This is a genomic window from Streptomyces sp. NPDC100445 (assembly GCF_044759735.1).
GTDB lineage: Bacteria > Actinomycetota > Actinomycetes > Streptomycetales > Streptomycetaceae > Streptomyces.
In genome coordinates this window covers 341176-396624 of sequence record NZ_JBIVZV010000006.1, presented here as the reverse complement: position 1 = coordinate 396624, position 55449 = coordinate 341176, and the positions used below count along the sequence as shown (strand labels likewise).

49 protein-coding genes and 1 pseudogene (1 of these 50 only partly in view) are annotated in these 55449 nt (G+C 74.3%); 27 read left to right on the top strand and 23 right to left on the bottom strand.

Going from position 1 to position 55449, the window contains the following annotated elements; translation table 11 throughout:
- Positions 1-21: 21 nt before the first annotated feature.
- The 3 genes from cmk to der all read left to right on the top strand — a co-directional run bounded on the left by cmk (position 22) and on the right by der (position 2927).
- Positions 22-717 (top strand): (d)CMP kinase, encoded by a 696-nt coding sequence (cmk, locus tag ACIQVT_RS18100; protein WP_403753993.1) that lies wholly within the window; start codon positions 22-24, stop codon positions 715-717.
- Between the two features lie 62 nt (positions 718-779).
- Entirely contained in the window at positions 780-1367 is a 588-nt protein-coding gene (locus tag ACIQVT_RS18095; RefSeq protein ID WP_403754105.1) for a lysophospholipid acyltransferase family protein, read from the top strand.
- 78 nt (positions 1368-1445) lie between these two features.
- Positions 1446-2927: a ribosome biogenesis GTPase Der gene (der, locus tag ACIQVT_RS18090; RefSeq protein ID WP_403753990.1), complete on the top strand. Its 1482-nt coding sequence runs from the start codon at positions 1446-1448 to the stop codon at positions 2925-2927.
- A gap of 66 nt (positions 2928-2993) precedes the next feature.
- Here der and ACIQVT_RS18085 read toward each other — a convergent pair whose 3' ends face one another.
- Both ACIQVT_RS18085 and ACIQVT_RS18080 read right to left on the bottom strand, forming a co-directional pair.
- Positions 2994-3392, bottom strand: a complete 399-nt coding sequence (locus tag ACIQVT_RS18085; RefSeq protein ID WP_403753987.1) for a hypothetical protein — start codon at positions 3390-3392, stop codon at positions 2994-2996.
- 64 nt (positions 3393-3456) lie between these two features.
- Positions 3457-4263 carry a hypothetical protein gene (locus ACIQVT_RS18080; RefSeq protein WP_403753984.1) on the bottom strand — a complete coding sequence of 269 codons (807 nt, stop codon included), beginning with the start codon at positions 4261-4263 and terminating at the stop codon, positions 3457-3459.
- A 539-nt stretch (positions 4264-4802) separates the two neighbouring features.
- Here ACIQVT_RS18080 and ACIQVT_RS18075 point away from each other — a divergent pair.
- From ACIQVT_RS18075 to ACIQVT_RS18065, 3 genes are all read left to right on the top strand, one after another.
- On the top strand, positions 4803-5474 hold the full coding sequence (locus ACIQVT_RS18075) for a transglycosylase family protein (protein WP_403753982.1): 672 nt from the start codon (positions 4803-4805) through the stop codon (positions 5472-5474).
- A gap of 87 nt (positions 5475-5561) precedes the next feature.
- The gene (locus ACIQVT_RS18070; protein ID WP_403753979.1) at positions 5562-6578 is read left to right on the top strand and encodes a helix-turn-helix transcriptional regulator; all 1017 of its coding nucleotides are present in this window, start codon (positions 5562-5564) and stop codon (positions 6576-6578) included.
- 389 nt (positions 6579-6967) lie between these two features.
- Positions 6968-7183 (top strand): I78 family peptidase inhibitor, encoded by a 216-nt coding sequence (locus ACIQVT_RS18065; RefSeq protein WP_403753976.1) that lies wholly within the window; start codon positions 6968-6970, stop codon positions 7181-7183.
- Between the two features lie 119 nt (positions 7184-7302).
- On the opposite strand, the gene ACIQVT_RS18060 is transcribed toward ACIQVT_RS18065, so the two are convergent.
- Both ACIQVT_RS18060 and ACIQVT_RS18055 read right to left on the bottom strand, forming a co-directional pair.
- Positions 7303-8325, bottom strand: coding sequence for a phosphatase PAP2 family protein (locus ACIQVT_RS18060; protein ID WP_403753974.1), 1023 nt, complete (start codon positions 8323-8325; stop codon positions 7303-7305).
- Positions 8326-8561: 236 nt separating this feature from the next.
- On the bottom strand, positions 8562-9881 hold the full coding sequence (locus ACIQVT_RS18055) for a hypothetical protein (RefSeq protein ID WP_403753971.1): 1320 nt from the start codon (positions 9879-9881) through the stop codon (positions 8562-8564).
- 259 nt (positions 9882-10140) lie between these two features.
- Here ACIQVT_RS18055 and ACIQVT_RS18050 point away from each other — a divergent pair, with 259 nt between their 5' ends.
- Positions 10141-11766, top strand: coding sequence for an MFS transporter (locus ACIQVT_RS18050; protein ID WP_403753968.1), 1626 nt, complete (start codon positions 10141-10143; stop codon positions 11764-11766).
- Between the two features lie 109 nt (positions 11767-11875).
- Entirely contained in the window at positions 11876-13066 is a 1191-nt protein-coding gene (locus tag ACIQVT_RS18045) for an acyl-CoA dehydrogenase family protein (protein ID WP_403753965.1), read from the top strand.
- A 35-nt stretch (positions 13067-13101) separates the two neighbouring features.
- Here ACIQVT_RS18045 and ACIQVT_RS18040 read toward each other — a convergent pair whose 3' ends face one another.
- Both ACIQVT_RS18040 and ACIQVT_RS18035 read right to left on the bottom strand, forming a co-directional pair.
- The gene (locus ACIQVT_RS18040) at positions 13102-13539 is read right to left on the bottom strand and encodes a cell division protein SepF (RefSeq protein WP_403753962.1); all 438 of its coding nucleotides are present in this window, start codon (positions 13537-13539) and stop codon (positions 13102-13104) included.
- Between the two features lie 441 nt (positions 13540-13980).
- Entirely contained in the window at positions 13981-14928 is a 948-nt protein-coding gene (locus ACIQVT_RS18035) for an ABC transporter substrate-binding protein (protein ID WP_403753959.1), read from the bottom strand.
- 442 nt (positions 14929-15370) lie between these two features.
- On the opposite strand from ACIQVT_RS18035, the gene ACIQVT_RS18030 reads away from it, so the two are divergent.
- From ACIQVT_RS18030 to ACIQVT_RS17990, 9 genes and pseudogenes are all read left to right on the top strand, one after another.
- Positions 15371-16228, top strand: a complete 858-nt coding sequence (locus ACIQVT_RS18030; RefSeq protein ID WP_403753956.1) for an amino acid ABC transporter permease — start codon at positions 15371-15373, stop codon at positions 16226-16228.
- A complete protein-coding gene (locus ACIQVT_RS18025; RefSeq protein ID WP_403753953.1) occupies positions 16225-17982 on the top strand; it encodes an FAD/NAD(P)-binding protein in 1758 nt (585 codons plus the stop codon). Before ACIQVT_RS18030 ends, ACIQVT_RS18025 begins: the two co-directional genes overlap by 4 nt.
- A 31-nt stretch (positions 17983-18013) precedes the next feature.
- A complete protein-coding gene (locus ACIQVT_RS18020; protein WP_403753950.1) occupies positions 18014-18775 on the top strand; it encodes an amino acid ABC transporter ATP-binding protein in 762 nt (253 codons plus the stop codon).
- Positions 18776-19062: 287 nt separating this feature from the next.
- Positions 19063-19656, top strand: a pseudogene (locus ACIQVT_RS18015) (LLM class flavin-dependent oxidoreductase); the annotation flags it as partial.
- Positions 19653-20435, top strand: coding sequence for a DUF1684 domain-containing protein (locus ACIQVT_RS18010; protein WP_403753947.1), 783 nt, complete (start codon positions 19653-19655; stop codon positions 20433-20435). The pseudogene ACIQVT_RS18015 and the gene ACIQVT_RS18010, both read left to right, overlap by 4 nt.
- 222 nt (positions 20436-20657) lie before the next feature.
- On the top strand, positions 20658-21557 hold the full coding sequence (locus ACIQVT_RS18005) for a S1 family peptidase (protein WP_403753944.1): 900 nt from the start codon (positions 20658-20660) through the stop codon (positions 21555-21557).
- Between the two features lie 241 nt (positions 21558-21798).
- The gene (locus ACIQVT_RS18000) at positions 21799-25308 is read left to right on the top strand and encodes a DNA polymerase III subunit alpha (protein WP_403753941.1); all 3510 of its coding nucleotides are present in this window, start codon (positions 21799-21801) and stop codon (positions 25306-25308) included.
- Positions 25305-26279 carry a DNA polymerase thumb domain-containing protein gene (locus ACIQVT_RS17995; RefSeq protein WP_403753938.1) on the top strand — a complete coding sequence of 325 codons (975 nt, stop codon included), beginning with the start codon at positions 25305-25307 and terminating at the stop codon, positions 26277-26279. Before ACIQVT_RS18000 ends, ACIQVT_RS17995 begins: the two co-directional genes overlap by 4 nt.
- Positions 26280-26434: 155 nt before the next feature.
- A complete protein-coding gene (locus tag ACIQVT_RS17990) occupies positions 26435-27316 on the top strand; it encodes an esterase/lipase family protein (RefSeq protein WP_403753934.1) in 882 nt (293 codons plus the stop codon).
- A gap of 226 nt (positions 27317-27542) precedes the next feature.
- Here the strand turns inward: ACIQVT_RS17990 and ACIQVT_RS17985 are convergent, their stop codons facing one another.
- Positions 27543-27677, bottom strand: a complete 135-nt coding sequence (locus ACIQVT_RS17985; RefSeq protein ID WP_403753931.1) for a hypothetical protein — start codon at positions 27675-27677, stop codon at positions 27543-27545.
- Between the two features lie 138 nt (positions 27678-27815).
- On the opposite strand from ACIQVT_RS17985, the gene ACIQVT_RS17980 reads away from it, so the two are divergent.
- Complete coding sequence (locus ACIQVT_RS17980) at positions 27816-28436, top strand: class I SAM-dependent methyltransferase (RefSeq protein WP_403753928.1); 621 nt, start codon at positions 27816-27818, stop codon at positions 28434-28436.
- 11 nt (positions 28437-28447) lie between these two features.
- Here ACIQVT_RS17980 and ACIQVT_RS17975 read toward each other — a convergent pair whose 3' ends face one another.
- Together ACIQVT_RS17975 and ACIQVT_RS17970 are read right to left on the bottom strand one after the other, a co-directional pair.
- On the bottom strand, positions 28448-28951 hold the full coding sequence (locus ACIQVT_RS17975) for a DUF402 domain-containing protein (RefSeq protein ID WP_403753925.1): 504 nt from the start codon (positions 28949-28951) through the stop codon (positions 28448-28450).
- On the bottom strand, positions 28932-29861 hold the full coding sequence (locus tag ACIQVT_RS17970; RefSeq protein WP_403753922.1) for a GNAT family N-acetyltransferase: 930 nt from the start codon (positions 29859-29861) through the stop codon (positions 28932-28934). Before ACIQVT_RS17970 ends, ACIQVT_RS17975 begins: the two co-directional genes overlap by 20 nt.
- A 72-nt stretch (positions 29862-29933) precedes the next feature.
- Between ACIQVT_RS17970 and ACIQVT_RS17965 the strand changes: the two genes are divergently transcribed.
- Entirely contained in the window at positions 29934-30302 is a 369-nt protein-coding gene (locus ACIQVT_RS17965; protein ID WP_403753919.1) for a GntR family transcriptional regulator, read from the top strand.
- A 31-nt stretch (positions 30303-30333) separates the two neighbouring features.
- On the opposite strand, the gene ACIQVT_RS17960 is transcribed toward ACIQVT_RS17965, so the two are convergent.
- Positions 30334-31104, bottom strand: coding sequence for a DUF72 domain-containing protein (locus tag ACIQVT_RS17960; protein ID WP_403753917.1), 771 nt, complete (start codon positions 31102-31104; stop codon positions 30334-30336).
- Between the two features lie 15 nt (positions 31105-31119).
- The gene (locus tag ACIQVT_RS17955) at positions 31120-32214 is read right to left on the bottom strand and encodes a DUF5925 domain-containing protein (protein ID WP_403753914.1); all 1095 of its coding nucleotides are present in this window, start codon (positions 32212-32214) and stop codon (positions 31120-31122) included.
- 131 nt (positions 32215-32345) lie between these two features.
- Here ACIQVT_RS17955 and ACIQVT_RS17950 point away from each other — a divergent pair, with 131 nt between their 5' ends.
- Positions 32346-33746 (top strand): xylan 1,4-beta-xylosidase, encoded by a 1401-nt coding sequence (locus ACIQVT_RS17950; protein ID WP_403753911.1) that lies wholly within the window; start codon positions 32346-32348, stop codon positions 33744-33746.
- A 25-nt stretch (positions 33747-33771) separates the two neighbouring features.
- Here ACIQVT_RS17950 and ACIQVT_RS17945 read toward each other — a convergent pair whose 3' ends face one another.
- From ACIQVT_RS17945 to ACIQVT_RS17925, 5 genes are all read right to left on the bottom strand, one after another.
- A complete protein-coding gene (locus ACIQVT_RS17945; RefSeq protein ID WP_403753907.1) occupies positions 33772-37230 on the bottom strand; it encodes a lipopolysaccharide biosynthesis protein in 3459 nt (1152 codons plus the stop codon).
- Positions 37223-38023, bottom strand: coding sequence for a polysaccharide deacetylase family protein (locus ACIQVT_RS17940; protein WP_403753904.1), 801 nt, complete (start codon positions 38021-38023; stop codon positions 37223-37225). The genes ACIQVT_RS17945 and ACIQVT_RS17940 overlap by 8 nt, the downstream gene beginning before the upstream one ends.
- The gene (locus ACIQVT_RS17935; RefSeq protein WP_403753901.1) at positions 38016-39005 is read right to left on the bottom strand and encodes a glycosyltransferase; all 990 of its coding nucleotides are present in this window, start codon (positions 39003-39005) and stop codon (positions 38016-38018) included. The genes ACIQVT_RS17940 and ACIQVT_RS17935 overlap by 8 nt, the downstream gene beginning before the upstream one ends.
- Entirely contained in the window at positions 39002-39823 is an 822-nt protein-coding gene (locus tag ACIQVT_RS17930; RefSeq protein ID WP_403753898.1) for a glycosyltransferase family 2 protein, read from the bottom strand. Before ACIQVT_RS17930 ends, ACIQVT_RS17935 begins: the two co-directional genes overlap by 4 nt.
- A gap of 415 nt (positions 39824-40238) precedes the next feature.
- Positions 40239-40649 carry a hypothetical protein gene (locus tag ACIQVT_RS17925; protein ID WP_403753895.1) on the bottom strand — a complete coding sequence of 137 codons (411 nt, stop codon included), beginning with the start codon at positions 40647-40649 and terminating at the stop codon, positions 40239-40241.
- Between the two features lie 254 nt (positions 40650-40903).
- Here ACIQVT_RS17925 and ACIQVT_RS17920 point away from each other — a divergent pair, with 254 nt between their 5' ends.
- The gene (locus ACIQVT_RS17920; RefSeq protein ID WP_403753892.1) at positions 40904-41707 is read left to right on the top strand and encodes an SGNH/GDSL hydrolase family protein; all 804 of its coding nucleotides are present in this window, start codon (positions 40904-40906) and stop codon (positions 41705-41707) included.
- Between the two features lie 117 nt (positions 41708-41824).
- Here ACIQVT_RS17920 and ACIQVT_RS17915 read toward each other — a convergent pair whose 3' ends face one another.
- The 3 genes from ACIQVT_RS17915 to ACIQVT_RS17905 form a co-directional block, all read right to left on the bottom strand.
- Complete coding sequence (locus ACIQVT_RS17915; RefSeq protein ID WP_403753889.1) at positions 41825-43414, bottom strand: sulfite exporter TauE/SafE family protein; 1590 nt, start codon at positions 43412-43414, stop codon at positions 41825-41827.
- Positions 43411-44928, bottom strand: coding sequence for a tetratricopeptide repeat protein (locus ACIQVT_RS17910; RefSeq protein WP_403753886.1), 1518 nt, complete (start codon positions 44926-44928; stop codon positions 43411-43413). Before ACIQVT_RS17910 ends, ACIQVT_RS17915 begins: the two co-directional genes overlap by 4 nt.
- 92 nt (positions 44929-45020) lie before the next feature.
- On the bottom strand, positions 45021-46562 hold the full coding sequence (locus ACIQVT_RS17905) for a DUF4331 domain-containing protein (RefSeq protein WP_403753884.1): 1542 nt from the start codon (positions 46560-46562) through the stop codon (positions 45021-45023).
- A 209-nt stretch (positions 46563-46771) separates the two neighbouring features.
- Here ACIQVT_RS17905 and ACIQVT_RS17900 point away from each other — a divergent pair, with 209 nt between their 5' ends.
- The 3 genes from ACIQVT_RS17900 to ACIQVT_RS17890 all read left to right on the top strand — a co-directional run bounded on the left by ACIQVT_RS17900 (position 46772) and on the right by ACIQVT_RS17890 (position 48519).
- On the top strand, positions 46772-47314 hold the full coding sequence (locus ACIQVT_RS17900; protein ID WP_403753881.1) for a sigma-70 family RNA polymerase sigma factor: 543 nt from the start codon (positions 46772-46774) through the stop codon (positions 47312-47314).
- A complete protein-coding gene (locus tag ACIQVT_RS17895) occupies positions 47311-48123 on the top strand; it encodes an anti-sigma factor domain-containing protein (RefSeq protein WP_403753879.1) in 813 nt (270 codons plus the stop codon). Before ACIQVT_RS17900 ends, ACIQVT_RS17895 begins: the two co-directional genes overlap by 4 nt.
- 126 nt (positions 48124-48249) lie before the next feature.
- Positions 48250-48519 carry a hypothetical protein gene (locus ACIQVT_RS17890; protein WP_403753876.1) on the top strand — a complete coding sequence of 90 codons (270 nt, stop codon included), beginning with the start codon at positions 48250-48252 and terminating at the stop codon, positions 48517-48519.
- Between the two features lie 57 nt (positions 48520-48576).
- On the opposite strand, the gene ACIQVT_RS17885 is transcribed toward ACIQVT_RS17890, so the two are convergent.
- The 4 genes from ACIQVT_RS17885 to hmgA all read right to left on the bottom strand — a co-directional run bounded on the left by ACIQVT_RS17885 (position 48577) and on the right by hmgA (position 53267).
- Positions 48577-49794: a CaiB/BaiF CoA transferase family protein gene (locus ACIQVT_RS17885; protein ID WP_403753874.1), complete on the bottom strand. Its 1218-nt coding sequence runs from the start codon at positions 49792-49794 to the stop codon at positions 48577-48579.
- A gap of 82 nt (positions 49795-49876) precedes the next feature.
- Positions 49877-51031 (bottom strand): type ISP restriction/modification enzyme, encoded by a 1155-nt coding sequence (locus ACIQVT_RS17880; RefSeq protein WP_403753871.1) that lies wholly within the window; start codon positions 51029-51031, stop codon positions 49877-49879.
- 133 nt (positions 51032-51164) lie between these two features.
- A complete protein-coding gene (locus ACIQVT_RS17875; RefSeq protein ID WP_403753868.1) occupies positions 51165-51911 on the bottom strand; it encodes a GntR family transcriptional regulator in 747 nt (248 codons plus the stop codon).
- Positions 51912-51956: 45 nt separating this feature from the next.
- Positions 51957-53267: a homogentisate 1,2-dioxygenase gene (gene hmgA / locus ACIQVT_RS17870; RefSeq protein ID WP_403754101.1), complete on the bottom strand. Its 1311-nt coding sequence runs from the start codon at positions 53265-53267 to the stop codon at positions 51957-51959.
- A gap of 153 nt (positions 53268-53420) precedes the next feature.
- Here hmgA and ACIQVT_RS17865 point away from each other — a divergent pair, with 153 nt between their 5' ends.
- From ACIQVT_RS17865 to ACIQVT_RS17855, 3 genes are all read left to right on the top strand, one after another.
- Positions 53421-54032: a hypothetical protein gene (locus tag ACIQVT_RS17865; protein ID WP_403753865.1), complete on the top strand. Its 612-nt coding sequence runs from the start codon at positions 53421-53423 to the stop codon at positions 54030-54032.
- 64 nt (positions 54033-54096) lie between these two features.
- The gene (locus ACIQVT_RS17860) at positions 54097-54765 is read left to right on the top strand and encodes a TetR family transcriptional regulator (protein ID WP_403753862.1); all 669 of its coding nucleotides are present in this window, start codon (positions 54097-54099) and stop codon (positions 54763-54765) included.
- Between the two features lie 139 nt (positions 54766-54904).
- A protein-coding gene (locus tag ACIQVT_RS17855; RefSeq protein WP_403753859.1) for a molybdopterin oxidoreductase family protein crosses the window boundary here: on the top strand, positions 54905-55449 show its 5' portion. The gene runs 1687 nt beyond the window's last position; 545 of the gene's 2232 nt are visible here — the first part of the coding sequence; it begins with the start codon at positions 54905-54907; its stop codon lies off the right edge, out of view.

Here is a 55449-nt window from a genome sequence, read left to right as displayed (position 1 = left end):
TCACCAGGAAGGTGCCCTCCCGTGGAAAACGGCGCCGCCCCGACTCCCAAGCCCGTGATCGTCGCGATCGACGGTCCGTCCGGCACGGGCAAGTCGAGCACGTCGAAGGCCGTGGCCGCGCAGCTCGGCCTGAGCTACCTGGACACCGGCGCCCAGTACCGGGCGATCACCTGGTGGATGGTGAACAACGGCATCGACCTGGCGGACCCCACCGCCGTCGCCGCCGTAGCCGGCAAGCCGGAGATCGTCTCCGGCACCGACCCCGAGCACCCCACCATCACCGTCGACGGCGTCGACGTGGCCGGCCCGATCCGCACCCAGGAGGTCACCTCCGAGGTCAGCGCGGTCAGCGCGGTGCCCGAGGTGCGCGCCCGGATCACCGAGCTCCAGCGCTCGCTGGCCGCCGCCGCGGAGCACGGCATAGTGGTCGAGGGCCGCGACATCGGGACGACCGTCCTGCCGGACGCCGACCTGAAGATCTTCCTCACCGCCTCCCCGGAGGCCCGTGCGGCCCGCCGCAGCGGTGAGCTGCGCAACGCCGACGTCCAGGCCACCCGCGAGGCCCTGATCAAGCGGGACGCGGCCGACTCCAGTCGCAAGACCTCGCCGCTCGCCAAGGCGGACGACGCGGTCGAGGTGGACACCACCGAGCTGAGCCTCGCCCAGGTCGTCGAGTGCGTCGTCACCCTGGTCGAGGAGAAGCGGGCCGGGAAGTGAGCCGTCCGCCGGTACCCTCGGAGCGCGGCGCCGAGATCGGGCGGCGCATCGGCGTCGGCCTGATGTACGGGCTGTTCCGGCCGCGGGTGCTCGGCGCCTGGAAGGTGCCCGCGACCGGTCCGGTGATCTTCGCGGTGAACCACTCCCACAACGTCGACGGCCCCATGGTCATGGGCGTGGCGCCCCGGCCGACGCACTTCCTGATCAAGAAGGAGGCGTTCATCGGCCCGCTGGACCCCTTCCTGACCGGCATCGGCCAGCTGAAGGTGGACCGTGACACCGCCGACCGCACGGCGATCACCCGGGCGCTCGGTGTGCTGGCGGCCGGGGGAGTGCTGGGCATCTTCCCGGAGGGCACGCGGGGCGAGGGCGACTTCGCCGCGCTGCGCGCCGGGCTCGCCTACTTCGCGGTCCGCGGCCGGGCACCGATCGTGCCCGTCGCCGTACTGGGCAGCTCCGACCGGCGCGGACGCCTGGTCAAGGCGCTGCCGCCGCTGCGCTCGCGGGTCGACGTCGTCTTCGGCGACCCGTTCGACGCGGGCGACGGCTCCGGACGGTCGACGCGCGCCGCGCTCGACGAGGCGACCGGGCGCATCCGCGAGCGGCTCACCGCTCACCTGGAAAACGCCAGGCGCCTGACCGGGCGCTAGGCGACACTTGAGTAGTGGATCAGCCCACGGAGGGCCGGCCCACCGATCACCACGAATGAACGACGAGGTACGGACTTCATGAACGACGACATCCAGCCCGACGGCTCGGCCGCGCACGAGTACGAGCACGGGGCTCTCGGCGACGCCGAGTACGCGGAGTTCATGCAGCTCGCCGCGGAAGAGGGCTTCGACGTCGAGGACGTCGAGGGCGCCATCGAGGCGGCGGGCCACGGCCCGCTGCCCGTGCTCGCCGTCGTCGGCCGCCCCAATGTCGGCAAGTCGACCCTGGTGAACCGGATCATCGGCCGCCGCGAGGCGGTCGTCGAGGACAAGCCGGGCGTCACCCGCGACCGGGTCACCTACGAGGCCGAGTGGGCCGGCCGCCGCTTCAAGGTCGTCGACACCGGCGGCTGGGAGCAGGACGTCCTCGGCATCGACGCCTCCGTGGCCGCCCAGGCCGAGTACGCGATCGAGGCGGCCGACGCGGTCGTCTTCGTCGTCGACGCCAAGGTCGGCGCGACCGACACCGACCAGGCGGTCGTCCGGCTGCTGCGCAAGGCGGGCAAGCCGGTCGTGCTGTGCGCCAACAAGGTCGACGGCCCGAGCGGCGAGGCGGACGCCACCTACCTGTGGTCGCTCGGCCTCGGCGAGCCGCACCCCGTCTCCGCCCTGCACGGCCGCGGCACCGGCGACATGCTGGACGCGGTCCTGGAGGCGCTGCCGGAGGCGCCCGAGCAGACCTTCGGCACGGCCGTCGGCGGCCCCCGCCGCATCGCGCTCATCGGCCGCCCGAACGTCGGCAAGTCCTCGCTGCTGAACAAGGTGGCCGGCGAGGAGCGCGTCGTCGTCAACGAGCTGGCGGGCACCACCCGCGACCCGGTCGACGAGCTGATCCAGCTGGGCGGCGTCACGTGGAAGTTCGTCGACACGGCGGGCATCCGCAAGCGGGTCCACCTCCAGCAGGGCGCCGACTACTACGCCTCGCTGCGCACGGCGGCCGCCGTGGAGAAGGCCGAGGTCGCGGTCATCCTGATCGACGCCTCCGAGAACATCTCGGTCCAGGACCAGCGCATCGTCACCATGGCCGTCGAGGCGGGACGCGCGGTCGTCCTGGCCTTCAACAAGTGGGACACCCTGGACGAGGAGCGCCGCTACTACCTGGAGCGGGAGATCGAGACGGAGCTGGCCCAGGTCGCCTGGGCGCCCCGGGTCAACGTCTCGGCCCGCACCGGCCGGCACATGGAGAGGCTGGTCCCGGCGATCGAGACGGCGCTCGCGGGCTGGGAGACGCGCGTCCCCACGGGCCGCCTGAACGCCTTCCTCGGTGAGCTGGTCTCGGCCCACCCGCACCCCGTCCGGGGCGGCAAGCAGCCGCGCATCCTCTTCGGCACCCAGGCCGGCACCAAGCCGCCGCGGTTCGTGCTCTTCGCCTCGGGCTTCATCGAGGCGGGCTACCGGCGCTTCATCGAGCGCCGCCTGCGCGAGGAGTTCGGCTTCGAGGGCACCCCGATCCACCTGTCGGTGCGGGTGCGCGAGAAGCGCGGCGCGAAGAAGAAGTGACGGCGGTACGACGAGAAGGGCGCCCCCTGGCTCTCCGGGGGGCGCCCTTCGCCGTTCGCGCGTCCGTCACGCGCCCCGGCGGGGCCCCGGCGGCAGGGCGGCCTGCGCGTAGTGCGTGCCGGTGTCCTGCTGCCGGCCGAGCGTACCGACCCGCTGCCACTGCGACTGCGACTGCTGCCGAGCGCTGTAGGCCCCCGCGCTGTAGGCGCTGTAGGAACTGCTGAACGACCCGGCCCGGTGGCCGCCGTACCCGTCCGTGCCGTCCGGGAAGTCGCCGAACGCGCTGAACCTCAGCCCCTCCTCGCCACTGCGGTCCCCCGGCAGGGTGCGGAAGGCCTTGACCCACTCCGCGTACAGCGAGTCGTAGATCGGCGTGGCCGACTGGCCGCCGGACGGTTCGTGGCCCGTCCGGGCGGACGGCACGGAGGAGAAGGGCCGGCGGGAGGGAGTGTCGTATGCGTGCACGTATGTCCAAACGACCGGACGCGCAAAGGGATGCGGCCGGTGCGGTCCTGCGGCGGCCCGTGGCTCAGGTGCCCGCGAGCGGGAGCGCGGCGCCGACCAGCCTGCCGTGGGCGGCGGCCCTGTCCAGCGCGCCGCGCAGCAGGTCCTCCCGGGGCTGGCGCCCGATCGATCCCACGGGCGCCGCGAACAGCAGCACCTGCTGGTGCTTGTTGGCGGCGGCCCGCCAGCTGTCGGTCACCTGGAGCGGCTGGTGCGCCTGCCACCAGGCCACCGGCTGGCCCCCGTTGGCCGACGGCTGGAGCACCGCGTGCAGCTGGCCCACCGCCAGCAGGACGGACCAGCCGTGCAGCACCGGCGGGACGGACGTCAGCGCGGTCACGGGCAGGAAGCCCTGTTCGACGAGGAGCGGCAGGAAGTCGTCACCGGTCCCGTCGGAGCCCGGGCGGGCGATCGCGGAGGTCGGCTCGACGACGAGCGCGGGGTGCAACTCCCCGTCGACCAGCACCAGTCCGCTGGTCACGCCGAGCACTGCCTGCTCCGGGACGGCCGCGTGCGGCGTGCCGGCCGCGACGGCATCGGCGCCGGCCATCTCGCCGGCGGCGCCGATGGAGCGGACGGCCCCCAGCAGCTGTTCCTCGGTGACCTGGACGACCTGCGAGGGCAGACAGCCGGCGTGGGCGAAGGCGAGGACGGCGGTCTCGTCGCCGACGAACAGGACGGTGCTGGTGCGCTCCTGCTCGGAGTCGCCGGGGGTGCGGCAGGACGTGCAGTCGTAACTGCCCGGGGCGTTCTCTCCGGCGAGCAGCCGGTCGGCTTCTTCGTCGCCGATCTCGGCGCGTACGGCGTCACTGACGTCGAGCATGCGCGGCACGGGTGGCTCCCTCGGAATGCGGTGCTGGGTCGGCCGGGTGGCTCCCGGCCGATGAGCCCCGGGGTTCCGGGCTCATGAAGAAGACAACGGGCGTCCTGTGGTGGGGGTCACGCCCCGGAGGGCACCGGTTCCGACCGGCTGCCGCACCTGGTGACTCTCGGTATATGGGTGATAGCGGTGTGTAAATATTCTGCGGAGTTGGTAGGTGTGTGCGGGTGAGGTGAGTCACAAGCCTCCCGGGCGAGTGGTCGACTCGTCCGGACATAACGGGATGAGGTGGGTGTCCGGAATTCGCCGCTACCGCTGGTAAGGGCCAACTGGCCTGGTGCGACGGTGACTTGGTTGATTCCGGTGGCCCCTCCTCCCTACATTCCTCCGCCGTGTGCAACGAGCACCGCTCGGGTACGTCCGCCGGCCGGCAGGAGGCAAGCACGACCGCCGCACCGGCGGGGCGGACGGGGCGGGCGCGATGAACCGCGGCCATACGCGGCGAGACGCGCTCCGTCCGGGGGAGCCCGGGTTCGTGGAGAGGGAACCACATGTCCGATTGTGCCGATACGACCCGCTACACCGCTCGACCCGAAGGCGCCCGCAAGGGCCGTACGACGGCCCTGCTGGCCGGAGCCGCCCTGCTGGCCCCGCTCGGACTGCTGGCCACGGCCGGCGGCGCCGCCGCGGCGGACGACGCGGTGTGGGACCGCATCGCCCAGTGCGAGAGCGGCGGCAACTGGCACACCAACACCGGCAACGGCTATTACGGCGGGCTCCAGTTCTCCGCCGGCACCTGGCGCGCGTACGGCGGCACCGCCTACGCCCCGACGGCCGACCAGGCCTCCAGAAGCGCGCAGATCGCCGTCGCCACCCGGGTCCAGGCCGACCAGGGCTGGGGCGCCTGGCCGGTCTGCTCGGCCCGCGCCGGAGCCGCCGGCGCCGCCCCGGCGACCCCCTCCCGCACCTCCTCCGGGCACACCCCGGCCCGGAACACCGCGACGCCGAAACACACGACGACGCAGTCCGCCCCCGCCCCGGCGCCGCGGCGCCCGACGGCCTCCAGTGGCCGCGGCAACCACATCACCGTCCGCGAGGGCGACACCCTCAGCGTCATCGCCGCCCGGTACGGAACCAGCTGGCAGCGGCTCTACGCCGCCAACAGGGCCGTCATCGGCGCCGATCCCGACCTGATCGTGCCCGGCCAGCGCCTCGCGCTCTGAGTCCTGCCCGGCTCCCCGGGCCGACCGGAGGCAGCCGCTGTCCCGATGAGGACAGCGGCTGTCCGCGTCCCCCGGCAGACTTGCCCCATGTCGGAGACCTCGGCACGTCTGCTGCGCCTGCTCTCGCTGCTCCAGGCCCACCGCGATTGGTCCGGCGCCGACCTCGCCGGCCGGCTGGGCGTCACCCCGCGCACGGTCCGCCGCGACGTGGACCGGCTGCGGGAACTGGACTATCCGGTCGACGCCAGCCCCGGCACCGGCGGCGGCTACCGGCTGGGCACCGGCGCGCAGCTCCCGCCGCTGCTGCTGGACGACGACGAGGCCGTCGCCGTGGCCGTGGGCCTGCGCACCGCCGCCGGCCAGGGCATCGAGGGCATCGGCGAGACCTCGGTGCGGGCGCTCGCCAAGCTGGAACAGGTGCTGCCGCACCGGCTGCGCCGCCGGGTGGGCGCCCTGAACGCCTTCACGGTGCCGATGCTGCGCGGCGGCCCGCCGTCGGCCCCGGTCGACCCCGCCGTGCTCACCGAACTCGCCCACCTGTGCCGGGACGCCGAGCTGCTGCGGTTCGCGTACCGCGACCACCACGGTGCCGCAGGCCGCCGTACCGTCGAGCCGCACCGGCTGGTCTGCACCGAGCGGCGCTGGTACCTGGTCGCCTGGGACGTGGACCGGGCCGGCTGGCGGACCTTCCGCGTCGACCGCCTCACGCCCCTCCCGCCGCACGGACCGCGCTTCACGCCCCGCGAGCCGCCCGCCGAGGACCTCGCCGCCTACGTCTCGCGGGGCGTCTCCACCGGCGCCTACGCCACGCACGCCGCCGTCCGGCTGCTGGTGCCGCTGGACGAGGCCGCCGAGCGGATCTCGCCCTCCGCCGGGACCCTCGAGGCCGACGGCGCCGACGCGTGCGTCCTGCGGGCCGGGGCCGCGAGCCTGGACGTGATGGTCGTTCACGTCATGATGCTGGGCTTCCCGTTCGAGGTGCTGGAGCCCGCCGAGCTGACCGAGGCGGTCAGGAGGATCCGGGACCGGCTCGACGCCGCCCTGGCCCGGCCCGCGCGGTCCGGCCGGGCGCCGGCGGCTCCGGGCGGGGCCGGGGCGGGGTGACGACACCGCGCCGCGCGACGCCCGCTGCCGTGGGCGCACGTACGGCGGTTGTGTGCTGAATCCGTGAAATCTCCTATGCGGCGTCAGCTTCCGTGCCGCCGTACGGGATTGCCGGCCATTCGCGCCGCGCTGTCCCGCACCCGTCCCCACCACGGCCTTTCCGCCGGGTAATTCGGGGCGGTCCGCCGGTGCGGGTGAATTTCACTCGATTACCCCGGTGAGCCGAACGGAAACCCTCGTTCGGGTGATGGCCGGCAGTGATGCCGGCCGATGTCGGGATGACCGAAACCCGACCGGGAGCTGTGACAGAGGTGTGACCGGAACCGGATACGGCTCTTACCCTGCCGTGCCCGCTTCCGTCGCCGCCGGATGCGGCCTAGCGTGGCGGCATGGCACCGATTCCCACTCCGTCAGCGGAGCCCCAGGACAGTCCGGACGGGTACGTCGGCCTCGACGCCGCCCACGCCGAGCGGCTCGCCCGGGAGCGCGGCTGGCCGTCGGTACGGTCGCTGCCGCCGGGCGCCGTCATCACCATGGAGTACCGCGTGGGCCGGCTCAACTTCGAGGTGCGGGACGGCCGGGTGGCCCGCGCCTGGAAGGGCTGACCCCGGGCCGCGGGCCCCGGCGGGACACGGCGAGGGCCCCGCTCCCCCTGTCGGGGAGCGGGGCCCTCGCCGTGGCGCGGGGTGGTCGTGCGTACCGGACCCCGCCGCCGTTCCCGCCGTCAGCCGCCCGTCAGGGGGCGGGCCGGCTGGGACGTACCGCGGGGGAGACGGTCGGCGTGCGGCGGGCGCCGGCTGCCCACCGGGGTGACCGGGGTGCGTTCCGAACGGGCCGTGTGCGGACCGGGGGCCAGGTGGGCCGGGCCCCGGGAGGCCCGGGTGGCGGCCACCGGCTCGCGGACCGGCGCCGCCTCCGCCGCCGTGCCGCGCGGCCGGAGCGCCGCCGGCCGGACCGGGACGGCCGGCTCGGGCGCGGGCAGGCCGCGACGGTCGCGCAGCCGGTCGCGCAGGGCGAAGAGCCCCAGCTCGGCCCGGGCGATCAGCGGCTCGCACCAGGGCAGGGCGAGCAGGATCAGCAGGCCCGCCGCCCAGCCGAGGAGCACGTCGCTCAGCCAGTGCGTACCGAGGTAGACGGTGGTGAGGCCGACGCCGAGCGAGGTGAGGGCGGAGAGGGCCGACAGCCAGCGGCGCGCTCTCGGGGTGGAGGCCAGATACGCGAGGATTCCCCAGGTCACGACCGCGTTGGCGGTGTGGCCGCTGGGGAATATATCGCCGCCCAGGCCCATCTCGTTGGACCCGATCACGGTCGCGTAGTGCGGACCGAGCCGCCCCATGCCGAGCTTGGCGGCGCCGACCGTGAGGTTCAGCAGCAGCAGCGAGGCGGCCAGGGTGAGCAGCGGGCGCAGGGTGTGCTGCCGCCAGGAGCGCCAGCCGAGCCAGGCCGCGACCATCACGGCGGTGGGGCCGCGCTGGCCCAGCACCACGTAGTAGTCGAGGAAGGCGTGGATCTGCGGCCACTGCTGGTACGGCCGGAAGAACATGACCTGCCAGTCCAGCCGGACCAGCCAGGAGGTGGTCACCACGGCCCACACGATCGCCAGGTAGAAGGCCAGGGTCGCCGAGAAGAGGACGACCCGGTGCCGGCTCATCCTCGGCACATCGATGTGAGCCGGTCGTTCCGACTCACGGTCCAGTCTGGTGAACACCCGGTCCAGACGCCGGATGAGGTTTCGTTCGGTACGCACCCAATCGACGTTACAGCGAGTGAGCTGGGTCCCCGGTCGAAACAGCGGCTTTGTGATGACGATGTGATGTGGCAAACCTCTCAAGGGCGGCCCGAATTCCAGGGATTCCGCAATCGTGGGAGGTCACCCGCGTCAATTCCTTTGATCATGCCGGGTGTTGTTTATATGGCGCTTATGAATGCGTTAACCGGATCCTGGTGCGGATTTCTCCCGGCCGTCATCGGCCACGCGGCCGGTCACGGCGGGCCGGAGCCGTTCAGCCAGAACGCGCCGTAGACCGCCGCCGCGACGGCCAGAGCCGACGTCACCAGCACCGCCCGGGAGGTGCGCAGCCGGGCCAGGGCGAGGGCGAGCGGCAGCAGCACCGGGAAGGCCGGCATCAGCAGCCGAGGCTTGGAGCCGAAGTAGCTCGACGCGCAGAGGGCGAGGGCGAGGACGACCCCCGTGTACACCAGCAGGGCGACGGGCTGGCGCGCGCGGACACCGGTGACGTACAGCCAGATCAGCAGGACCACACCGGTGATCAGGCCGAGGCCGGCGAGGGCCGAGGGGAAGGACGTGAACTTCTCGCCCACGAAGCGGGCGAAGGCGTAGCCGCCGTCGAAGCCGTTGCGCCACCCGGCCTGGACGTCCAGGTACCCGAGCGGCCCCCGGCCGGTGTGCCGCCCGACCCAGAGGACGTACCCGGCGGCACCGAGCGGGGCGATCAGCATGCCGAGCGCGCGGCGCCAGGCGGGGGCGCGTGGCGCCGGCGGCGCGCCGGGGGTGCCGGGTACGGCGGTGGGGGCGGCAGGGGCGTGGGTGCCCGTCGGCGCGTGCGGGGAGAGCGCCGGGGCGGGCGGCTCGGCCGGTCCGCCGGTTGTGCGCGCCGGGGCCCGCGGAACCACGGACGCGCCCGGCGCGCGCATCGCGCCGCGCGCTCGCACGAACGAGACCACGCCCGCCGCCCACACCGCGGCGACCACCGCCACCCCCACCGGCCGGGTCAGCCCCGCCAGCGCGGCCAGCGTGCCCGCGGTCGGCCACCGCCCGGTCAGGACGGCGTACAGCGACCAGGCCGCCAGCGCCGTGAACAGCGACTCGCTGTACGCCATCGACTGCACGACCCCCACCGGCAGCACCGCCCACAGCAACACGGCGCAGACCCCGGCCCGGGCCCCGTACACCCGGTCGGCGACCGCGAAGACACCGGCCGCCGCGGCCAGGGACGCCAGCAGGCCCACCAGGAAACCGGCGTCCGCGTACGACAGCGGGGCGACCGCGTGCAGCAGCCGCTCCAGCCACGGCAGCAGCGGGAAGAAGGCCAGGTCGGAGTGGACGTCCCCGTTCGGCAGCCGCACCTCGTAGCCGTACCCCCCGCCGGCGACCCGGGCGTACCAGAGCGAGTCCCAGCGCGCGGTCAGCAAGGTGTACGCGCTCCTGCCGCGCGCGGCGCTCCACACCGCCAGCACGGCCAGCACCAGGGCGCGCACCGCCGCGTAACCCAGGAGGGCGGGGACCGCCCGGCGCGGGAGGGAGGCGGGGGGCGCGGCCGCGGGCGCGGGAAGTTCGGTCACGGGCTCGATTATCGACCGCGGGCGGAACCGCCCGGACCGCCGGGCCGTGGCCGGCCGGGAGGGCGTGGCGCACGCCACACGGGCCCCGCCGCGCGGGTGAGATGTCCGCCACGTGTCCGCGCGGCGGACTCGCGTACGCTGGCGAGCCACTCGCACGGGTTCGCGCGGGCCGGGGACACCGCTCCTCCCCGGCCGTACGGCAGGGAGTCCCCGCCCCGCCTGTCCGCCCCGCCCGAGGGATCATCTGGGAGGTACGCACATGTCCGGGACGACCACGGCCGCCGCAGGGCCGCGCCGTCGGGCGCCCGGCGCGGATGCCCACCGCTGGGTCGTCCTCGTCGTCCTCTGTGCCAGCCTGCTGCTCGTCGCCCTCGACGCGACCGTGCTGCACGTGGCGGTACCCGCCGTCACCGAGGACCTCCGGCCCGGCGCCGTGGAACTGCTCTGGATCGTCGACGTCTACCCGCTGGTCTGCGCCGCGCTGCTGATCCTGTTCGGCACCCTCGGAGACCGGATCGGCCGCAGACGCGTCCTGCTGCTCGGCTACGCCCTGTTCGGCGTGGCCTCGGCCCTGGCCGCGTTCTCGGCGACCGCCGGGATGCTCATCGCGGCCCGCGCGCTGCTCGGCGCCGGCGGCGCCATGATCATGCCCGCCACCCTGTCGATCCTCCGCCAGGTCTTCCCCGACCGGCGGGAGCGGGCCCTCGCCATCGGCGTCTGGAGCGCGGTGGCGGCGGTCGGCGCGGCGGTCGGCCCGCTGCTCGGCGGCTTCCTGCTGGAGCACTTCTGGTGGGGCGCGGTCTTCCTGGTCAACATCCCGCTGATGCTGGTCAGCCTGCCGGTGGGCCGGCTCCTGCTGCCCGAGTCGCGGGGCGGGCACGACGGCCCGTGGGACGTGACCGGCGCCCTGACCGCGGCGGCCGGCCTCCTCGGTGTGGTCCTCGGCGTGCAGCGGCTGGGCGGCGGGGAGGCGGTGGCCAGCCCCTTCACCGCGCTGCCGCTGGTCATCGGCGCGGGTCTCCTCGTCCTCTTCGTACGGCGCCAGCGTCGGCTCACCCACCCTTTGGTGGACCTGCGCATGTTCCGCCGGCCCGCGTTCAGCACCTCGGTGGGCTGCATCGTGCTGGCCATGCTGGCGCTGGTCGGCCTGGAGCTGATCGCCGCCCAGTACCTCCAGCTGGTGCTCGGCCTGTCACCGCTGGAGACCGGGCTCAGGCTGCTGCCGCTGACCGTCGCCGCGATGGCGGCGGGGCTGGTGGGCGCGCGCATGCTGCGGCGTTTCGGGCCGCGCCGCATGGTCTCCTGCGGCTTCTGCCTGACGGCGGCGGCCGTGCTGACCCTGACGGTGATGGGCGGCACCGACGACCCGCCGCTGCTGCTGACCGGTTTCGTGCTCCTCGGCTTCGGCCTGGAGACCACGCTCTTCGGCGCCTACGAGTCGATGCTCAGCGAGGCCCCGGCCGACCGGGCCGGCGGCGCCGCGGCGATCGGCGAGACGTCGTACCAGCTCGGGGCGGGCATCGGAATCGCGCTGCTGGGCAGCGTGATGAACGCGGCCTACGCACCGGCCCTGCGGTCGGTGCCGGGCGTGCCGCGGGGCGCGTCGGACGCGGCCGGCCACTCGCTCGGCGAGGCCTACGAGGTCGCCCGGCGGCTCGGCGGACCCGCCGGGGCCGCCCTGCGCCGCGCCGCGCGGGACTCCTTCGTGCACGGGCTGCACGTGACCCTGCTGGTCAGCGCCGGCCTGCTGCTGCTGGGCGCGCTGATGGCCCTGCGGCTGCCGCGCACCATGCAGTGCGGCGAGGAGCCGGACGGCACCGCGGCCGGGGTGCCGGGGCCGCGGGAGGCCCGGGCGGCGTCCGACCGGCCGCGGATCTCCGCCTGAGCGGCCCTGAGCCGCCCTGGACGTGCGGGACACCGCACCGTAACGTCGGCCCGAGACCCGTGACTAGCGCTGCTAGTTTAATCAGTTCCCGTGTTCCGGAGGGTGTTCCATGTCCGCGTCCGCGAAGCTGCCCCCGTTCGACCCCGCCGACCCGCTCGGGATCGACGACCTGCTGGAACCGGAGGACCTGGCCGTCCGGGACACCGTCCGCGGCTGGGCCGCCGACCGCGTGCTGCCGTACGTCGCCGACTGGTACGAGAAGGGCGAGCTGCCCGTGATCCGGGAGCTCGCGCGCGAGCTGGGCGCCATCGGCGCGCTCGGCATGTCCCTCACCGGCTACGGATGCGCGGGCGCGAGCGCCGTGCAGTACGGGCTGGCCTGCCTGGAGCTGGAGGCGGCCGACTCGGGCATCCGCTCCCTGGTCTCCGTGCAGGGCTCCCTCGCCATGTACGCCGTCCACCGGTTCGGCAGCGATGAGCAGAAGCAGCAGTGGCTGCCCCGGATGGCCGCCGGCGAGGTGATCGGCTGCTTCGGGCTGACCGAGCCCGACCACGGCTCCGACCCCGCCGCCATGCGCACCCACGCCGTGCGGGACGGTGGGGACTGGGTGCTCAACGGCCGCAAGATGTGGATCACCAACGGATCCGTGGCCGGGGTCGCCGTCGTGTGGGCGCGGACGGACGAGGGCATCCGCGGGTTCGTCGTACCCACCGACAGCCCCGGTTTCTCGGCGCCGGAGATCAGGCACAAGTGGTCCCTGCGCGCCTCCGTCACCAGCGAACTCGTCCTCGACGACGTACGGCTGCCCGGCTCGGCCGTGCTGCCCGGGGTGACCGGACTGCGCGGACCGCTCAGCTGTCTCTCGCACGCCCGCTACGGCATCGTCTGGGGCGCCATGGGGGCGGCCCGCAGCAGCTTCGAGGCGGCCGTGGAGTACGCCCGGACGCGGGAGCAGTTCGGCCGGCCCATCGGCGGCTTCCAGCTCACCCAGGCCAAACTCGCCGACATGGCGGTCGAACTGCACAAGGGCATCCTGCTCGCCCACCATCTGGGGCGGCGGATGGACGCCGGCCGCCTGCGTCCCGAGCAGGTCAGCTTCGGCAAGCTCAACAACGTCCGCGAGGCCATCGACATCTGCCGTACGGCTCGGACGATCCTCGGTGCCAACGGGATCTCCCTGGAATATCCCGTGATGCGGCACGCGACCAACCTGGAGTCGGTGCTCACCTACGAGGGCACCGTCGAGATGCACCAGCTCGTGCTGGGCAAGGCGCTCACCGGGCTCGACGCCTTCCGGTGAGCCCCGTCGGGGGCGGGGCCGGCAGCGGCCCCGCCTCAGCTCTGGTTGAAGAAGCCGTCGGAGCGGTGCGAGGACGCCTCACCGCTGATGATCTCGGTGTCGGCGGGCGTCAGCAGGAACACCCGGTTGGAGACGCGGTCGATCGAACCGCGCAGACCGAAGATGAGCCCCGCCGCGAAGTCCACCACGCGCTTGGCGTCGCCGGGCTCCATGTTGGTGAGGTTCATGATGACCGGGACGCCGTCCCGGAACAGCTCGCCGATGGCGCGGGCGTCCCGGAAGCTGTCCGGGGTGACCGTGCCGATCCTGCGGTCCTTCTCGTCGGCCGGGTCCGTGGCCACCTTCACTCGCGGGTCGGTGACCCAGGCGTCCCCGGACTCGGAGCCCTCGGAGTAGTCGTCGTCGTAGTAGCGCTCGTCATCGTTGTCGTCGACGAGGCCGAGCCACGCACTCGCCTTGCGTACCGATCCCATGGACGCCTCCTCTCACAGCGTTCTTTCTTGCTTTCCGTATCCCTATGGTCATCCATGATGCGGACGGTGCGCCAAGTGGATAGACGCCGCGCGGGGGGTTTGTGACGGTACTGGTGCACAGCAGATCCGTCGAGAGTCCTTGTGCCCCAAGGGGCGCGACTCATACGGGTGCTGACTGAGAGTGAAATATGATCGTTCGCGGCGGACGGGTGATGCACAGTGCGTATGGGTGAACCCCAACGTCCTACCACAGGCCGGGCGAAACCGGCACCTCCCGTGCGCGGAACGCCGACGGCGCACCGGCGCACGGGATCGGCACACGTTATGACGGGCTGCTCATATCCGCGCTGACGGAGCCTCAGGCGCCCACCCGGACCGGGGCACGCCGAAGCCCCCGGCGGGGCCGGGGGCTGGGCGTGCGGGGGAGGGGCGGGACCGCTCCTAGTTCTTCGGTTCCGGCGGGGAGATCCGCGACCGGGAGATCGCGGAGCCCGTCGTGTCCCACTTCTTGAGGATCTTGTCGTAGGTGCCGTCCGCGAGCAGCTTGTTCACCGCCGCCCGGAAGGCCGGGGCCAGCGGGGTGCCCTTCTTGAACGCGAAGCCGACGTCCAGGCGGTGGAACTCGTTGAGGAACTTCAGGCCCTGCTGGTGGGCGACGGCATAGCGCAGGCCGTTGATCGTGGACATCACGACGTCGCTGCGGCCCTGCTGGAGGGAGGACCAGATCGCGCTCGTCTCCCCGTAGGTCTGCACCTGGTAGGCCTTCTTGCCCGCGTCGGCGCACACGTGCTCGTTCTCCTCCAGCGTGGCCTCGAAGGTCGTGCCGGCGGCGGTCGCGACGTTCAGGCCGCACAGCTGCCTCAGGTCCGTGATCTTCGACAGCTTGCTGTCCTTGCGGGTGGCGAACCCCTGGCCGTCGTTGATGTAGGTGACGAAGTCGATGGTCCTGCGCCGCTCGTCGGTGACGCCGAAGTTGCTCGCGCCGACGTCGTACTTGCCGCTGTCCAGAGCCGGCAGGATCGCCTCGAAACTCGCCTGCTCCAGCTTCAGCCTGATGCCCAGTACCCGTGCCACCGCCTTGGCGAAGTCGACGTCCTGGCCGGTGAGGGTCGTGCCGTCGGCGAGGTAGGTGGTGCCCGGCGGGGTGCCGCCGATACTGACCGCCACGGTGAGGCCGGTGGTGCCCGCCGGCAGCAGCTTCGCCGCGGCCGCGTCCTTCTTCTCTGCGGAGACGACGTCCGTGGTGGGCACCTTGACGGACCGGGCCGCGACTCCGGCGGCGTCCGTGCCGCCCGGGTCACCGGACCCGGAACCGCACGCGGTGAGGAGCAGGGCGGCCGAGGTGATGCCGACAAAGGGTATGAAATGCCGATAGGTGGGCGTACGCATCGGGGAGCGGTCTCCTGAAGCCGAAGGGTGTACGACAACGCGAGGGGAGGGGTGCGCGTGTGAAGGCGGAGAAGCAAGAGAACGCGGGTGCGCCCGCCCTGGGGGCGGGGGCGCGCAGGGGGTCAGCTCAACAGGAGGAGGACCACACGCGACCGAAGTCGATGTGGGAGCGGGTGACCAGCCACTGCTGTGGATGCATGGGGCAAGTGGAACAGGCATTCGGTTCGGCGTCAACCGAGTTGAGACGTGGTGCTCACAGTATGGACAGCCTTGACAGCGTGGGGAAACGCCCCCGTACCCTCGGGGTGCGGCCCTGCTGAGGGGCTCGGCCGTAGCGCGCCGCGCGGCGCGTTTCGTGTGAAGGCACCACCCCGTACCGACGAACCTCCCCCGCTCCCGGCCTCGTCCGAGCGGGGGACTCTGCCCGTCACGGAGCCTTCGCATGTCATCCGACACCCTCGCCAAAGTGCCCACGGCCCCGGATCTGCCCGGACCCGCGGACGTCCCGCGGATCGTCCCGCAGCGCCGGTACGGGCAGTGGGCCGCCGCCGTCGCCGTCCTCCTCCTGCTCGCACTGGCCGGCAACTCGGTCGCGCGCAACAAGGCGTTCCAGTGGGACGTCGTCGCCGACTACTTCACCTCGGACTCCGTCCTGCGCGGGCTGTGGCTCACCCTGTGGCTGACCGCGGTGGTGATGGTCCTCGGCTTCGCCCTCGGCGCCCTGCTCGCCGCGTTCCGATTGGCCGCCAACCCGGTGCTGCGCGCGGTCAGCTGGGGCTACGTGTGGCTGTTCCGGTCGATCCCGATCCTGGTGCAGCTGCTGCTGTGGTTCAACATCGGGGCGCTGTACCCGCAGGTGTTCGGCGTGAGGACCGTCGACCTGCTCAGCCCGGTCGCCGTCGCCGTCGTCGGTCTCACCCTGCACGAGGCCGCCTACGCCGCCGAGGTGGTCCGCGGCGGGATCCTCTCCGTGGACCGCGGCCAGATCCAGGCGGCCCAGGCGCTCGGGCTGAGCCGGTGGCGGCGCTGGTGGCGGATCGTGCTGCCGCAGGCGATGCGTTCCATCGTCCCGCCGGCCGGGAACATGCTGATCGGCACCCTCAAGGGCACCTCGATCGTCAGTGTCATCGCCGTCAACGACCTCCTGTTCTCAGCCCAGTTGATCTATCACCGCACCTATCAGGTGATCCCGCTGCTGATGGTCGCCACCCTCTGGTACGCCGTGGTCACCTCGGTGCTGGGCGTCGGCCAGTACTACGTCGAGAAGCGCTACGCGCGCGGCACGGAGAGCGCCCGATGAGACAGCAGCTGGTGATCGTCGGAGCCGGGCCGCGGGGGACCGGCATCCTCGAACGCATCGCCGCCAACGCACCCGCGCTGCACGGGGGTTCGGGCCTCGACATCCATCTGGTCGATCCCCACCCGCCGGGCGGCGGACGTATCTGGCGCGAGGAGCAGTCGCCGCTGCTGTGGATGAACTCCCACGCCGAGGACGTCACCATGTTCACCGACGAGACGGTGGCGATGGACGGCCCGGTGCGCGAGGGCCCCACCCTGCACGAGTGGGCCCGGCTCGACGGCCGCGTCTTCGCCGACCGCCGGGTCCAGGGCCGCTACCTGCGCTGGGTCTACGAGCAGGCCCTCGCCGACCTGCCCGCCGACGTCTCCGTGTACCACCACCCCCGGCGCGCCCTCCGGGTCGGCGGGCCGCGCGAGGGCCGCCAGCAGGTGTGGCTGGAGGACCGCCCGCGCCCCCTCCTGGCCGACCTGGTGATCCTCACCCTCGGCCACCTGGACGGTGAACTGGACGCCGACCAGGCCGAACTGGCGCGGTACGCCCGCGAGCACGGCCTGGTGCACCTGCCGCCCGACTTCACCGCCGACAGCGACCTGTCCTCGCTCGCGCCCGGCGAACCCGTCCTCGTCCGCGGGTTCGGTCTGGCCTTCGTCGACCTGATGGTGCTGCTCACCGAGGGCCGCGGCGGACGGTACGAGGGGGACACCTACCTCCCCTCCGGGCGGGAGCCGGTGCTGTACGTCGGCTCGCGGCGCGGCGTGCCCTACCACTCCAAGATCGGCTACGACTGGACCGGCGACCGGCCCCCGCTGCCCCGCTTCCTCGGCCCCGCCGAGGTGGCGGAACTGCTGGCCCGGCCCGACGGCTTCGACTTCCGGCGCGATGTGTGGCCGCTGGTCGAGAAGGAGCTGGGCTTCGCCCACTACCACCGGCTGTTCACCGCCCACCCCGGGCGCACGGCGATGGCCTGGACCGACTTCGAGGAGAAGTACGCACTGGCCGGCGACCCCGCCGAGATCCGCGCGCTGGTCGCCGCGGCCGTACCGGACCCGGCCGACCGGCTCGACCTCGCCGCGCTCGACCATCCGCTGGACGGCGTCCGATACGCCTCGCACGAGGAGTTCCAGGCGGGGCTCAGGGAGTACGTCGAAGCCGACCTGGACCGGCGTCACGACCCCGCGCACAGCCCTGACCTGGGTGTCTTCCTCGGGCTGCTCTCCGTCTACGGGCAGCTCGTACGGCTCGGGGACGTCGGACCCTGGTGGCACGGGTTCTTCAGCTACCTGGCGTCCGGGCCGCCCGGCCCCCGGCTGCGGCAGCTGCTCGCGCTGTCCCGGGCCGGACTGCTGAGATTCGTCGGTGCCGGCATGACCGTCACCGCCGAGGACGGGGTGTTCCGGGCGGCGAGCCCCACGGTGCCGGGGTTCTCCGTGACGGCCCGGGCGCTGGTCGAGGCCCGGCTGCCCGAGCCCACCGTCGGACGGGCCCGGGACGGACTGCTGCGCGAACTGCACGCCGACGGCGCCGCCTCCACCCCCGGCGGGCTGCTCCGGGTCGACCCCCGCGACGGCCGGGTCCTCGACGGCGCCGGGCGCCCGCACCCGCGGCGCTTCGCGCTCGGCCCGTACACCGACACCCGTACCCCCGGCGCCTTCACCCGCCCGCGCACCGGCGGACCCGCGTTCCGGCAGAACGACGCCACCGCCCGGGCGGCCCTGGCCTTCCTGCGCGATCTGGCCGGCCGCCTGGCCGCCTGAACCCCTCGACCCGAAAAGGAACCCACCCGTCATGACCGTCATGGTCGACATCAGGTCGGTGCACAAGAGCTTCGGCCCGCTGGAGGTGCTCCGGGGCATCGACCTCCAGGTGCGCGCCGGCGAGGTCACCGTCGTGCTCGGCCCGTCCGGCTCCGGCAAGTCCACGCTGCTGCGCACCATCAACCACCTGGAGAAGGTGGACCGGGGCGAGATCAGCGTGGACGGCGCGCTGGTGGGCTACCGGCGCGCCGGGGACCGGCTGTACGAGCTGCCCGAGCGGGAGGTGCTCCGCCGGCGCACCCGGATCGGGTTCGTCTTCCAGAACTTCCACCTGTTCCCGCACCTCACCGTGGTGGACAACGTCGTCGAGGCGCCGGTGTCCGCGCTGAAGCAGCCCCGGAGGCAGGCGCTGGAGGACGCGCACCGGCTGCTGGAGCGGGTCGGGCTGGCGGACAAGGCCGGCGCCTACCCGCGGCAGCTGTCCGGCGGCCAGCAACAGCGGGTCGCCATCGCCCGGGCGCTGGCCCTGGAGCCGAAGCTGCTGCTGTTCGACGAGCCCACCTCGGCGCTCGATCCCGAACTGGTGGGCGAGGTCCTCGACGTCATCCGGGACCTGGCGGCGGGCGGCACCACGATGATCGTCGTCACCCACGAGATCGCCTTCGCCCGGGAGGTCGCCGACACGGTGGTGTTCATGGCCGACGGCAGGATCGTCGAGCAGGGGCCGCCGGGGGAGGTCCTCGGCGCTCCGCGGGAGGAGCGGACCCGGACGTTCCTGGCGAAGGTGCTGTGAGCGCGGTGGCCGGGGGCGGCGCGGGCGGACGAGGACGGCGGGGGTGCCCGGCATGAGCGGTCTGCTGCACCTCGCCGCCGCCGTGGACCGGCCCGGCACCCCCGACGCCGACTCCTCGGCCGAACTGGCCCTGCTCGCCGAGCGCGGCGGGCTGGACTTCGTGACCCTCGACGACTCCTTCGCCCGGCCCGGGGCCGACGCGCTCGGCGGCCCGGGGGACGACCGCGGCCTCGGCCGACGTGCTCCTGACCCGGCACCGGCCGCTGTAGGCGGCCCGTGCCGGGTACGCCGGCGTCAAGCGGCGGCTCACGGCGCACGGCCGTGGGCCGGGGGACCTGAAGGTCATGTCCCGGATCACGGTCGTCCTCGGGGACAGCGCCGCCGAGGCGCAGGAGCGGGCGGCCGGCCTCAGGCGGCAGCGGATCACCCCGCTGTACGCGCTGTACGCGCTGGAACGGGTCTGGGGCACCGACCTGTCCGGCCACGACCCGGACGGCCCGCTGCCCGCGACCGCGCCCGCCACCGGGGACGGCCACCGGCTGCGGCTGGCCGAGCGGTGGCGGGCGCTGTCCCGGGACACGGGGCTGTCCGTCCGGGAGACCGTGGCCGAGGTGAGCGGCCGTCAGTCCTTCGTCGGCACCCCCGCCGAGGTCGCCGCCGAACTGCACCGCTACGTGCGCGAGGGGACCACCGACGGCTTCGCGCTGGTCCCCGAGGTCCCGGCCGACGGGCCGGCTCAGTTCGTGGACCTGGTCGTGCCGCTGCTCCAGGAGCGCGGCGCGTTCCGCACCCGATACCGGGGGCGCACCCTGCGCTCCCATCTCGGCCTGCCGCACCCGCTCGGGGGCGCCGGCCGCACAGGAGAGGAGTCGACGGCATGACGACGGACGCATCCGACGCGTGGAAGCAGTGGCACGAGAACCGCGTGGCGGCGGTGACGGCGCCCTTCGGGCCGCTCGCGCTGACCGCGACGTACTGGATCGAGGACTATCCGGAAGGGCAACTTCCGGACATTCCCGGGACCTGGGTGGCCGAAGAGGACGGGGTGGTGCTCACCGCCGCCGACGCCGACGGCCTCACCCTGGACGGCCGGCCGCTCGGCGGGACCGTCAGGCTGGCCGCCGACACCGGCCCGGAGTCCGGGGCGCGGCTCGCGCTGGGTGGGAAGCGACTGGTCGTCCTGGTCCGCGAGGGCGTCTGGGGGGTGCGCGTCTACGACCCCGGCGCCGAGGCCCGCCGTGCCTTCCCGGGCATCGAGGCGGACCCCTACGACCCGGACTGGGCGCTGCCGGCCCGGTTCACGCCGTACGAGGCCACGCGCACCGTACGGCTCGGCAACGCGGACGGCCGGGAGCGCGGGTTCGACCTCGCCGGGGAGCTGCGCTTCACCCTGGCCGGGCGGGAGCGGACGCTGAAGGTCGCGCGGCAGGCGGACGGGGGGCTGTGGGCGGTGTTCGCCGACGCCACCAGCGGCGACACGAGCTTCCGGTTCCGTTTCCTGTTCACCGGGGCGCCGGACGCCGAGGGGCGCACGACGGCCGACTTCAACCGCGCCCAGCTCCCGCCGTGCGCCTTCGCCGACCACTTCCTCTGCCCCCTCCCGGCCCCCGGGAACACGCTGGACGTGGCGGTGCCGGCGGGGGAGCGCCGGCCTGGCTGAGCGAGGTGCGGACCGGGGCGGCGCAGGGGCGTCTTGATTCTTTCGGGTGGTTTGGGGGCGACGGCCGAAAGGCACCCTTGTGCCGACCGGCCGTTCGGCCGAATACTCCCCCTCAGCGCTTGTCAGGGGCATGCGTATTTGACGTCCGGTCGGTTCCCTGGCTGCGCCTCACGGGCCCCGACCCCACGCGGGCCCCCCGAATTCCCTTGGAGGGAACGACAAGTGAGGATCAAGCGCATCACCCCCCGCAACGGTGCCACGAGACGGACCCGGCTGACCGCCGTGGCCACCGGCTTCCTGGCCGCAGCGGCGTTCGCGGCCCCCACCGCCAACGCCAGTGACTCCCCCACGTTCAGCGCCGCCCAGCTGACCAGTGCGAGCGACTCCGTCCGCCAGGCCGACGTCCCCGGTACGGCCTGGGCGGTCGACAGCAGCACCCACCGCGTCGTCGTCACCGTCGACAGCACGGTGTCCCCGGCCGAGATCGCCCGGATCAAGCAGCGGGCCGGCGGCGAGGCGGGCGCGCTCACCATCAAGCACACCCCCGGCACCTTCAGGAAGCTGATCACCGGCGGCGACGCCATCTACGGCGGTTCCTACCGCTGTTCCCTCGGCTTCAACGTGCACAGCGGCAGCACGTACTACTTCCTGACCGCCGGACACTGCGGTGAGGTCGCCTCCACCTGGTACAGCAATTCCAGCAAGACCACGGTGCTGGGCACCAACGTCGGCTACAGCTTCCCGGGCAACGACTTCGCACTCGTGCGCTACACCAACTCCTCGGTGGCGCACCCGAGCGCGGTGGGCAGCCAGACCATCAGCAGCGCGGCCACCCCGTCCGTGGGGACGACCGTCTACCGGCGCGGCTCCACCACCGGCACCCACAGCGGCCGGGTGACGGCGCTGAACGCCACGGTCAACTACGGCAGCGGCGACGTCGTCTCCGGGCTGATCCAGACCACCGTCTGCGCCGAGGGCGGCGACAGCGGCGGCCCCCTCTACGGGGGCAGCGTGGCCTACGGTCTGACCTCCGGCGGCAGCGGCGACTGCTCCTCCGGCGGGACGACCTTCTTCCAGCCGGTCACCGAGGCGCTGAGCTACTACGGGGTCACCCTGCCCTGATCCTCCCCGGCCCTTCCTTCCGGTGACACGAGCCCCCGCCGACGCGCGCGAGCGGGGGCTCCGCCGTGCCCCGGACCGGCCGTGTCATGTCCGCGCGGCGCGGCCGGATCGGGCGTTTGCGCAGGTGGGAGGGGCCCGACCGGCTGTCGTACGCATGTTCGAGAATGGAGGTATGGTGGGGTGAAGGAGTAGGAACAGATGTTCGAGAGCCGTTCGGGGCTCACGAGTGCGGGAGGTGTGCGTGCCGGGTTTCGCGCATCTGCGCACCGCCTCCGGGTTCTCCCTGCGGTACGGGGCGTCCCACCCGGAGCGGCTGGCCGAGCGTGCCGCCGAGCGGGGCATGGACACCCTCGCCCTGACCGACCGCGACACCCTCGCCGGCACGGTGCGCTTCGCCAAGGCCTGCGCCGGCGCGGGCGTCCGCCCGCTGTTCGGGGTGGACCTCGCGGTGGAGACGGGCCGGGACGAGCGGCCCGACCGGCGGCGGGCCCCGGTGCGCGGCGGCGCCTTCGTGGACGAGTCGGCACCCCGGGTGACCTTCCTCGCCCGGGACGGCGCCCGTGGCTGGGCCGGTCTGTGCCGGCTCGTCACCCGGGCGCACGCCGGCGGGGGCACCCCGCTGCTGCCCCGGTCCGCGCACCAGGGGGACGACGGCCTGGTGGTGCTGCTCGGACCGGACTCGGACGTGGGACGCGCGCTGGCCGCCGGGCGGCCCGACCGGGCGGCGGCGCTGCTGGCCCCCTGGCGGGAGGTCTACGGCGACGCGCTGCGGCTGGAGGCCGTCTGGCACGGCCGTACCGGCACGGGAACCGGTTCCCTGCGGCTCGCCGCACGGACCGTCGGCTTCGCCGCCGAGCAGGGGATCCGGCCGGTGCTCAGCAACGCCGTCCGCTACGCCGACCCCGGCCAGGGACCGGTCGCCGACGTGCTGGACGCCGCGCGCCGGCTGGTGCCGGTCGACCCCCGGGGCGAGCTGGACTCCGGCGAGGCCTGGCTGAAGGACGAGCAGGCCATGCTGCGGGTCGCCGAGCGGGTCGTGGAGGCCGCCGGATACCGCCCGGACACCGCCCGCCGGCTGCTGGAGCAGACCCGGGCCACGGCCGCCGAGTGCCGGGTCGACCCCGAGGACGGCCTCGGCATCGGCACCGTCCACTTCCCCGAGCCGCACCTCGTCGGCGCCGGCCTGCGCACCGCGCAGCGGACGCTCGCCTCGCGGGCGGCGGCGGGGATGCTGCGCCTCGGCTACGGCGGCCGGCGCGCGTACTGGGAGCGGATGCACCACGAGCTGGACATCATCGCCCACCACGGCTTCGCCTCCTACTTCCTGACGGTCGCCCAGGTGGTCGACGACGTGCGGGAGATGGGCATCCGGGTGGCCGCGCGGGGTTCCGGCGCCGGGTCGCTCGTCAACCACCTGCTCGGGATCGCGCACGCCGACCCGGTCGGGCACGGGCTGCTGATGGAGCGCTTCCTGTCCCGGGAGCGCGTCGTGCTGCCCGACATCGACATCGACGTGGAGTCCGCGCGCCGGCTGGAGGTCTACCGGGCGATCATCGGCCGGTTCGGCGCGGAACGGGTCGCGACCGTCTCCATGCCGGAGACCTACCGGGTCCGGCACGCGATCCGGGACGTGGGGGCCGCGCTGTCCATGGACCCGGCCGAGATCGACCGGATCGCCAAGTCGTTCCCGCACATCCGGGCCCGGGACGCGCGGGCCGCCCTGGCGGAGCTGCCCGAACTGCGGCGGCTGGCGGGGGAGCGGGAGAGGTTCGGCAGGCTGTGGGAGCTGGTGGAGGCCCTCGACGCCCTGCCGCGCGGGATCGCCATGCACCCGTGCGGGGTGCTCCTGTCCGACGCCTCCCTGCTCGCCCGCACGCCGGTGGTGCCGACCAGCGGCGAGGGGCTGCCCATGTCGCAGTTCGACAAGGAGGACGTGGAGGACCTCGGGCTGCTCAAGCTGGACGTGCTGGGGGTCAGGATGCAGTCGGCGATGGCGCACGCGGTCGCCGAGGTGGAGCGGGTGGGCGGGGAGCGGATCGACCTGGAGGCGGTGCCGCCGGACGATCCGGAGACGTACCGGCTGATCCGGTCCACCGAGACCCTGGGGTGCTTCCAGATCGAGTCGCCGGGGCAGCGGGACCTGGTGGGGCGGCTACAGCCCGCCACCTTCCACGACCTGGTGGTCGACATCTCCCTGTTCCGGCCCGGCCCGGTCGCCGCCGACATGGTGCGGCCGTTCATCGAGGCGCGGCACGGGCGGGCGCCGGTGCGCTGTCCGCACCCGGACCTGGCGGAGGCGCTGGAGGGGACGTACGGGGTCGTCGTCTTCCACGAGCAGGTGATCGACATCATCGCCGTCATGACCGGCTGCGGCCGGGGCGAGGCCGACCGGATGCGGCGCGGACTGTCCGAACCGGAGACGCAGGGGCGGATCAAGGTGTGGTTCGCCGAGCGGGCGGCGGCCAGAGGGTACAGCGCAGAAACGATTCAGCAGACCTGGGGAACCGTCGAGGCCTTCGGGTCGTACGGCTTCTGCAAGGCGCACGCGGTCGCCTTCGCCGTACCCACCTACCAGTCGGCCTGGCTGAAGGCGCACCACCCGGCCGCCTTCTACGCGGGGCTGCTCACGCACGACCCCGGGATGTATCCGAAGCGGCTGCTGCTGGCGGACGCGCGGCGGCGCGGGGTGTCGGTCCTGCCGCTCGACGTGAACGTCTCCGGGGCCGCCCATCGGATCGAACTGGTGTCCGAATGCCCGACGGTGTGGGGGCTGCGCCTCGCCCTGTGCGACGTGCACGGCATCAGCGAGGCCGAGGCGAAGCGGATCGAGGACGGCCAGCCCTACGCCTCCCTGCTGGACTTCTGGGAACGGGCCCGGCCCAGCAGACCGCTGGCGGCACGGCTCGCCCAGGTGGGCGCGCTGGACGCCTTCGGCGCCAACCGGCGCGACCTCCAGCTGCACCTCACCGAACTGCACCGGGGCGCCCGGGGCGGGGGCGGCGGCCAGCTCCCGCTCGCGGGCGGCAGGAGGACCGCGCCGGCCGGCCTGCCCGACCTGACACCGGCCGAGCGGCTCAGCGCCGAGCTGGGTGTGCTGTCCCTGGACGCCTCCCGCAACCTGATGGACGACCACCGGGAGTTCCTCGACGAGCTGGGCGTGGTCTCCGCGCGCCGGCTGCGCGAGGCGCGGCACGGCGAGACCGTGCTGGTCGCGGGCGCCAAGGCGGCCACCCAGACCCCGCCGATCCGCTCCGGCAAGCGGGTCATCTTCTCCACGCTGGACGACGGCACGGGACTGGTCGACCTCGCGTTCTTCGACGACTCCCACGACACGTGCGCCCACACCGTCTTCCACTCCTGGCTGCTGCTGGTGCGCGGGGTGGTGCAGCGGCGCGGCCCGCGCAGCCTGAGCGTGGTGGGGTCCGCCGTCTGGAACCTGGCCGAACTGGTGGACGTGCGCCACGAGGAGGGACTCGAGGGGGTCGCCGCCCGGCTGGCCGCCACCGGCGCCGGCGCCGGTGGCGATCCCGGTCCCGGCACGGACGCGGACGGTCCGGCGCGCCGGCGGCTCGCCGGCTCGGACGGGCTGCCGGCCCCGGCGGGTTCCGCGGCCCAGGACGCGATGGACCGGCGGCGGATCCGCCTGCCCACGGGGTACGAGATGCACCCCTGGGCCGATCTGCGTCCCGCGGGCGAAGGGCCCGCGGTGGGAAGGAAACTGTGGCACCGGAGTCCGGGGAGTGCGGGATGACCATCCTCTGCGTACGTTTCCAGCTGCCGCCGATGTACGAGGCGGCCCTGCCGGAACTGCTCGGTCTGCTGGAGGAGTTCACGCCGGTCGTGGAGGCGCTGCCCCCGGACGGGGCGCTGGCCGACCTGCGCGGCGCCGAGCGGTATTTCGGGCGCGGCGCGGTGGAACTGGCCTCGGTGATCCGGGTGCGCGCCCTCGCCCGGTACGGCGTCGACTGCGTGATCGGCGCCGGGCCGGGCCCGATGCTGGCCCGCGTGGCGCTGGGCGACGCCCGGCCGGGGGTGACCTGCGCGGCGCCCGAGGACCCCGACGGCGTCGCCGGGTTCCTCGCCGGCCGCCCGGTGTCCGCGCTGCCCGGCGTCGGCACCGCGACCGCCCGCACCCTGGACGAGTACGGCCTGGACACCCTGGGCCGGGTCGCCGCCGCGCCACTGTCCACGCTCCAGCGCCTGATCGGTGCCAGGGCGGGCCGGGAACTGCGGGAGCGGGCGGCCGGCGTCGACCGCGGCCGGGTCGTCCCGAACGCCGTCTCCCGCTCCCTGGCCACCGAACGCCCCTTCCCACGGGACGAGCTGGACCCCGGTCACCACCGCCGCGCCCTGCTCTCGGCGGCCGAGGAACTGGGCGCCCGGCTGCGCGCCGTGAAGAAGGTCTGCCGCACCCTGACCCTCACCGTGCGCTACGCCGACCGCAGCGCCACCACCCGCAGCCGTACCCTCGCGGAGCCGACCGCGCACTCGGCCGCGCTGACGAGGACGGCCTGTGCCCTGTACGACTCCCTGGGCCTCCAGCGGGCCAGGGTCCGCGCGATCGCCCTGCGCGCGGAGGACCTGGGGGCCGCCGAGAACGCCTCCCACCAGCTCACCTTCGACCCCATGGACGAGAAGGTCCGCCGTATCGAGGAGGTCGCGGACCGCGCGCGGGCGAAGTTCGGGCCGCGGGCGGTGATGCCGGGACGGCTGGCCGCCTGACCCCGTCCCGCGGCGGGTCACCGCCGGAAGTTTTTACCGACGCGTAACTTCACACGTCCGCTACCCGCCCGTAACTTGACGAATGAACAGCATCCAGTGATCCGGATCACAGGTTGAGGCCGTGCACCTCCCTTGAGCCGCAAGGAGATCCCCCGATGCTGCCCTGGAAGCGAGCGCTCAGACCCCTCGCCGCCCTCCTCCTGACCGCCGCCGTCGCCGCCGTACCCGCCACCACCGCCCACGCCACCACCGCCCGCGCCTCGGAGACCGCCGCCCCGAGCGCGGGCTGGAACGACTACGCGTGCCGGCCCTCCGCCGCCCACCCCCGCCCCGTGGTCCTCGTCCACGGCACCCTCGGCAACTCGGTCGACAACTGGCTCTCCCTCGCCCCCTACCTGAAGAGCCGCGGATACTGCGTCTACTCCCTGGACTACGGACAGCTCCCCGGCGTCCCCCTGTTCCACGGCCTCGGCCCGATCGACGAGTCCGCCGGGCAGCTGGCCGCCTTCGTCGACCGGGTGCTCGCCGCGACCGGCGCCGCCAAGGCCGACCTGGTCGGTCACTCGCAGGGCGGCATGATGCCCCGCTACTACCTGCGGTTCCTGGGCGGCGCGGACAAGGTGAACGCGCTCGTCGGCATCGCTCCCGACAACCACGGTACCGACCTCAGCGGCCTCACCCGGCTGCTGCCGTACTTCCCCGGAGCCGAGGACCTGCTCCGGGCCACCACGCCCGGCCTCGCCGACCAGATGGTCGGCTCCGCGTTCCTGAACAGGCTCAACGCGGGCGGCGACACCGTACCCGGGGTGCACTACACGGTCATCGCCACCCGGCAGGACGAGGTCGTCACCCCCTGGCGCAGCCAGTACCTGACCGGCCCGGACGTCCACAACATCCTGCTCCAGGACCTGTGCCCGCTCGACCTCTCCGAGCACGTCACGATCGGCCTGCTCGACCGGATCGCCTTCCACGAGGTGGCCAACGCGCTCGACCCGGCCCACGCCACCGGCACCACCTGCGCCTCGGTGTTCAGCTGACGGCCGCCGGGGCCGGTCCGGCCTGAGCCGCCGGACGGGCCCCGGACGGTGCCGCGGGACGTGGCCGACCGGCCCCCCACCGAAGCGGGCGGGGGCCGGGAGCCGTCTCCAGGAAACCCCGGGAACGGCCGCGGCGGGCGGCCGGCGAAGATCCTTATGGTGCGCTTAAGGCGCGGCTCAGGCAGGGCTGAGGCGGTCGGCCGGCGCTGCCGGGGGCGCCGCGTCGTCAGCTCTCGGGCCACCAGGTGCGCGCGACGTCCTTACGCACCTCGGGACGTCCCGCGGGCCGCTCCTCCGCCTCCTCGACGACCCGGCGGCTGTCCGTCCTCTTCACGGGCTTGTGCACGGTCACGCGGCGCATGGCTGCCTCCTCCAGTGCCTACCGGGTTCCGCGTTGTCACGGAGATAGACGCTTTCCGGGAGAGTTCCTCATCGGTACCGGGATGTCAGTGGCCGCTGTCACGCCCGCGCTGTCAGTGGCATGTGTCACCCTCCGGGCATGACGAGCAGCGAGCGACACCCGGCCACCGCCGCCCCGGACGTCGACCGGGACGCGCGCGCCGCGGCCTTCGACGACGAACCCGACCACGGCCTGCGCGACCCCGCCGTGCGCGCCGCCTGGGCGGCCCGCCTGCGGTCCTGGCTGCCCGAGCCGCCCGCCGACGTCCTCGACCTCGGCTGCGGCACCGGCAGCCTGTCACTCCTCGCCGCCGAGCGGGGCCACCGCGTGACCGGCGTCGACCGGTCGCCCGCGATGGCCGTGCGGGCCCGCGCCAAGCTCGCCGGGCACGATGCGCGGATCCTGTGCGGGGACGCCGCGCGCCCGCCGGTCGCCGCCCGCCGCTTCGACGCCGTCCTCGTACGGCACGTGCTGTGGGCGCTGCCGGACCCCGCCGGCGTCCTGCGGCACTGGCGGGACCTGCTGCGGCCCGGCGGCCGGTTCGTGCTGACCGAGGGCGTGTGGGGGACCGTCGCCCCGGTCGGCATACCGGCCGAGCGGCTCACCGCGCTGCTCCGCCCGCTCGCCCGCGAGGTGCGCCTGGAGCGGCTGTCCGGCGACCCGCTGCTGTGGGGGAAGACCGTCACCGACGAGCGGTACACCGTGGTGGCGACGGTGTGACACCGCGCGGATCAGGCCAGCAGCCGGGCGAACCCGCCGTCCCGGGCCGCCAGCGCCGCCAGGGTGTCCAGTGCCGCCACCGCGGCGGACGCGGCCCGCGGGTCCGTCTCCGCCAGCCCGCTGTCCGCGAACTCGTCCTCGTCCAGCCGCCGTACGTCGCGTCCGTCCGCGGAGCGCCACAGGTCCAGGTCGAGGTCCTCGACGACCAGTTCGGCGCCGGACAGGACGGCGGGGCGGGTGATGTCGCAGTACCAGCCCTTGAGGGCGCCGTCCGCGCCGCGGACCTCCTTCACGGCGTACCAGCGGTCCCGCCAGTAGTACTCGGTGAACACGTCGCCCGGCTCGAAGCGCACGAACCCGAAGTCCCGCACCGCCGCACCCGCCCAGCGGGCGCGCACGACGATCCGGGTGCCGTCGTCCCCGAGCAGCTCCGCCGGGTAACGGATCTTCGTCCGGCCCCCCTTGACCAGGACGACGTCCAACCACTTCCCGGGATCAGCCCAGTTCGCGGACATGACGCACCTCCGACGCGCACCTCTCGTAGCCCAGCCAGGTGTTGACGGCGAGCATGGCCGCGTTCCCGGTGTCGTTGCCCGTGAAGGCCTCGGTGAGACCGGCGGCGCGGGCCAGCCGCAGGGAACGGCTCTTGGTCAGCTTGGCCAGGCCCCGGCCGCGGTGGGCGCGGGCGGTACCGGTCATGGCCGTGTCGTAGCGGGTGGCGCCGTCGGTGCGGGCCGCGGTGAAGGCGGCCGGCCGGCCGTCCACGCAGGCGACCGTGGTCAGCTCCCGGTCCAGCAGCGGATGGTTCCAGGTCTCCTCGACCCAGGCGTCGTAGTCCGTGAACTCGGCGGTCACGTCACCCGGTTCGTCCCGCACGGTCTCCGCGTCCAGCTCGAACAGCGGCCGGGGGTCGTCCGCGAAGTCGGCGGCCGTGCGCAGTTCGACGCCGGGCGTGACCGGCGGCTCCGGGGGGAGGCGGTCGTGCGTGAGGTCCAGCCGGAGGAAGTGGGAGGAGCGGCCCGGCCGGTAGCCGCGCCGCTCGGCGAAGACCCGGCAGGCCGGCTCGTCCAGCACCCAGGTGAGCAACCGGGTCGCGCCCAGGTCCGTCAGGTACTCCTCGGCGGCCCGTGCCAGCAGCCGGCCGGCGCCGCGCCCGGTACGGTCCGGGCGGACGTGGATGTTCAGGCAACCCCGGCCCGGTTCGGGGCTGTCGTGGGCCAGGTACACCTGCGCCGTGCCGATCACCTCGCCGTCCTCCTCCGCGACGAGCGGACGGTAGCGGGCGCCGGGATGGGTCCGGGCGGCCGCGTGGCGCACCGACTCCGGGGTGCACAGCAGGTAGGGGAGGGCGAGGCGACGGACACGGGCGAAGCCCTCGGCGTCGGCCGGGACGCCGGGGCGAAGAGGGCGCACGAGCAGGGTCATGGGGAGGAACGTACGGGGCGCGGGTGTCGGGGCGCCTCTCCATTTTCTCGTCGGGTGCGGGACAATCGGGGCGTGAGCCTGAAGATCCGCATCGATGACAGCGCGCCCCCGTACGAGCAGGTGCGGGCGCGGATTTCCGAGCAGGCGCGCTCCGGCGCGCTCCCCGTGGGGTACCGGCTGCCGACCGTGCGCGGGCTGGCCGAGTCCCTGGGGCTCGCGGTGAACACGGTGGCCAAGGCCTACCGGGCGCTGGAGGGCGACGGGGTGATCGAGACCCGCGGACGCAACGGCACGTTCGTCGCCGCCGCCGGTTCGGCCGCGGAACGCGAGGCGTCCACGGCCGCGCAGGCGTACGCGGAACGGGTGCGCAGGCTCGGGCTGGGCGAGGCCGAGGCGCTGGCCGCCGTACGGGACGCGCTGCGGGCGGCCTACGCGGGATAGCGGACCGCCGAGCCGCCGGGGGCGGTGGCGGTCAGCGCGGTCGCACGGGTTCCGGTGTCCGTGTCACCGCCAGACCCGCCCGGCGCGCCGCCGCCGCGAACACCACCGCGTCCCGCACCGCCGCGCCCCCGGGGTCGTTGTTGAAGTACGCGTACACGTCCTCCCCGCCGGGCCACGCCGTCGCGATCCGGTCCACCCAGGTCTCCAGCGAGCGGCGGCCGTAGCGCGGCCAGGGCGCGGCGCGTCCCTGGTGGAAGCGGACGTACCCCCAGTCGGCGGTGCGCCACAAGGGGCCGGCCGGGCGGGCCAGGACGTCCGCCCAGCACAGGGCCGCGCCCCGCAGCTCCAGCACGCGCCGCAGCTCCGGTGTCCACCAGGAGTCGTGCCGGGGCTCCACCGCGACCCGCGTGCCGGCCGGGAAGCGGGCCAGGCACGCGTCCAGCAGCGGCGGGTCGGCGCGCAGGGTCGGCGGGAGCTGGAGCAGGACCGGGCCCAGGCGGTCGCCGAGGCCCGCCGCGTGCGTCATCAGACGGTGCACCGGCTCCTCCGGCTCCTTCAGCCGCTTGATGTGGGTGAGGAAGCGGCTGGCCTTGACCGCGACGACGAAGTCCGGCGGGACGCGGCCGCGCCAGGCGGCGAAGGTGTCGTACGTCGGCAGCCGGTAGAAGGCGTTGTTGATCTCCACCGTCGCGAACAGCCGGGTGTACTCCTCCAGCCACAGCCGCGCCGGGACCCCCGCCGGGTAGACGAGGTTCCGCCAGTCCTTGTACTGCCACCCCGACGTGCCGACGAACACGGTCATACCCTCATGAAAGCATCACAGGTACAGGCCCGCGTCCGCTCCCTCCCGCGCCCCCGGCACCGATGTCGGAGACGTGCCCCGGCGCAGCGCGTACAGCTCGGCCAGGGTCGCGCCCTCGCGGCCGATCCCCTCCTCGGTGCCCAGCCAGCCGACCGCCTCCCGGTGGGTCAGCGGACCGACCTCGATGCGGGCCAGGCAGCGGCCGGGGCGGACCACGGCCGGGTGCAGGCGTTCCAGGTCCTCGTTGGTGGTGACACCCACCAGCACGTTGCGGCCCTGGCCGAGCAGGCCGTCGGTGAGGTTCAGCAGCCGCGACAGGGCCTGGCCGGCCGTGTGCCGGGCCTCGCCGCGGATCAGCTCGTCGCAGTCCTCCAGCAGCAGGAGCCGCCAGCGGCCCTTGCCCGCGCCGTCGTCCTCGCCGATGGCGATGTCCATCAGGTAACCGACGTCGGAGAATAGGCGTTCGGGGTCCAGGACGCAGTCCACCTGGCACCAGTCCCGCCAGGAGCGGGCCAGGGTGCGCAGTGCGGACGTCTTCCCGGTGCCGGGCGGGCCGTGCAGCAGGAGCAGCCGGCCCGCGATGTCCTCGGGGGTCGTCTTCATCAGACGGTCCATCGCGTCCGCCACCGGTGCCGTGTAGTTGGGCCGGACCTCCTCCCAGGTGCCCGCCGAGATCTGCCGGGTGGTGCGGTGCGGGCCGCGCCGCGGGGAGACGTACCAGAACCCCATCGCCACGTTCTCCGGCTGGGGTTCCGGCTCGTCGGTCGCGCCGTCCGTGGCCTGGTCGAGGATCCGCTTCGCCAGCTCGGCGCTGGTCGCGGTGACGGTGACGTCGGCGCCGCGGTTCCAGCGGGACACCAGCAGGGTCCAGCCCTCACCCTCGGCGAGGGTCGCGCTGCGGTCGTCGTCGCGGGCGACCCGCAGCACCCGGGCCCCCTCGGGCAGCAGGGACGCGCCCGAGCGCACCCGGTCGATGTTCAGCGCGTGCGAGTACGGCTGCTCGCCCGTCGCGAAACGGCCGAGGAACAGCGCGTCGACGACATCGGACGGCGAGTCGGAGTCGTCGACGTGGAGCCGGATCGGCAGAGCGTCGTGCGGGTTGGCAGCCATGCCGCCATGATCCGGCACGCAGGGGCCGCGCGCACGGTATTTCCACCGCTTGTCCCGGGTGTCCCGGAACGGTCCCCGGCGTTCCGGCCGACACCCCCCGCCGCCCGCCTCCCCCCGTTACCGTGGTCCGGATGGGACGCCCGGACGGGGACGCGCGCAGGCGGTGGCGGCGGCTGACCGCCCTGTTCGGCGCGGCCCTGGCCGCGCCGGCCCTGGTGCTCGCCCTGCTCACCGCGGGGCCCGGCGGCGGCGCGCGCGACGGCGGCGGGCCGTCCGGCACCCCCGCCGCCCCGGCCGGCACCCCCGGGCCGGACGTCGGCTGGGGTTTCACGCACACCCGGTACAGCGCCGACCAGGGCGCGCCGGCCGCCACCGCGCGCGTCACCCGGCTCCTCGGCCGCGACGGCGGGCTGGCGCAGAACCAGCACATCATGGGCTGGGGCGCCGACAACCCCGAGCCGGCCAGGGGCCGTTACGACTTCGCCGCGCTGGACCGGCGTGTCGGCCTGGTCCGCGCCTCCGGCGGCACCCCGGTGATCACCCTGTGCTGCGCCCCGGACTGGATGAAGGACGGCACGGCCGGGGCCGGGCGCACCGACTGGAGCCGGGCCGCGCTGGAGAGCGCTCCGCTGCCCGGCCACTACCAGGATTTCGCCGACCTCGCCGCGACCGTCGCCCGGCGCTACCCGGACGTGCGGCACTTCATCGTCTGGAACGAGTTCAAGGGCTTCTGGGACGACGCCCGGTCCCGCTGGGACTACGAGGGCTACACCCGGATGTACGACCTGGTGTACAAGGCGCTGAAGAACGTCGACGACGACATCATGGTCGGCGGCCCCTACCTGGTCATGGACAGCGTCGGCCCGCACGACCCGAACGCCTCCCGCACCCTCAGGGGCCCCTGGGGCGCCATGGACCGGCGCGTGCTGGACGCCTTCGCCTACTGGAACACCCACCGGGCGGGCGCCGACTTCACCGTGGTCGACGGCTCCAGCTACACCCGCGACGACGCCCTGTCGCCGGACGAGTTCGCGGCCACCGGCAAACTCACCGCCGTAGGTGCCTGGGTGCGGCGGCAGACCCGCGGCCTGCCCCTGTGGTGGGCCGAGTACTACGTCGAGCCCGGCGACGGCGACGGCGCGCGCACCGGCTGGAGCGGGCCGCACCGCGTCGCCGTCCAGGCCACCGGCATGATCGCCATGGTCAGGGGCGGCGCCGCCTCCGGTTTCTACTGGAACCCGGAGCGGCGGACCGGCCCGTGCCCCGGCTGTCTGTGGTCCCCGACCGACACCGCCGGCGGCGGACGCGAACTGCCCCTGTACGACCTGGTGTCCCGGTTCGCGCGGGCGTTCCCGCCGGGCACCCGGTACGCCACCGTGTCCGTCGCCCCCGAGGACGCGCCCCACGTCCGCGTCCTCGCCACCCGCCGGAGCGTCCTCGTCGTCAACACCCTGGGCCGGCGGACCGGCGTGCGCGTCGACGGCAGGCGGTTCACGATGGGCGCGTACGAGGTGAGGTGGCTCGACCGCTGAACCGACGACTCCCGTCCGCGCACGCTCACTTCATCGTCACGAACCGCTGCACCAGCGAGGCCAGCACCAGCCCCAGCAGCGGCAGCGCGAACCAGAAGCCGCCCTGCACCAGCCGCAGCCGGCGCACCCCCGGCCGCCCCGCCACCCGGACCAGCTCGACGGCGGCCAGCAGCAGGACCAGCACGACGGCGGCGAGCGCGCCGGCCACCGACCACGGCGTCCAGGTCACCAGCGGACCGGCCGGCCCCGGGTCCGGCTCGGGCACCGGGCCCGCCGGCCGCTGCCGCAGCGCGTACACCGCGACCCCGTCCCCGGTCAGGACCCGGGTCAGCTCCCGCCGGCCGTCCAGGCCCCGGACCAGTCGGGGCCGCCAGGTCGCCGGGTAACCCGCGTCCAGCTCCAGGTAGGCCGCCTGGGCGCGGTCGACCATCAGGTACGCGTGCGGCCCGGCCGCCCGGAGCGCCATCACCAGGTCCGCCACCCGCCGGGGGTCGGCCGGTGCGAGCGTCGGCACGTAGGTCACGCGCTCCATGTCCCGCGCGCCCCACGGCAGCGCCGGCGTCACGTCGTCGACCGGGTCCTGGGTCAGCCACAGCAGCCGTACCGTCGGCCGGTCGTGCGCGTACACCCAGTCCATGGCCGTGACCTCGCCGGGCCGGACCCGCTCGAACGGCTCGTTGCCCCAGCGGGCCACCAGGAAACCGCCCGTCAGCAGCAGCCCGGTGAGGAGCACGGCCGGCACGGCGAACCGCCCCCGGCCCCCGCGCGCGGCGGCACCGGTGCGTGGGAAGAGGGCGAGCCCGCCGAGCAGGGCCGCGCCCGGCACCGCGAACATGAAGACGCGCAGCGCCATCTCACCGCCGTACGACTGCATGCCGAAGCCGAGGAACGGGACGCACACGAGGACGGGCAGGCACCGCTCCCGGTACCCGTGCAGGCGCCGCCGCCACCAGCCCCAGCAGGCCAGCCCCAGCACCGAACCGGCCAGCAGCACCCTGGTGTACAGCACCAGCTCGTGGGCCGCGCTGCCGCCCCGCATACGGCCCGAGACGGAGGTGGAGACGTTGTCGCCGACCCCGCCGACCCCGCCGAAGAGTTCGTCGAAGTGCCCGGACCAGTACGGCTCGGCCATGAAGCCGATCCAGACCGCGACCAGCACCCCGAACAGCAGCGGCAGCCCGCGCACCTCGGACCGGCCGACCAGCACGAGGGCCGTGACCACGCCCAGCATCATGAACGGGGTGAGCTGGTGCGCGGGCACGGTCGCCGCGTAGAGCGCCATGAGCACCAGCAGCAGCACGGCCCGCTGCCGCCGGTCGGCCGGTTCCACCTCGGCCTCGCCCGGGCGCCGCCCGGTCCAGATCACCCGGGGCGGGCGGAACCAGACCAGCAGGACGGCCACGAACACCAGGTACAGGAGGTAGGTGAAACCCTGCGGGGAGAAGTAGTCCTGGCCGACCCAGCCGCTCAGCGCGAAGATCCAGACGCCGGCCCACTTCGCCCGCCAGCTCGCGCGCAGCGCCCGGGTGAGCAGGAACATCGGCGCCAGAGAGGCGAGTTGCACGGCCGTCGGCCACCAGCGGATGACTTCGGTGAAGTCGGTGATCCCGCACGCCCGGCCGGCGAACGCGGTCACCGCGAAGAACCCGGGCCAGCTCCAGCGGGCGTCCAGGTCGGGTACGGCCGTGCCGGTCCGGTCGATGTGGTCGAGGAAGCCGAGGTGCTGCCAGGCCGTCGGGAACCGCGGCTCGCTCTCGATCACCGCGGGCAGCGCGTGCAGGCACACCACGGTCGCCACCAGGGTGACCAGCAGCAGCGCGCGGTGTTCGCGGTGCCGGCGGAGCAGCGCGGCGAACACGGTCACCAGCAGTGCCGCCCCGGCCAGTGTCGGCAGCGGCAGCACCGAGACCAGGCCGAGCCCGCTCATCCGGTCCAGGTCCGCCTCGCCGAGCCGCAGCGCCGGCGCCCAGTACAGCACCAGGGCCGCCACCAGCAGCCCCCCGAGGAGCACGCCGGCCCGGGTGTCGCGGGCGTCCGCCCGTGCCGGGCGGTCCCCGCGCGCCGGGGCGGCGGGGGAGCCGGTGCCGGACCGCCGCCGGGGGCGGGGGAGCGGGGCGAGGTCGGCGAGGTCGCCGTCGGGTGCCGCGGTGTCCGGCACGGCGCCGGGCACGGACCGCACCGTCCGCCACAGCCGCGGCGCGGCGATCGCCACCACCACCGCGAGGCTGGAGATCTCGGCGACGCCCGCGCCGGCCAGCCCCAGCCGGGGCAGGAGCAGCACGGTCAGGCTCAGCACCAACACGCACAACAGGCCCTGGAGCCAGGCCAGTCCGGTGGTGCGGCTCCGCGCGCGCTCCACCGCGAAGTGCGTCTCCATCACGGTGCGCAGCACCGCGCCGACCGCGAGCCAGCGCAGCAGCGGGGTCGCCGCGTCCGCGTAACCCCGGCCGAACACCCCGAGGATCCAGGGCGCGCCGACGAACAGCAGGCCCGCCACGGGCAGCATGATCCGGGCCATCCGCTTCAGCGCGGCCCGGGTGTCGGCGGCCAGCCGCGCCGGGTCGTGCGAGCCTTCGACGGTGAGCGAGGCGCCCATGTTGATCGCGAGCAGGTTGGTCGTGCCGCCGATGGTGGCGGTGACGTAGAAATACGCGTTCTCCTCCGGGCCGACCCGCGCGGCGATGATCACCGGCACGAGGTAGACCACGGCGAGGGAGAACAGCGAACCGGTGCAGTCCCCGGCCAGGAACCTGCCGATCTCCCTCGCCGTCGGCGGGGCGGCCCGCCCACCGGTGGCCCGCGCGTGCCGGGGGATCAGCCGCCGGAACACCAGCCAGCCCAGCGGCACCACGGAGGTGGCGATCGCGGCCACCCAGGAGACGAAGACACCGGTGGCCGGCAGGGTGACGGCGAACGCGGCGAGCAGCGCCAGCTTGACCACCGAGAACACCGTATTGCCGACCGGCACCCAGGGCGCGCTGCGCAGCCCGGTCAGCACGCCGTCCTGGAGGGTGAGCACGTTCCAGGCGGCCACGGCGAGGAGGAACCCGAGCCCGTTCGCCGTGCCGTGCAGGAAGCGGTACGACGGCCCCCACGCGTCCAGGGTCAGCAGGAAGATCCCGGCCGCGCCCGCGGCGACCAGCGAACCGCCCGCGTAGGCGCGCAGCACGAGCCGTCCGGTGCGCTCACCGGCGACGGGGAGGAAGCGGGCGAGGGCGCCGGTCAGGGTCACCGCGGTCAGCCCGGCGAGGAACTTCATCGCGGCGATGCCGGCGGAGCCCTGCCCGACCGCCGCCTCGGAGTAGTGGCGGGCCGCGGCCAGCCAGAAGCCGAGCCCGAGGACGGCGGAGATCCCGGTGTTGAGCATCAGCGCGTAGGCGTTGCGGAACAGCGGACGGGTGCCGGCGGACCGGCCGGGCCCGGGCGCCGTGGCGCCGGCTGCCGCCGTCCCGGCCGCCGTGGTCGCGGTGGTCGTGTCAGACACGGCCGGGGATCACCTGCCGGCGGACCTGGCGGGCTCGCCGGACCAGCGCGTACCCCTTGGTGAGCACCCGGTCCCCCGCGAAGTCCCGCGCGAGGGCGCGCCCTTCGAGCAGCCGCCGGAACTCCTCGGGCCCGGTGGCGCGACGCACCGTCACACGGCGCAGGGCGTACGGGCCCTGGCGGCGCCGGGCGAGGGTGTTGCCGACGGCCAGTGCCTGGGCGTACCCGGCGTCGCGCACCGCCCGGCGGACCCGGCGGCTGGAGTAGCCGTAGGGATAGGCGAACGACAACGGTGCGGCGCCCAGTTCGCCGGTGAGGACGCGGGTGCAGCGGTCCAGCTCGGCGCACAGGGCGCCGTCGGGCAGCTGGTCGAGCTGGGGGTGGGTGTGGCTGTGCCCGCCGATCTCCACGCCGGCGGCGGCCAGTTCGCGCACCTGCGGCCAGTCGAGCATGGTGTCCGGGCCGGCGCCCGTGCCGTGGGCGCCGCGGAGCCAGCCGGTACAGACGAACAGGGTGGCGGGGAAGCCGTGTCGGGCGAGGACGGGCAGCGCGTGCCGGTGCACGCCCTCGTAGCCGTCGTCGAAGGTGATCAGCACCGGCCGGGCGGGCAGCGGCCGGCCGGAGCGCCAGCGGTCCGCGAGGCCGGCGGTGGTGAGCGGGGTCAGCCCCAGGCCGGCGACGAGCGCCATCTGCGCCGCGAACGTCCGCGGTGTGACCGAGAGGGCGCGGGTGGCGGCGTCGGGGGCGGTGGCGACGGAGTGGTACATGAGGACGGGCACGGGGACGTCACTCACCGGAACCCCCGCGGGTCGGCGCGGGCGAGAACGACGTACCGGCGCGCCGGGCCCGCAGGCCGCCCAGCGCGTAGCCGGCGGCGGCGCTCAGCGCCCCGGCGACGATCGCGCCGGCGCGCCCCGCCCCGCCCGGCCTGCCGAGCAGCGCGTCCCCGATCCCCCGGGCGACCCCGGCCGGCAGGACCCGGGCCGCGTAACGGCGTTCGGACTCCAGGCCCTTTCCCGCGCCGACGCTGCGGGTCACCAGGGCCTTGGACAGGCCCTCGGCGTAGGCGCGGCCGCGGAAGTAGGCGAAGCGCTCGCGGGACGCGGGCACCCGGTGGTGGATGACCGCCCGGTCGTCGATGAGCAGGACGGCGTCGGGGCGGGCGCGGGCCAGGCGGATGCACAGTTCCGTCTCCTCGCAGCCCAGCGGGCGGCGGTCGCCGTCGCGGCCGATGCCGGTGGCGAAGCCGCCCGCCGCCTCGAACGCCGTGCGCCGGAAGGAGGCGTTACCGCCGAGCACGTTGCGGACCCGGACGCGGCCGGGCGGCAGCCCCTTGTAGGTGCAGCCCACCACCCAGTCGAACTCCGGCGGGAACCAGGCCGGCCGCCGGCCCGACGCCCAGACGGGCACCGTACGGCCGCCCACCGCGAGGACGCGCGGGTCGGCGTAGCCCTCGGCGAGGTGGCGCAGCCAGTCCCGTTCGGCGACGGCGTCGTCGTCCAGGAAGGCGATGACCTCGCCGCGGGAGGCGGCGATGCCGGTGTTGCGGCCGGCGGAGAGGCCGCGCGGGCCGGTGTTGACCAGGACCCGGACGCCGCCGTCCTCCCCGTAGGCGTGCTCCAGCCGGGTCCGCAGGCCCGGGTTGTGGTCCACGACCAGGAGCGTCTCCAGCGCCGGACACGACTGCGCGCGCACCGAGGAGACCGCCGCGCGGATGTCCTCCCAGCGGTCCTCGGTGTACGCGCAGATCACCACGGAGACCCCGGGACCGGTCAAGACGCCTCCCCCCGGACGGTGTCGAGCAGTGGTGAGCGGCGGTCCCGGCGGCGCAGTTCCCGCCGGTTGGAGCGTTCCCGCAGGATGACCCGCAGCACCCGGAGCCCGTCGCGCACGGCGCGCAGGTTGCTGGTGCCGTGGATGCGCAGGTACTCGTGGCTCGGTATCTCCTGCACCCGCAGCCCCGCCTTGACCACCCTGATGTTCATCAGCGTCTCGACCTCGAAGCCGGTGCAGTCGAGGTCGATGCTGTCGAGGCAGTGCCGCCAGAACGCGTTGTAGCCGTAGCAGAGGTCGGTGTAGCGGGCGCCGAACTTGCGGTTGACGGTGGCGCACAGGGCGCGGTTGCCCAGTCTGCGGACGAGGGTCATGTCGTCGGTGCCGCCACCGTTGGCGAAGCGGGAGCCCTTGGCGAAGTCGGCACCGGAGACCAGGGCGGAGACGTACGACACGATCTCCGCGCCGTCGGCGGAGCCGTCCGCGTCGACCATCACGATGATGTCGCCGGTGCAGGCCTCGAACCCGGTGATCAGGGCGTCCCCCTTGCCTCTGCCGCGCTGTTCGACGACCTTGACCTCGGGCCACAGGGAACGCGCCACACCGACCGTGCCGTCCGTGGAGTTGCCGTCCACCAGGACCACTTCGTGTATCCAGCCGGGCAGGCTCTTGAAGACGTAGGGCAGGTTCTCCGCCTCGTTCATGGCGGGGATGACCACGCTCACCGGCACGGTGATCGCCAGGTGCGAGGAGATGGGCCGGTAGTCGGCGGCGATCAGCGGGTCGTTGCCCGGACCCGGCGGGCGCAGCACGGAACTCATGGGTGTTTCCCTCTCGTCCGGTGGACCGCCCGCCCACGGGCGGTCCGGTTCTGTGTCCGGTTCGAAAGGGGGGTTCTCATCTCCGGCACGGTGGGCCGGTCTCCGGGGCCGTGCCCGGGGCGGTCTCCGTGTCCGTGGACGAGCCGGCGGAGCCGGCCGGCCTGCCGGGGAACGACGTCGGCCGGCCGCGCGGTACGACTCGGTCACGGTTGTGGTCACCGAGCACGGCACCCCCCTACCGCGCCCCGCGCCGGGCACCTCGTGGCCCTCTGCGCCCTCCCCTGGAGCCGAGTGCCGGCGGACCGGTGCGGGTGAGTTGTATGACGGTATCGACGGTCCCACCCGGAGGCGAGGCCCGGAAGGGCGCCTCACCTTCGTGCTGGTTCGGCCGTTGGACCACCTTGCACCATCCCGGTCACTTTTGTGTGTGTTTTCCGGAAATTCGTTCCCGTAGTGCCGTCAGGAGGAGCAGCAGCACGCTCAGGAGCGCCACCGCGGCCACCCCGCCGCGGACGGACCACCGATGCAGGGTCAGCATGGCCTGGGCGACCAGCATGTCGACCGCGACCGCGCCCGCGAGGGCGGTGACCGCCCGGCCGTAGGGGTCCAGTCCGCGCAGCGCCGCGCCGATCGCCAGGGCCGGGGCGGCGAGCAGGAAGAAGAGGGTGCACGGGGCGCGCAGGGGTGAGGTCGAGTCGAGCAGGGCGAGCACCGCGCCGGCCAGTGCGGCGGCGGCCGCGGCCCCGGTGAGCAGGGGCGGCAGCAGCCGTCCCGGCCCGGGCCGGACGTGTGCCTCGATGCGTGTCCTGATGCGTGAGGTCCGCATGGACGACTTCGCCCCCCGACGCGCCGGATGCCGGAATTCAATGTGGCGCAGACCGCCGTGGGCGTCAAGGAGGCCTCTCATGGGTGCTCGACCCGTCCGGTGGGACCACATATGACATGAACATGCAATAGATGAGCGGTGAACGTGTCGGGCCGATCCTGTTGAGATCCCAACAGTCTTGGCATGAACACTTCCCGTCAACACGCGTAGTTGGTACCACGGTTGACGCAAGGATCCTGCTAAAGGGAGGCTCCATGAGACGTTCCCGACTTACCGGATTCCTCACGTCGCTCCTCCTCGCCGCCGGCCTCGGTCTCACCGGGGCCGCTTCGGCGCACGCGTCCACGGCCGCGGCCGGAGGGTACGTGGCGCTCGGCGACTCCTACTCCTCCGGGGTGGGCGCCGGGAGTTACATCAGCTCCAGCGGCAGCTGCGACCGGAGCACCAAGGCCTACCCCTACCTGTGGAACGCCGCCCACAGCTACTCCTCGTTCGCCTTCAACGCCTGTTCCGGCGCGAAGACGGACGACGTGCTCGCCAACCAGCTCGGCTCCCTCAACTCCGCCACCTCGCTGGTGTCCCTCACGATCGGCGGCAACGACGCCGGTTTCTCGGACGTCATGACGACCTGTGTGATCCAGTCCGACAGCGCCTGCCTGTCGAAGATCGACACGGCCAGGGCGTACGTCGCCAACACGCTCCCCGGCAAGCTGGACACCGTCTACAACGCGATCAGCGCCAAAGCCCCCTCCGCCCGGGTGGTCGTCATCGGCTACCCCCGCTTCTACCTGCTGGGCCAGACCTGCCTCGGCCTCTCCGAGACCAAGCGGTCCGCCATCAACGGGGCGGCCGACTACATCGACTCCGTCATCAAGGCCCGCGTCGCCGCGCACAACTTCGCCTTCGGGGACGTCCGCAACACGTTCACCGGTCACGAGATCTGCTCCGGCGACTCCTGGCTGCACAGCGTCAACTGGCTCGACATCGGCACGTCCTACCACCCGACCGCGGCCGGCCACTCCGGCGGCTACCTGCCGGTGCTCACCAACGCCGCCTGACCCGTTCGGGCTCGCCCGGCAGGGTGAACCTTCCCGGCCGGGGTCCCCGGGGCGGATCCGGCGTGGCGGAGATCCCGGTCGCCGGGGTCTCCGCCGTCGCCGTCACGGCGCGACGGCTCAGCCCAGCGCCGACACGACACCCTTGACCACCAGCCCCGTCCCCAACGCCACCACGACCAGCGCGGACGCGAACGGCAGGGCCCGGCGCGCCGATACGGCCAGCGGATGCGCGGACCAGCGCGGACGCCGCTCCAGCACCCGGGCCGCGCCCGCACCCAGCCGTACGACGGCGAACCCGGCCGCGGTGAGGGTCAGCGCGAGCCCGGCGCCGTAGGCCACGACGAGCAGCAGCCCGAACCAGGCCTTGCCGAGCGCCGCGGCGCCGACCAGCACCACCACCGCGGACGGACTGGGCACCAGCCCACCGGCGAACCCGAGGAGCAGCGTGCCGCGGAGGGTGGGCGCGGTGGCATGGGTGTGCGTGTGCCCGCCGTGGGTGTGGCTGTGACCACCGTGGCTGTGACCCTGTTCGTGCTCGTGCTCGTGCTCGTGCTCACCGGCATGGGTGTGGCCGGTATGGCTGGGGCGCACGCCGTCCTGGTGGTGGGAGTGCGGGGCGGCGCCCACGGCCACCAACTCCCGCCTCACCTCCTCGTCCTGGGCGACGGGGACGGTACGCGGCCGACCGCGCCAGGCCCGGCGCACGAGGGTCACCCCCGCCGCGAGCACCAGGACACCGCTGGCGAGGCCCAGCCAGGCGATCACCGCGGGCGTGGCGGCGGACCCGGCCGTCACCAGCAGGCCCAGGGCGACCACTCCCAGCGTGTGGGTCACGGTGACCGAGGCGGCCAGCGGCAGTACGTCCCGCGGCCGGGCCCGGCCGCCGCGCGCCGCCGCCGACGCGGCCATCAGCGTCTTGCCGTGCCCCGGCGCCAGCGCGTGCAGCGCCCCCAGGACGACCGCGACGAGCAGCGCCAGCGCGGCGAAACCGACGGTGAGGTCGCGCCGGGCCACCAGGTCGTCCAGGGCGCGGGTCCAGCGGTCGGCACCCCGGGGCAGCACGCCGGCGCCCGGTGCGTCCCGCCGCGGCGCGTCCCCGGCGAGCGCCGGCCCGCCGGGCCGCAGCCGTACCGAGGCCGTCGCGGTGTCGGCGGGCGAGGACAGCAGGCTCTTGGGATAGCTCGTCAGTTCGTGCGAGACCGAGACGCGCGGTACGTCCGTCGAGGTCAGCGTGGTCCGGTCGCCGCGCGCGGTGATCTCGCGCCAGCCGGGCCCGCCGGCGGCCCCCGCGCCGTGGAACCGCAGGCCGACGGCGCCGGCGCGGGGGAGCGCCGCGGTCAGCCGGCACTCCACCCGCAGCGTGTGCAGCCCGGCCTGGCCGGGGCGCAGGCGCGCGGTGCTCCGGGTGGCCGTCAAGGCCGCGGTGCGCCCGTCCACGGTCAGGGTGCTGTCCTCGGCGGCCCGCGCGCACCGCTGCCGCGCCCACGCGCTCAGCCCGAGCCGCCGGATGTCGGGGCCGGCCTGGGTGGCCGGGATCTCGGCGAGGTCCTCCACGTGGTCCACGCGCAGCCGCCCGGGAGCGGCGACGAGTCCGTCGTAGCGGTTGACGGTGAAGTTGCCGAGGGGGTGCGCGCTCGCGGTGCCGGCCGGGAGGAGGGCGAGCGCGCACAGGGCGAGGACGAGCAGGTACCGCGGGCGTGGCCTCACTCGGTTCCCTCCAGGGCGTCGCGGGCAGCGGCGGAACCCAGCGGGGAGAAACCGGGGTTCAGCTTCAGCGCCGACCTCAGCGAGGCCCGGCCCGCCGCCCGGTGGCCCGTGGCCAGCTCGATGACACCCCGGTGGTAGCGGAAAGCGGCGTTGCGGTAGCCGGTGGCGGTGGCGCGGCGGGCGTACGGCAGGGCCTCGGTGTCGCGGCCGTCCACGTGCAGTGCCCAGGCGAGCGCGTCCGCCGTGTGCACGGTGTGCCGGCGGGCCCATTCGGCGCGGGCCGCGCGCAGGGCGGCCTTCCGGTCGCCGTGGTCGGCGGCGGCCAGCGCGGTGTCGAGGTCGGCGTCGACGCCGTTGGCGCGGGCCAGCGCCGTCCAGGCGTCGACGAGCGCGTACTGCCGCCGGGCGCGTGCCCGGTCACCGGTCGCGCCGCGCGCCTCGTACAGCTCGCCGAGGACGACGAGTGAGCCGGGCACCGGATACCGGGCGACCACCGCCTCCATCCCCTTGATCGCCCCGGCCCGGTCACCACCGGCCGCCTGGGCGCGGGCCCGGCCCTCCAGCGCCGGAAGACAGCCGTCGTCGGCGGCCAGGGCCCGGGCGTACCAGGCGAGCGCCGACCGGTCGTCGCCCTGGCTCCAGGCGAGCTGGCCGAGCTGCGTGGCCACGTACGCGGTGTCACCCGGTGAGGACGCGGCGGACAGCGCCTGTTCCAGAACCCGGCGCGCGGTGGTGACGTCCCCGCGCAGCTCGCGCACGTACGCGTACCGGGTGAAGACCGGTACGCCCGGCCTGCGCGCGTCGGCGGTCGCCGCGGCCTTCGCCGCGTCGGCGTACCGGCCGAGTTCGACCAGGGCGTCGATACGGGAGGACAGCGCCCGCTCGCTGTACGGGTTCTGCCGCAGGGCCGCGTCCGCGAACGTCAGGGCGTGCGCGAAGTCGTGCCGGGCCGCGGCGAGCGCGGCGCGGCCGGCCAGGGCCTGGTCGCTGTCCGGTGCCAGCGACAGCGAGCGCCGCAGCGCCCGCTCCGCCTGGGGGTAGCGGGCCGGGTCGCCCTTGGTGCGGGCCTGCTCGACGTAGGCCAGGCCGAGGGTGGCCCAGCCGCCGGAGTCCTTGGGCTGCGCCCGCAGGTGCGCCTGGAGGGCGGTGACGGCCGCGTCCAGGTTCCCGCCGCCGAGCACCCCGGGGTCGACGGCGTCGGCCACCACCGGCGCGGTCGCCGGCGCGCGGTGCGCGCCGACGGCGATCGCGCCGCCGGTCAGCGCGACGGACACCAGCAGGGCGGACCCGGCCAGCCGCGCGGCCCGCCACCGCCGCCCCGCCGCCCCGGCCCGCCGCACGGCGGCGACCCGTGCCGCGTCACCATCCTCGCCGGCACCCCCGGCTCCGCCCGCCGCGGTCCCACCGGTGCCGGGCGGAGCCGTCTCCGGCGGCTCGGGCGCCGCCGGCCCGGTGCCGTCGGCCGTGGCCGTCGGCCGCCCGTCGTTGTCCTCGTGCTGCCCGCGCGGGCCCATGCCTGTTCCTCCGTCGGTCGGGTGGGAGGCGCGGCCCGCCGTGGGGGAGAGGGGAAAGCGGGCCGCGCCGGTCTGGGGGGTTGGGTACGGGGTCAGTACGCGCGCTGCGCGCGCCGGCGCCACCAGGCGAACGCGGACCCGAGGAGCAGGATCGCGGCCGCGCCCGAGGCCGCCGAGGCGGCGATCAGCACCGTGTCGCCGGAACCGCCGGTGGCGGACCCGGCCGGCTGGAGCGCGTCCCCGAGCCCGCTGCGCACGTCCGTGCCGGCGGCCGTGCCCTTGGCGAGCCGGCCGCGCGAACCGGCCGTGGGCTCGGCGACGTAGGGGAAGTGCTTCTCGAACTTCTTGTCGTTCTTGTCGACCGCGTCACCCAGGTCGTTCTTCGAGCCGACCAGTTCGCCCTCGACGACCTGGAGCGCCGCGTCGATCACGTCGTCACCGAGCCGGCGCCCGTTCGGGAAGCCCGCGTTGTCACCGTCCAGGACACCCAGCCGCTTGGGGTGCGCGGCCGGCGGGATCGAGGTGTTCAGCCGCAGTTCCTCCGAAGCCCGCACGTTCGGCGGCTGGTTGAGGCCCTTGACGCCCTTGAGGAAGACGTCGACGAGGTCGTTGCGCGGCTCGGCCGGCGCCTTGATCTTGTAGAGGGACTCGATCAGCTTCGGCAGCTCGGGGTTGGTCACGTTCTTCGCGAACTGGGCGTCGTACGCGGGCTGCGAGGCGTTGAACCTGTCCTTGTCCTTCTGCGGGTTGACGACCTCGTTCACCAGCGGGTTGCCCAGGCGGGACACCTGGCTGTAGTAGCCCTGGGCGTTGCGGCGCTGGGCGGTCGACCAGATGCCGACGACCGGCTGGTGGGCCGACTCGCGGATCAGGTCGTTCGGCACCTGGAGGGCGATGGTGTTGACGTTGTAGCCCTTGAGGGTGTCCCGGCCGACCTCGCTGAGGTCGCCGCCGTACAGCAGGTCGAAGACGCGCAGGTCGGCGAAGAACGGGTCGTCCGCCTGCCCGGCGAACGTGGTGGCGCCGCCCGCGGTCCGGTAGACGGCCTGCGAGCGCAGTTTGCCGTAGTCCGGCATGGACGCCTTGCCCACGTCGGACGGCGCCACCGGCACGTCGTCCGCGAGTTTCGTCCGGGACGCCTCGTGCCCGTTCTTCAACCGGATGAGGTCGATGTCGTAGGTCTGGGTGATGTTGAGGTCGGGGTCGGCGAGATTGGTGACCGGGCCGGTGTTGTAGAGGAACGTGTTCCCGTTCTTCGTGTGCGTCTTGAAGGTGTAGCGGAAGACCGTGTCGCCCTGCGCGTCACCGTTGTTGTCGATGTGCAGGTCGTACTGCGCGTCGTCCGCGAAGGTGTAGAAGTTCGGTCCGCCCGCCGGTTCCTCGAACGGGATCCAGTTCGCCAGGATCGTCGTCGTGTCGGGCTTGTCCGGGCTGGCGAACGCGTACAGGTCGGTGTTGTCGTACTGCGGGGTCCCCGAGATCAGTGGTGCCTCCCGGTGGGAGGAGGCGGAGGCCGCCCCGGGTTCCAGCGTGGCGACGCCGGCGGCCGCGAGCCCCCCGGTGGCCAGCGCGCCACAGATGAGGGTGACCAGGCCCTTGCGTCCGGTGCCGCTCCTGGAGAAGAGAGGTGTCATGCCGTCCGTCCCTAGTGCCGTCTTGCTTTGACGGACGGGTATACGGAGCCGGCACGCCGTTCGGATCGGTCGGCCGCGGAAAAACTTTTCGGCGCCCGGCGGCCCGCGTTTTCGGCCCGCGGATCCGTATGTCTCCCGGGAGGTGTGTCTCGGTGCGGATGCGCGGGGTGCGGGGAAGGACGGGCTGCGGGCACGGGGAGGGGACCCGCATGCGGGCGGACGACCTGCTGGTACTCGTGGCCCGCGGCGACCAGCGGGCCTTCGAGGACCTGTACGGGCTGGTGTCCGGGCCGGTGTTCGGACTCGTCCGGCGCGTGGTGCGGGATCCCGCCCAGTCCGAGGAGGTCGCCCAGGAGGTGCTGCTCGAACTGTGGCGCTCCGCCGCCCGGTTCGACCCCGGCCGGGGCAGCGCCCTGTCCTGGATCCTCACCCTCGCCCACCGCCGGGCCGTCGACCGGGTGCGCAGCGCCCGCGCGGCCGGCGAACGCGAGCAGCGCGAGGCGTTGCGCGCCGGGGGGCCCGCGTTCGACCAGGTCGTCGAGGAGGTCGAGGCCGGCCTGGAACGCGAGTGGGTGCGCCGCTGCCTGGACCGGCTGACCGTCCTCCAGCGCCAGTCGGTCACCCTCGCCTACTACGACGGCTACACCTACCGTGAGGTGGCCGAGCGGCTGTCGCTGCCGCTCGGCACGGTCAAGACGCGGATGCGCGACGGCCTCACCCGGCTGCGCCAGTGCCTGGGAGGCACGGCATGAGCGTCCTCGGCGGACGGGCACGCCGCGAGGCCCGGCACTCGCTCGCCGCGCCCTACGCGCTCGACGCCCTCGAACCGGGCGAGCGCCGCCGCTTCGAGAAGCACCTGGCGCGCTGCGACCGCTGTGCCGCCGAGGTGCGGGACCTGGCGGAGGACGCGGTGCGCCTCGCCTGGTCCGCGGCGGTGCCCGCGCCGGCCGCCTTGCGCGAACGGGTGCTGGCCGCCGTGCGCGCCACCCCGCAGGAGCGGGCGCCGGGCCGGGAGGTCGAGCGCCGGCTGCCGCCGCACGTCTGGGGTGTCCGGCCGCCGCCGGGCCGCGCCCACGCCCCGCGCGGGCGCCCCCTGTTCGCGCCGTTCGCCGCGGCCACCGCGACCGCCGCCCTCGTCGTCGCCTCCCTCTTCGCGGTCCAGGCCCACCGCACGGATGACCGGCTGGCCGCCGAACAGGCCCGGGCACGTGAGATCGCCCACGTCCTGGCCGCTCCGGACGCCCGCGCGGCGAGCGGCGAGGACGGGCGGGGCCGCCGGATCGGAGTGATCGCTTCCGCCTCCGGGCGGGACGCCGTCGTCACCCTCAGCGGGTACGGCACCCCGGCCGGCGGGCGCGTGCACCAGCTCTGGTTGCTGCGTCCCGGGGCGGGGCCGCGCTCCCTGGGGCTCCTCGCGGGCGACACGCCCTTGGTCGCGCGCGGTCTCGACACCTCCGCGACGTCACTCGCTGTGACCGTCGAGCCCGGCGGTGGCTCCGCCCGGCCCACCGGCCGGCCGATTGTCCAACTCACCCTGGAATCGGTCGGATTCGGAGAGTAGCCGGTGAAGGATGGTCAACCGCCTTACAGGGAAGGTGAATCCTGTGGCCGGGATACACGCGTGCCCCACGAGGGCGATAGGGTTACCCTGCCCGGGCCGGGTGGACTCGTACGGGTGGGGAGTGACATGGAGCAGATAACAGTGCGCAGCAGGGCGAGGGTCCCTGCGATCACCTGCGGGAGCGGCGCGACCAGTTCGCGCCTCGACCGCCATCTGTCGGTGCTGGGGGGACCCGCCATACCGCAGCGCGAGACGATCGAGGCGACCTCGCTGATGCGCGAACTGACGGCGCGCAACGCCGTGCACGAGCGCAGCGACCGGGGCCGGCGCGTCAGCCGCGTCTCCCTCTTCGCGCCGCTGCGCCGGCTGCGCCGCTCGCTGTTCGGCGGCCACTAGCGGTCACCGCGCGGACACCCGCCCACCGGAGCGGCCACCGCGCGGGGAGGCCCGCGCTCAGGCCGCCACACCGTCCCGGCGCAATGCTGCGATCTCCTCGTCCGTCATCCCCACGGCACGCAGCAGCGCCCCGGTGTGCTGCCCGAGCGCGGGCACGTCACCCATCCGTGCCTCGTCCCCGCCGGGCAGGGTGATGGGCGGCAGCAGTGCCCTCAGCGGCCCCGCCGGCGAACCCACCCGACGCCACCTCCCCCGGGCCGCCAGCTGCGGATGCTCCGCCAGCTCGTGCAGGTCCCGCAGCCGGGCGCAGGCGATGCCGGCCTCCTCCAGCCGCTCCAGCGCCTCCTCGGTGCCCAGCGCCCCGAGCGCCTCGGCGACCAGGGCGTCGGTCCGCTCCCGGTGGGCCACCCGGGCCGCGTTGGTCGCGTACGCCGGGTCCGTGCCCAGTTCGGGACGGCCCATGACCCCGCCGGCCAGCCGCCGCCACTCCCGGTCGTTCTGCACCGACAGCAGCACCCGGCCGCCGTCCGCCGTCGGATAGGCGTCGTACGGGGCGATCACCGCGTGCGCGAGCCCGGTCCGCGCGGGCGGCTCACCGCCGTGCATCGCGTGGTGCAGCGGGTGCCCCATCCACTCGGCCAGCGCCTCCAGCATCGACACCTCCACCGGCCCGCCCCGCCCGGTCGTCCCGCGCCGCACGAGCGCGGCCAGCACCCCGGAGAACGCGTACATGGCCGCCGCGATGTCCGCCGCCGGGATCCCCGCCTTCACCGGCCGCTCCGGCGTGCCGGTCACCGACACCAGCCCCGCCTCGCACTGCACCAGCATGTCGTACGCCCGCTTGTCCGCGTACGGCCCCGAACCGCCGTAGCCCGAGATGTCCACGGCCACCAGCCGCGGGTGCGCGGCGCACAGCGTGGCCGCGTCCAGGCCCAGCCGGGCCGCCGCGCCGTGCGCGAGGTTCTGCACGAACACGTCCGCGTCCGCCACCAGCCGCCGTACGACGTCCAGGCCGCGCGGGTCCTTCAGGTCCAGGGCGAGCGACTCCTTGCCGCGGTTGCACCACACGAAGTGCGAGGCGAGGCCGCCGGCGGCCGTGTCGTAACCGCGCGCGAAGTCACCGCCGTCGACCCGCTCCACCTTGATGACCCGGGCGCCCAGGTCGGCGAGCTGCCGGGTCGCGAACGGCGCGGACACGGCCTGTTCGACGGCGACGACGGTGATGCCCGCCAGGGGCAGGGGCTGACGCGGGTGCGGGTCCATCGGCTGATCCATGTCCTGGATCATGACCCGTGGGCGGCGCCCCTGTCAGCAGCCGGGTCCCACCCGCCCCGCGCGGGCCCGGACCCCCGCGGGGCTAGAGCAGCGCGAACTGGCCCTCGGGGCCCTCCTCGTGGTGGTCCAGGACCGAGGCGGGACGGCGGGACCGCTCCGGTGGCGGGAAGACGCCGGCGTCGCGCAGGTCGGCCGCCGTGACCGGGGCCGCCGCGCCCAGGGCGTCCCGCAGCGGGCGCAGTTCCGCCAGCAGGGCCAGCACCGTGATCAGCTCCAGCAGCTCCGACGTCCACGCCTGCGGCCAGGCCGCCGGACGGATCGCGGCGAGGGTGCCGGGCCCGGCCGGGTCCGTGCGGGCCGCGAACCACGCCTGGAGCACCCGTACACCGGCCACCTCCACGTCCCAGGCCTCCGGCGGCACGGGGGAGACGCGACCCTCGTCGAGGTGGAGCGTCTCCTCGTCGCGGTCGTAGCGCAGGGTCGCCGGGCGGTTCGGCAGGGGCGCGCGGACGTAGGGGCGGCGACCGCCCGGCAGCTTGGGTCGCTCGCCGTCCCGGCGCAGCAGCCGCAGCGTGCGGCGGCCCAGGTGCACGCCCTCGGACCACAGCGCGGGGTCCGACGTGAGTGGGACGGTCAGGTCCGGGCGGACCGCCGCCAGGATCCACGCCAGCACGTCCACGGCGGCCGGGGGCGTGCCCAGCCGGGCCGCGAGGTGGTCCGTCAGCCCCGGCGCCAGGTTGGGTTCCGCGCCCCCGGGACGGCGGTGGAGCGGGCGGACGCGGCCGGTGCGCAGCAGCGGCAGCGCCGACGTGGCCAGCAGCGGGATGCCGGCGTCGCCGGTCTCCACCGTGAACACCTGGTGCGTGTCCGCCACCCGCCACAGCTCCGGGCGGGCGGCGTCGATCAGCCGGTGGTCCGGGATCAGCCACTGCTCGTCGAAGGGCGCGGTCAGTACCCGCACCGGCTCCGCGCAGGGCTCCTCGGCGCGGGCCAGGCGCCGGGTGCCGCCGGCCCGGCCGGGCAGCTGGGTCACGGCCGAGGTGAGCGTGCGGGCGCGGCTCGGCTCGAACAGGGCCTCCCGGTCGGGGCCCCGGGCCTTCAGCAGCGTGTCCCAGCGGGCCCGCAGGGAGGCCGGATCCGGTGCCACCGGCCAGGCGCGGCCCAGCCGCAGGGGTGCGACCGACCACGGCATGAGGTCCGCCAGCGGCGGAGCGTCGTCGTGCGTCACGCCGGGCATCGTACGACAGCGCCCCACCGCGGCGGGGCGCTCCGCACGACACCCGCCCCCACCGCGCCGACCCCCCACCGAACCGGCCACCGCACCACCCCCCGGTCGGCCGCGGGGAACGGTCCCGGGACCGGACGGGGTGTCAGGCGTCCAGGGTGACGGTGAAGGAGAAGCGGTCGCCGCGGTAGTGGATGACGGCCACGTCCAGCACCCGGCCCGCGCCGTCGTAGGTCACGCCCGTGTAGTGCAGGATCGGGCTGAGCAGCGGTACCTCGAGCAGGCGGGCCGTCTCCGGGTCGGCGAGCCGGGCCTCCACGGTGTCCGTGATCCGGCTGATGTCCGCTCCCACCACGTCCCGCAGCACCTTGGTCATCGGCCAGCGGACCAGGTCCTCCGCGTCGATGAGCGCGGCCAGGTCGGGACGGACGTGGTTGACGGCGTGGTTGGTCGGCTCGCCGGTCTTCTCGTCGCTGCGCAGCCGGTGGTACGCCGCCACCTCCGGCAGGTCCGGGAAGTACTCGGCGAGTTCCGGCGGCACGGGCACCGGGCCGTGGGCCAACAGCTCGGCCGTCATCCCGGACTGCTGGGCCACGATGGCGTCCACCGAGCCCAGCAGCCGCACGGGTGCCCCGCGCCGGACCCCGGGCTCGATGAACGTGCCGCGCCGCCGGTGCCGGCTGATCAACCCCTCGTCCTCCAGCTCCTTCAGCGCCTGCCGCATGGTCAGCACGCTCACCCCGTAGTGCTGCGCCAGCCGTTCCTCGGTGGGCAGGCGCAGCGGGTCCCTGGGGGAGCGGCCCAGTATCGAGGCGCGCAACGACTGCGACACCTGGTACCACAGCGGCAGCTTGCGGTTCAGGACGATCGAATCCGGAGCGAAGGAGGTCACGCGGCTATCCGTACCTGTCGGAGAACGGTCGGCGCAATGCGGTCGTCACACCCGGAAGTGACGTTCCAGCCCCTGCCACACGTCGTCGTAGCGCTGCTGGAGGTGGTCCGCGCGGGCCGCGAGCGGGGTCAGGGTCACCGGCCAGCGGGTCTCGAACATGAACGCCAGCCCGTCCTCGATCTTCTGCGGCGCCAGCTCGGCCGCGCTGGCACGGTCGAAGGTCTCCCGGTCCGGGCCGTGCGCCGACATCATGTTGTGCAGCGAACCGCCCCCCGGCACGAAGCCCTCCGCCTTCGCGTCGTACGCGCCCTCGATGAGCCCCATGTACTCGCTCATCACGTTGCGGTGGAAGTACGGCGGCCGGAAGGTGTCCTCGCCCACCAGCCAGCGCGGCGCGAACACGACGAAGTCGACACCGGCCAGCCCCGGGGTGTCCGAGGGCGAGGTGAGGACCGTGAAGACGGACGGGTCGGGGTGGTCGTAGGAGATGGTGCCGATGACATTGAAACGGCGCAGATCATAGACGTAGGGCACATAGTTGCCGTGCCAGGCGACCACGTCGAGGGGGCTGTGGTCGTAGGTCGCGGCCCACAGGTTGCCGCAGAACTTGTTCACCACCTCCACCGGGCCCTCCACGTCCTCGTAGGCCGCCACCGGCGCCCGGAAGTCGCGGGGGGCGGCGAGGCCGTTGGCGCCGATCGGGCCGAGGTCGGGCAGCCGGAACGGCGCCCCGTAGTTCTCGCACACGTAACCGCGCGCCGACCCGTCCAGCAGCTCCACCCGGAAGCGGACCCCGCGCGGGATCAGCGCCACCTCGGCGGGCTCCACCCGGAGCCGGCCGAACTCGGTGTGCAGCAGCAGTCCGCCCCGCTCGGGCACGATCAGCAGCTCCCCGTCCGCGTCGGAGAAGACCCGCTCCATCGAGGTGTCGGCGTGGTAGAGGTGCACGGCCATGCCGGTGCGCTGGCTCACGTCGCCGTTGCCGCCCAGCGTCCACAGCCCGGCGAGGAAGTCCGTGCCCGCCACGGGCTCGGGCAGCGGGTTCCAGCGCAGCCGGTTGGGATCGGCCACGGTCTGGGTGAACGGGGCCGTGCGCAGCGTGCCGTTGCCGGTGCGGGCGAACTCCGGGTGCGCGGCCGACGGACGGATCCGGTACAGCCAGGAGCGGCGGTTGTGCGCCCGCGGCTCGGTGAACGCCGTGCCGCTCAACTGCTCCGCGTACAGCCCGAGCGGGGCGCGCTGCGGTGAGTTGCGGCCCTCGGGCAGGGCGCCCGGCACCGCCTCCGAGGCGTGTTCGTTGCCGAACCCGGTCAGATACGACAGCCCCTCGGCGGTCTTGCGCGCGTCCCCGCTCATCATCGCTCCCTTGCGCCGCTGATTCCTATGCATCACCGTAGGAATCAACCGGGTGACCGCGCAAGAGGGTCACGGCTCCTCCCTGCGGGGTAGGGCGACAACCAGACCTGAGGGGGATCCGGGGCGCCCGGGCGGTGTTCTACGCTCCCGGCCATGTCGTGGAAGAAGTGGACGCGTGGACCTCTCGCCGCGCTCGCGGTGTCCGTCCTGCTGTCGCTCGCAGCGGCGGCCTGCGCGGCGGACGAGGCCCACGGGGGCACGGTCCCCGCCCGGCCCGTGGGAACCCTGCTGGACGTCACCGACGCGACCGGCCGGAACCTGCGCGAGGTGGCCGGGAAGGACGCCCCCGCGGTCGGCGTCGAGGTGACCCCGGCCGCGGGCGGCGGCTGGGACGTGCGGCTGGCCCTCCGCCGCTTCCGCCTCTCCGCCCCCGGCGCCAGGCCGGTCGCGGTCACCGGGCGCGGGACGGTCTCCCTCTTCGTCGACGGCCGCCGCGTCGCCCGGCCGCGCACCCCCGAACACCACTTGGCCGCCGCCCTCCTCCCGCACGGCACCCACCACGTCACCGCCCGGTTGTACGCGGACGACGGCACGGTGTGGGCCGTGCGCGGCAGGCCGGTCGAGGGCACCGCCGACGTCACGGTGTCGGACGCGGAGGCGACCGGCACGCCGGACGCGGCCGGTGGCACGCCGGCGCCGGACCGGACCGGCGCCGCCCCGGTGGGGCTCCCCGCCGGTGACCCGCTCCCCGGCGACGGCCGATGAGTGCATTAGCCATCTTTCTCCGTACTGTGGGACGAGCTTCACCGGATCCCGGCGGAAAGGCATCATGAGCCCCGTGCCCCACGCGACATCGCTCCGTCGCGCGCCCGTGCAGCGGCGCAGCGCCGAACGGCTGACCAGGATCCTGGACGCCTGCGCCGAACTCCTCGACGAGGTCGGCTACGACGCCCTGAGCACCCGCGCCGTCGCCCAGCGCGCCGGGGTCCCCATCGGCTCGGTCTACCGCTTCTTCGGCAACAAGCGGCAGATGGCCGACGCCCTCGCCCAGCGCAACCTGGAGCGTTACGTCGAGCGTGTCACCGAGCGCCTGCGGCGCGCCGGCGCCGACGCCGGTGACGGCCCGCGGCCGACGCCGGCCGGGGGAGAGCGGCGCGGCGGGGACTGGCGGGCCGCCATGGACGCCGTCCTGGACGAGTACCTGGCGATGAAGCGCACCGCGCCCGGTTTCTCCCTGGTCGACTTCGGCAACCAGATCCCGGTCGGCAGCCGGCACAACGAGCCCAACACCCGGGTCGCCGACCGGTTGACCGACCTGCTCGCCGGCCATCTCTCCCGCACCCCGGACGAGGAGCTCAGGCGGATCTTCCTCGTCGCCGTGGAGAGCGCCGACACCCTCGTCCAGCTGGCCTTCCGGATCGATCCACGCGGTGACGAGGCGATCATCGCCGAGACCCGGGTGCTGCTGCGGGCCTATCTGGGACGGGCGCTGGACTGAACGGCCGGCCACCGGGACTCCCCAGCGGGCATACCGCTCGGTATGCTCCGACCCAGCCCGTCCGCGCCGTCCGCTCCCGTCCGCGCCCGCCCGTCCCCGGCCGGGCCCAGGGAGCCCCCGCCGACCCTCCGGAGGACCCGTGTCCCGCACCGCCCTGCGAATCTGTCCCCTGTGCGAGGCCACCTGCGGGCTGACCCTCACCGTCGAGGGCACCCGGGTCACCGGCGCCCGCGGCGACCGGGACGACGTCTTCAGCAAGGGGTTCATCTGCCCCAAGGGAGCCTCCTTCGGCGCCGTCGACGGCGACCCCGACCGGCTGCGCGCCCCGCTCGTCCGCACGGACGGCGTGCTGCGCGAGGCCACCTGGGAGGAGGCGTTCGACGCGGTCGCCGCCGGCCTGCGCCCGGTCGTGGAGCGCCACGGCCCGGACGCCGTCGGGGTGGTCCTCGGCAACCCCAACGTGCACACCATGGCCGGTGCGCTCTACCCGCCGGTGCTGCTCGGCGCCCTGCGCACCCGCAGCCTGTTCACCGCCTCCACCGTCGACCAGATGCCCAAGCACGTCTCCAGCGGGCTGCTGTTCGGCGACCCCAACGCCATCCCGGTGCCCGACCTCGACCACACCGACCACCTGCTGCTCATCGGCGCCAACCCGCTGGAGTCCAACGGCAGTCTGTGCACCGC

What these genes read in the sequence shown, in the direction of transcription:
- ACIQVT_RS18095 (WP_403754105.1), top strand. Translation starts at nt 780, where the DNA reads ATGTACGGGCTGTTCCGGCCGCGGGTGCTCGGCGCCTGGAAGGTGCCC.
- der (WP_403753990.1), top strand. Translation starts at nt 1,446, where the DNA reads ATGAACGACGACATCCAGCCCGACGGCTCGGCCGCGCACGAGTACGAG.
- ACIQVT_RS18075 (WP_403753982.1), top strand. Translation starts at nt 4,803, where the DNA reads ATGTCCGATTGTGCCGATACGACCCGCTACACCGCTCGACCCGAAGGC.
- ACIQVT_RS18070 (WP_403753979.1), top strand. Translation starts at nt 5,562, where the DNA reads ATGTCGGAGACCTCGGCACGTCTGCTGCGCCTGCTCTCGCTGCTCCAG.
- ACIQVT_RS18065 (WP_403753976.1), top strand. Translation starts at nt 6,968, where the DNA reads ATGGCACCGATTCCCACTCCGTCAGCGGAGCCCCAGGACAGTCCGGAC.
- ACIQVT_RS18050 (WP_403753968.1), top strand. Translation starts at nt 10,141, where the DNA reads ATGTCCGGGACGACCACGGCCGCCGCAGGGCCGCGCCGTCGGGCGCCC.
- ACIQVT_RS18045 (WP_403753965.1), top strand. Translation starts at nt 11,876, where the DNA reads ATGTCCGCGTCCGCGAAGCTGCCCCCGTTCGACCCCGCCGACCCGCTC.
- ACIQVT_RS18040 (WP_403753962.1), bottom strand. Translation starts at nt 13,539, where the DNA reads ATGGGATCGGTACGCAAGGCGAGTGCGTGGCTCGGCCTCGTCGACGAC.
- ACIQVT_RS18035 (WP_403753959.1), bottom strand. Translation starts at nt 14,928, where the DNA reads ATGCGTACGCCCACCTATCGGCATTTCATACCCTTTGTCGGCATCACC.
- ACIQVT_RS18030 (WP_403753956.1), top strand. Translation starts at nt 15,371, where the DNA reads ATGTCATCCGACACCCTCGCCAAAGTGCCCACGGCCCCGGATCTGCCC.
- ACIQVT_RS18025 (WP_403753953.1), top strand. Translation starts at nt 16,225, where the DNA reads ATGAGACAGCAGCTGGTGATCGTCGGAGCCGGGCCGCGGGGGACCGGC.
- ACIQVT_RS18020 (WP_403753950.1), top strand. Translation starts at nt 18,014, where the DNA reads ATGACCGTCATGGTCGACATCAGGTCGGTGCACAAGAGCTTCGGCCCG.
- ACIQVT_RS18010 (WP_403753947.1), top strand. Translation starts at nt 19,653, where the DNA reads ATGACGACGGACGCATCCGACGCGTGGAAGCAGTGGCACGAGAACCGC.
- ACIQVT_RS17995 (WP_403753938.1), top strand. Translation starts at nt 25,305, where the DNA reads ATGACCATCCTCTGCGTACGTTTCCAGCTGCCGCCGATGTACGAGGCG.
- ACIQVT_RS17990 (WP_403753934.1), top strand. Translation starts at nt 26,435, where the DNA reads ATGCTGCCCTGGAAGCGAGCGCTCAGACCCCTCGCCGCCCTCCTCCTG.
- ACIQVT_RS17985 (WP_403753931.1), bottom strand. Translation starts at nt 27,677, where the DNA reads ATGCGCCGCGTGACCGTGCACAAGCCCGTGAAGAGGACGGACAGCCGC.
- ACIQVT_RS17980 (WP_403753928.1), top strand. Translation starts at nt 27,816, where the DNA reads ATGACGAGCAGCGAGCGACACCCGGCCACCGCCGCCCCGGACGTCGAC.
- ACIQVT_RS17975 (WP_403753925.1), bottom strand. Translation starts at nt 28,951, where the DNA reads ATGTCCGCGAACTGGGCTGATCCCGGGAAGTGGTTGGACGTCGTCCTG.
- ACIQVT_RS17970 (WP_403753922.1), bottom strand. Translation starts at nt 29,861, where the DNA reads ATGACCCTGCTCGTGCGCCCTCTTCGCCCCGGCGTCCCGGCCGACGCC.
- ACIQVT_RS17960 (WP_403753917.1), bottom strand. Translation starts at nt 31,104, where the DNA reads ATGACCGTGTTCGTCGGCACGTCGGGGTGGCAGTACAAGGACTGGCGG.
- ACIQVT_RS17955 (WP_403753914.1), bottom strand. Translation starts at nt 32,214, where the DNA reads ATGGCTGCCAACCCGCACGACGCTCTGCCGATCCGGCTCCACGTCGAC.
- ACIQVT_RS17950 (WP_403753911.1), top strand. Translation starts at nt 32,346, where the DNA reads ATGGGACGCCCGGACGGGGACGCGCGCAGGCGGTGGCGGCGGCTGACC.
- ACIQVT_RS17930 (WP_403753898.1), bottom strand. Translation starts at nt 39,823, where the DNA reads ATGAGTTCCGTGCTGCGCCCGCCGGGTCCGGGCAACGACCCGCTGATC.
- ACIQVT_RS17925 (WP_403753895.1), bottom strand. Translation starts at nt 40,649, where the DNA reads ATGCGGACCTCACGCATCAGGACACGCATCGAGGCACACGTCCGGCCC.
- ACIQVT_RS17920 (WP_403753892.1), top strand. Translation starts at nt 40,904, where the DNA reads ATGAGACGTTCCCGACTTACCGGATTCCTCACGTCGCTCCTCCTCGCC.
- ACIQVT_RS17910 (WP_403753886.1), bottom strand. Translation starts at nt 44,928, where the DNA reads ATGGGCCCGCGCGGGCAGCACGAGGACAACGACGGGCGGCCGACGGCC.
- ACIQVT_RS17905 (WP_403753884.1), bottom strand. Translation starts at nt 46,562, where the DNA reads ATGACACCTCTCTTCTCCAGGAGCGGCACCGGACGCAAGGGCCTGGTC.
- ACIQVT_RS17900 (WP_403753881.1), top strand. Translation starts at nt 46,772, where the DNA reads ATGCGGGCGGACGACCTGCTGGTACTCGTGGCCCGCGGCGACCAGCGG.
- ACIQVT_RS17895 (WP_403753879.1), top strand. Translation starts at nt 47,311, where the DNA reads ATGAGCGTCCTCGGCGGACGGGCACGCCGCGAGGCCCGGCACTCGCTC.
- ACIQVT_RS17890 (WP_403753876.1), top strand. Translation starts at nt 48,250, where the DNA reads ATGGAGCAGATAACAGTGCGCAGCAGGGCGAGGGTCCCTGCGATCACC.
- ACIQVT_RS17885 (WP_403753874.1), bottom strand. Translation starts at nt 49,794, where the DNA reads ATGGATCAGCCGATGGACCCGCACCCGCGTCAGCCCCTGCCCCTGGCG.
- ACIQVT_RS17880 (WP_403753871.1), bottom strand. Translation starts at nt 51,031, where the DNA reads ATGCCCGGCGTGACGCACGACGACGCTCCGCCGCTGGCGGACCTCATG.
- hmgA (WP_403754101.1), bottom strand. Translation starts at nt 53,267, where the DNA reads ATGAGCGGGGACGCGCGCAAGACCGCCGAGGGGCTGTCGTATCTGACC.
- ACIQVT_RS17865 (WP_403753865.1), top strand. Translation starts at nt 53,421, where the DNA reads ATGTCGTGGAAGAAGTGGACGCGTGGACCTCTCGCCGCGCTCGCGGTG.
- ACIQVT_RS17860 (WP_403753862.1), top strand. Translation starts at nt 54,097, where the DNA reads ATGAGCCCCGTGCCCCACGCGACATCGCTCCGTCGCGCGCCCGTGCAG.